The following is a 55,502-nucleotide window of genomic DNA, read 5'->3' as shown; positions in this document are numbered from 1 at the left end:
ACGACCCTCTCTCCCCCTCTCGACCAGTTGGTGGATTGGTTCTGTTCAGAAAAAAATTTGCGAGGTATACTACCGCTTGTGCGCGTTGTACGCTGCTGGATGATACTAATCGCAAGGACAGAGTTTACAGTGATCCTCTCGCGTCGGCGGCGCAACTGTTCCAGTAGCGACATCGCAGAGAGTATACTTCCGACAACCCTGCGCCGACAAACTGATCTTCTTGACCTCTTGACAAACCGCCGTGAGGTGTGGTATAATATCCTGCGCCTGAGCAATCGGGCGAATAGCTCAGCTGGGAGAGCGCTTCCCTTACAAGGAAGAGGTCGCAGGTTCGAGTCCTGCTTCGCCCACCAGCGAGCGAGGGACATAGGGGGCTGTAGCTCAGCCAGGTCAGAGCGCTAGCCTGTCACGCTAGAGGTCGCGGGTTCAAGTCCCGTCAGCCCCGCCATACGCCGAGGTAGCTCAGTGGTAGAGCACTGGACTGAAAATCCGGGTGTCGGCGGTTCGAATCCGCCCCTCGGCACCACCACAGGGCGAGTGGTGGAATCGGTAGACACGCCAGACTTAGGATCTGGTGGGCTTTGCCCGTGGGAGTTCGAGTCTCCCCTCGCCCACCAAATCGGGTATAATAAACGCGATGTGCGGGAGTAGCTCAGTGGAAGAGCATCTCGTTGCCAACGAGAGGGTCGCGGGTTCGAGTCCCGTCTCCCGCTCCATCCTAAATTTGAGGCGTCGCTATGCAAGCACCATCCACGCAACCGTTTCAAATCCTAAGCCGTGAGGAGCTGTCGCCTGTTACTATCCAACTGACTGTGGAGGTTGATGCGCTCACCACCCAGCGGATGTTTGAACGCACCCTTCGGATACTGGGCAAATATATCGATGTGCCTGGCTTTCGTCGCGGGCAAGCACCGCTGAACATACTGCGCCGCATAATCCCTGAGGAGAATCTGCGCCGTGCGGCAGGCGAGCTGATGATGGACGAATTTATCCCCAAAGTGCTACAACAGGAGCAGATAGAACCCTACCGCGCACCGCGCGTCGATATCGAGCGTCTTCAGGAGGGCGAGCCGTTCCGATTCAAACTCACCGTGCCGCTGCGCCCCATAGTAGAGAAACTCGGCGAGTACCGCGACTTGCGCTTCCCCATCCCGCCGCAAGAGACCACTGACGAGGAGGTCGAGCAAGCCCTCGAGTCGCTCCGCAAGCAGCGCATGCGCCTCGAATCGGCGCCCGACCGCCCAGCGCAAACGGACGACCGTCTCGTCGTCGGGATTCAGTCGCTGGAAGAGGAAAACGCCAAGCGCAACCGCTACATGATGACGCTGGGCGCGACTTTCGGCGCGCTGGACAACCTGCTGGCAGGGATGCGCGAGGGCGAAACCAAAGAGGCGACGCTGACCTTCCCTGAAAACTTCGACGACCCCGACTTGGCAGGCAAAACGCTCACCGTCGCAGTCACCCTCGAGCGCGTCTACGCGCCTGTCTACCCCGACCTCGATGACGCGTTCGCGCAACAGCACGGCTACGACGACCTGAACGCCATGCGCGAAGGCATTCGCCAACGCATCACGCAGCGGAAAGTGGAGTATCTCCAGGATCAGGCGCGCGAGCAAGCGTTAGCAATTCTGCGCGAGCGCAGCGTCGTCCACCTGCCCGACGCGCTCATCGACGAGCAGCTGCGCGAGGAAGCCGAAGAGTTCGCGCAGGAACTCAAACAGAATGGGCTTACCCTCGAGATGTTCGCGCAGGGGGCGGGGCTCACACGCGAACAGGTCGTGGAGCAACTGCGCCAGCGCGGAATCACGCGCCTGCAAAATACCTTCCTGCTGATGGCGCTCGCCGACCGAGAGGGCATCGAAGTTACCGAATCTGAGCTCGACGAAGTTGCTGAGAGCGTTAGCCCCGACACGGAGCCTGAGATACGGGCGCGCATGAAAAGCGACCCCGAAGTGCGCCAGCAGATCGCACACCAGCTTCGGATCGAGTACGCCCTGCAAAAACTGCTCGATATCGTCCAAAATAGAGAGCAAGGAGACTGAGACGATGATTTACCCGAAAAACCAGCTAATACCGATGGTGGTGGAGCAGACCGCGCGCGGCGAGCGCGCCTACGATATCTACTCGCGTCTGCTCAAAGACCGTATCGTGTTCGTCGGCACGCCCATCACCGACGAAATCGCTAACCTGGTGGTGGCGTCGCTGCTGTTTCTGGAGAAAGAGGATCCCGACAAGGATATCGATATGTATATCAACTCGCCTGGCGGCATCGTGAGCGCGGGGCTGGCAATCTACGACACCATGCAGATGATACGCCCCGATGTCGCCACGATTTGTATCGGGCAAGCCGCCAGCATGGGCGCGGTGCTGTTGGCAGGCGGCGCGCCCGGCAAACGCTACGCCCTGCCCCACGCACGCATCATGATTCACCAAGTGCATGCAGGCTTTCAGGGAACCGCCCTCGATATCGAAATTCAGGCGCGCGAAGTGCTGCGCTACAAAGACATCCTGAACAATATCCTGCACAAGCACACGGGGCAACCCATCGAGCGCGTAGAACAAGACACCGCACGCGACTACTTCATGTCCGCGCAGGAAGCCAAAGAGTATGGAATAATCGACCATGTGTTAGACCGCAGCGGTCGCTAACAGGAGGCGAGTGTGGCTCGAATCAACGATACACGCATGACCGACCGATGTATCCTGTGCGGGAAATCGCGAGAGCAGGTACGCAAACTGATTTTGGGCATGTATGGCGGTGTCTGCGCGGACTGCGTAAAACTTGCGAGCGATATCCTCCGCAGTGAATCGGGCGCAGCGCCGTCAGCACAGCCCATCGGCTCGGTAGACACCATCCCGAAGCCGAAAGATATCTATCGTGTGCTGAACCAATATGTGGTGGGGCAGGAGCGCGCCAAGCGGGTGCTGTCGGTCGCCGTCTACAACCACTACAAGCGCATCAAGGCGGGCGTCAGCAGCGAGGTGGAACTGCAAAAGAGCAACATCCTGCTGATTGGTCCCACAGGCAGTGGGAAGACGCTGTTGGCGCAGACGCTGGCGCGTATCTTGAATGTGCCGTTCGCAATCGCCGACGCGACCGCGCTCACCGAAGCGGGCTATGTCGGCGAGGATGTGGAGAACATCCTGCTGCGGCTCATCCAAGCCGCCGATATGGACATCAAAGCCGCCGAGCGCGGCATCATCTACATCGACGAAATCGACAAAATCGCCCGCAAATCGGACAACCCCTCCATTACGCGCGATGTGTCGGGCGAAGGCGTGCAGCAAGCGCTGCTCAAAATCTTGGAAGGCACGATTGCGAATGTACCGCCTCAAGGCGGACGCAAGCACCCGCACCAAGAGTTCATCCAGATTGACACCTCCAATATTCTATTCATCTGCGGCGGCGCATTCGATGGGCTGGAGAAAATCATCGAGCGACGGCTTACCGACCAATCGATGGGCTTCCGCTCCAACCCAGACACGCGCAAAAAGCGCAATGTGGGCGAGTTGCTCCAGCATGTGATGCCCGAAGACCTGCTCAAGTTCGGGCTGATTCCCGAATTTATCGGGCGACTGCCTGTGGTGGCGACGCTCGACGCACTCGACGAGGCGACGCTGGCGCGGATTCTGGTAGAACCGAAAAACGCGCTCGTGCGCCAGTATCAGAAGTTTTTCGAGCTGGACGGCGTCGAGCTGGTGGTGCAGGAGGGCGCACTGCGTGCGATTGCGCAGGAAGCGATTCGGCGCGGTACAGGCGCGCGCGCCCTGCGCGCTATCCTCGAAGAGATTATGTTGAATGTGATGTACGAAGTGCCGTCGAACCCCAACATCAAGCGCGTGGTGATTACCGAAGAGACCGTCACCCAGCGCAAAGACCCCGAAATCCTCACCGCGGACGACATCCAGCAGGCATCGTGAGGGGGACTGCCGATGGACGCGACGCGATCGCCGATGCCGCCCGCCGAAGCCATCCGACGCTGGCGCGAGGGGCTTCGCGAACTGGAGGCGCTCACCCGCGCCGAGCGTCTCCAGATGAGCTACGCGGAGCGACTGCACGCCATCGGGCAACTCTACGCCTTCTGGAAATCGCTCGGCTTGCTCCCCGACCCCGACACGCGCCCAATGTGCGAGCGCTGGATTGAAGCCAAACGGCGATGGATCGAGAGACACATGCCCTCGAAAGTGAATTTTTAGTTGCCCTCCGCGACCTGATTCAACTCCTTCAGGGTATCCGTCGATCAGGGGTGCTTATCGGGGGCGTCGCCGTCGGACTGCTTGGGTATTCGCGGGCGACAGCGGACATCGACATGATTATCGAGGGAACAGGCATCGACTTGACGAACTTTCTTGAGCAGGCGCGCACAGCGGGGTTTGAACCGTTTTCTGCTGATGAGCGGTAGCAGGAACTTGCCGACTCGCCTCGAAACAGGCGCGGGGCGCAACGCCCCTCATCCCACACCAAACGAACTTGGAGGCATCGAATGAGTAAAGTACGCTTAGGACTGATTGGTAGCGGCGGTATGGCACGCCATCACATCAACATTCTGCAAGGCGTCAGCGAAGCGGAACTGGTCGCGATTACCGAACCCAGCTCCGACCAGCGCAACGCCACTTTGCAACGCTTCCCGAACTTGCAGGGCGTGCCCTTCTTTGACGACCACCGCGAAATGCTGGACAAAGTAGAGATGGACGGCGTGATGATTGTCTCGCCCCACACGCTCCACTTCCAACAGGCGATGGACGCGCTGGACAAGGGGCTGCATGTGATGATTGAAAAGCCGATGGTCTGCACCGTGGAGCACGCGCGAACTTTGGTGCGCAGGTTCCGTGAGACGGGCAAGGTCGGACTCATCGCCTATCAGCGCCACTACATCCCTGTGTACCGCTATGTGTACGAGGGCATTCGGCGCGGGGAAATCGGCGAGGTGCATTTCGTGCAAGCCATCAACTTGCAGAACTGGATGCACCTCACAGCCAACACTTGGCGTCAAGACCCTGCGCTCTCAGGCGGCGGGCAAATCAACGACACCGGCTCGCACCTGGTGGACTTCCTGATGTGGATTGTCGACGCGCCCGCCACGAAAGTCAGCGCGTATATGCAATACTTCGACCGCAAGGTGGACATCAACTCCGCGCTGGCGTTCGAGTACGCCAACGGCGCGATTGGCAACCTGTCGATTATCGGCAGCACGACGGTCGGCTGGCACGAGGAGATTACCGTCGTCGGCAGCGAGGGCAGCTACCTCATTCGCCACGACCAGCTGGAAATCTGCGATGCGCACGGCAAGCGCTATAGGCAAGAGAACCTGCCGCAAGGCTCGCAACCCGTGATAAACTTCGTGAACGCCATCTTGGGGCGCGAGGAGGTGCAATCCAAGCCCGAAGACGGGCTGCGCGTGATTGCGTTCACGGAGGCGGCGTGGCAGTCGGCGGCGCAGGGCGGCGTCCCCGTGCCCATCGCGCCGCTGGAGGAGTAGCCGTCGGGTATACTTCGTGTTGCGGTCGCGCTAAGCGGGGAGCTGGCGGTTCCCTGTACCTGCAACCCGCCATAGCAGGGCTGAACTCTGGCTCGAGGCGGGACAGCCGCAAGGTGTACCGCGCACGCGCCCGTGAAGATCATCGGGACTTGCGCAACGGAGGGACGGTGAACCCCGCCAGGTCCGGAAGGAAGCAACGGTAAGTCGTTTCCCCGTGTGCCGTAAGCCCCCCGGTGGGAGCGGGTAGCGACGCGACGCCTTGCCAAGCGCCGTCGACAGCCAGTGCGCGACCGCTACTTCGCCAGCAAATCGCGCAACGCCGCCTCCAAAGTCGGGAAGCGAAACTCGTACCCCGCCTCCAACAGCCGATTCGGCAGCACGCGCGAGCCTTGCAGCACGAACTCCGCCATCTCGCCCAGCATCAGGCGCACGGCGAACGCAGGCGCGCGGAAAATCGCGGGACGCAGCAGCACGCGCCCCAGCGTCTTGGCGAACTCATGCATCGTGGCGGGATTCGGCGCGGTGAAGTTGAACGCGCCCGACAGGTCGTCCCGCGCCAGCAGGAACGCCGCCGCGCCCACCACATCGTCTAAGTGAATCCACGAAAGCCACTGCCTGCCCGACCCAATCGGTCCGCCGACGCCGAGCTTGAACGGGGTGAGCATCTGGGGTAGCGCGCCGCTCTCCAAACCCAGCACGACGCCAATCCGCATATAGCACAGGCGCACGCCCAGCGACGCGACAGTCTGTGCCGCCGCCTCCCACGCCTTGCCCAAATCCGCCAGAAAGCCGCTGGCAGGCGGGCTGGACTCGTCGGCGGTTGTGTCGGGGCTTTGGTCATAAATGCCAATCGCCGACGCCTGCAACCAGATGCGTGGGGGCGTCCGCGCCTGCTGCGCCGCTTGCACCAGCAGCGCGGTCGTTTTTACACGGCTGTCCCACAGGCGCTGCTTGACGGCAGGCGTCCACCGCTGCGCGATGCGCTCGCCCACAAGGTTGATTACGGCGTCCGCGCCGTCGAGCCGCTCTGCCCACGCGCCGAGTGTCGCACCGTCCCAGCCGACTGCACGCACGCCTTCGGGCAGGCGCGCTCGGTCAGGATGGCGCGTCAGCACCTCCAGCGCATGCTCCGCCCGATACGCCCCCACCATCGCCCTGCCGATAAACCCTGTACCGCCCGCGAGAACGATTCTCATGGCGATTCCGTTGTATCCGCGCCGTTCTGAAGCCTGTTGTCAGAACTGCTCTGCCTCGGTGGAACCGTGCATCGCGAGGGTGGACGCCTGCCCGCCCGTGATGGCTTCCTGCACGGCGTCGAAGTAGGCAGTGCCAACGAACGCCTGATGCTCCACCGCGCGGAAGCCCTGCTCGCGCGCCCGAAACTCCGCCTCCTGCAGGTCGGCGTAGGCGGTCATCCCCGTCTCGGCATAGCCGCGCGCCAACTGGAACGAGCTGTAGTTGAGCGCGTGGAAGCCCGCCAGCGTGATGAACTGGAACTTGTAGCCCATCGCGCCTAACTCCTGCTGGAAGCGGGCAATCGTGTCGGCGTCCAGCAGCCTCTTCCAGTTGAACGACGGCGAGCAGTTGTACGCCAGCAGCTTGCCTGGATACTGCTTGTGTATCGCCTCCGCGAACTGGCGCGCCTCGCTCAAATCGGGCGTGGAGGTCTCGAACCACAGCAGGTCGGCATACGGCGCATACGCCAGCCCGCGCGCAATCGCCGCCTCAATACCGTTGCGCACCGCATAGAACCCCTCGTAAGTGCGCTCGCCCGTCAGAAACGGCTGGTCGTAGGGGTCGATGTCGCTGGTCAGTAGCGTGGCGTTCAGCGCGTCGGTACGGGCAATCAGGATGGTGGGCACGCCCATCACATCGGCGGCGAAACGCGCGGCGACCAGTTTCTGAATAAACTCGCGCGTGGGCACCAGCACCTTACCGCCCAGATGTCCGCACTTTTTGGCGGAGGCGAGTTGGTCTTCGTAGTGGACGCCTGCCGCGCCCGCCTCGATGAGGGCTTTCGTGAGTTCGAAGGTGTGCAGCACGCCGCCGAAGCCCGCCTCACCGTCGGCGACAATCGGCGCGTACCAATAGATGTCGTTGCGTCCCAGCGCGTGCTGTTTCTCGTCCTCGCGGCGGAAGGCGTTGTTGATGCGCTTCACGACGGCGGGCACGCTGTTGACAGGGTACAGGCTCAGGTCGGGATAGGTCTGCATCGCAAGGTTCGCGTCGGCGGCGACCTGCCACCCGCTGAGGTAAATCGCCTTCAGCCCCGCCTGCACCATCTGCACGGCTTGCGTGCCCGTGAGTGCGCCCAGCGCGGCGACATACGGCTCGGTGTGCAGCAGCTCCCACAGCCGCTGCGCCCCCAACTTCGCCAGCGTATACTCGATTTGGACAGACCCGCGCAGACGCACAACATCCGCCGCCGAATACGGGCGCGTAATCCCCTGCCAGCGCGGATTCTCGCGCCAATCACGCTCTAACTGCTCAATCACCTCATGCATACAAGTGCCTCCTCATCTGCAGTTAGTCGATATACTCATACGCCACCAGCGTCACGAAGTCGATAAACGGCTCCGACAGCACGACTTGGCGCAGGATGGCGGCGGCGTCGTCCAGTCGGTGGGGCGCGTCGCCGTAGCTGGCGCGGATGGTTTCTAACTCCTCCGCCAGCATCTGTTCGAACAGTTCGGGGGTGATGAGGCGTCCGTCGCTGAGGTGCGCTCCGCGCCGTAGCCACTGCCACAGTTGCGACCGCGAGATTTCGACGGTGGCGGCGTCTTCCATCAGGTGGTTGATGGCAACCGCGCCGACCCCGCGCAGCCACGAATCCAGATAGCGCAGGCTCACATTGATATTCGTGCGCATCCCGCGCTCGGTAATCTCCCCGCGCGAGAAGTTCAGCAGTTCCTGCGCCGTGATCGCGCGGCTCGGCTTGACATGAATCTGGTTGGGCGTGGGCATGTGCGTGTTGAACACCTCCAGCACGATGGGCACAAGTCCAGGGTGGGCGACCCAAGTGCCGTCGTAGCCTTCGCTGACCTCGCGTGTCTTGTCGGCGACGACCTGCGCGATGGCGGCGGCGTTCGCGTCGGGGTCGTCGCGGCGCGGGATGTACGCCGACATCCCGCCAATCGCGTGAATCCCCCGCTTGTGGCAACTCTGCACCACCAGCTCGGAGTACGCCTTCATAAACGGCACGGTCATCGTCAGCGTGGCGCGGTCGGGCAGCACGATGTCCTCGCGTGCGCGGAACTTGCGGATAATGCTGAACAGGTAGTCCCACCGCCCGCTGTTCAGCCCCGCCGAATGCTCGCGCAGCTCGTAGAGAATCTCCTCGCATTCGAACGCGACGAGGATGTTCTCAATCAGCACGGTGGCGCGGATGGTACCGCGCGGGATGCCCAGCTGGTCCTGCGCAAAGAGGAACACCTCGTTCCACAGGCGCGCCTCCAGATGGCTCTCCAGTTTCGGGAGGTAGAAGTAGGGTCCCGTGCCGCGCTGGATTAGCTCGTGCGCGTTGTGGAAGAGGTAGAGTCCGAAGTCCATCAGTGCGCCTGGTACAGGCTCGCCGTCGACCCAGAGGTGCTTTTCGGGCAGATGCCACCCGCGCGGGCGCACGCACAGCACGGCGGTCTGATCGTTCAGGCGGTACTGTTTGCCGTCGGGGCTGGTGTATTCGATGGTGCGGCGCACGGCGTCGTAGAGGTTCAGCTGCCCCTGCACACAGTTTTCCCAAGTGGGCGCGTTGGCGTCCTCGAAGTCCGCCATGAACACCCGCGCCCCAGAGTTCAGCGCGTTGATAATCATCTTGCGGTCGACGGGACCCGTGATTTCCACGCGCCTGTCTTGCAGGTCGGGCGGGGGTGGGGCGACCTGCCAGTCGCCGTCGCGGATGGCTTTCGTTTCGGGCAGGAAGTCGGGGTTCTCGCCTGCGTCCAGTCGTGCTTGACGCGCCTCGCGCATCGCCAGCAGTTCCTTGCGCGTCGGGTTGAAACGGCGCGTGAGCGTCGCCACGAAGCGCACCGCGTCAGGGGTCAGAATCGTCGTCCACTCAGGGCGCACCGCGCCGCGAATCTCGATGCCTTCGCCTGCGAATTGGCGGTTCAACTCCTCTTGGTGGTTCATTGGATGCCTCCGTTCCCATCGTTGGGCTATAGACCGACCGTTCAGTCAAAAGTTGTTCGCGATCGGTGTGCGTAAAGGATACCCCAAAAATTGGAAAAGAGATGCTGCCCTCCCCTGTCGCGTCAGGTACACTTGCGCTGATGCAGGCAGTCTCGTGGGCAGAGGTTGGGCATGTGGCGGTTCAGCTGGTGATAGCGATTGGGCTAAGCGCGCTGATTGGCTGGGAACGCGAGATGCGCGGGCGACCTGCAGGCATTCGCACGCATGTGCTGCTCTGCTTGGGCGCGACGCTGATGATGATTCTCTCCCGCGCATTCAGCACGCAGGGCGACCCTGGACGCATCGCGGCGCAGATTGTCAGTGGCGTCGGCTTCATCGGCGCGGGCACGATTCTGCGTCAGGGCAGCGTCGTGCGCGGGCTGACCACGGCGGCGAGCCTGTGGGCGGTGGTCGCTATCGGCATGACGGTCGGCATGGGCACGCCACAGTATTACCTAATCGCGCTGCTGGGCACCCTGCTCATCTACGGCGTGCTGACTTTGCTGCGCATTCCCGAAGAGCGCATTCAACAACAGCATCGCCCCCCGCTGCTATGGGTCACGCTGGAGGCGCGCGCGAAGCTGGACAGCGTGTTCGCCGTGCTGTCCCATCACAACGCGGAGTTGCTCTCGTTTCGTCAGGAGTTTCCTGACATGCCCCACACGCGCGTCTATGTGCTGGAGGTTTCCTTGCGAGACCATGCGACGCGCGCCGCGATTTTGCACGACCTGCTGGCGCTGCATGAGGTGCGTGCGGCGCACTGGGAGGCGGGCTAATGCGCATCGGAGTGCTGGACATCGGCTCCAACTCGGTGCTGCTGCTGATTGGCGAGCGCACGCCGTCGGGCTGGCGCGTGCTGACCGACCAGACGCGCATCACACGCTTAGGCGAGGGGTTCGGCGTGGCGAAGCGGCTGCAGCTCGAAGCCGTTCAACGCACCCTACGGGCAATCGACGAATACCTTGCGGAATGCCGTGCGTGGCAGGCGGAGCGCATCGTCGCGGCGGCGACCGCCGTCGTGCGCGAGGCGAGCAACGCGAACGCGATTCTGCAGCCCCTACGCGAACGGTTGCCCCCTCACGCCGAGATTCGCGTACTTTCCGAGCAAGAGGAAGCCACGCTCAGCTACCTGTCCGTTGCGTTGGACGACACGCTGGGCATCGGCGCGGAGCGGCTGGCGGTGATAGACATCGGCGGTGGGAGCGTGGAAGTCGCGGTGGGGCAGGGCGCGCAGCGGGAGGTGTGGCGCAGCTTCCCCGTCGGGGCGGGGCGTGTGCGCGAGCAGTATATGCCCAGCGACCCGCCCCATCCGCGCGAGGTACTCGCTGCTACCCGTGCGTTGGACGAGGCGTTCGCACCCCTGCGTGAACTGCCGCAACCTGACCGCGTGGTGTCCATCGGCGGCACAGGCGTGAACCTTGCGGTGCTCGCGCTGGGGCTGACCGCGTTCGCCCCCGCGCGGGTGCATGGCGTCTGGTTCGGCGACGAGACGCCCGCCGCGCTGCTGGAACGGCTGTTGCGCCTGAGCGACGCCGAGCGACGCACCCTGCCAGGAATCGAACCCGACCGTGCGCCGCTGCTGCATGTCGGCGCGCTGATTCTGGAGCGCGCGCTGTTCGCTTTGCGCCGCGAGGAGGTGCAGATTAGCACGCGCGGGCTGCGCTACGGTATCCTGTGGACGCTTTAGACCCGCACATCAAGCCGCTGCCCCACCCCCTCTAACTGCTTGAGCAGGGTCGCTGCCTGCTGCTTCTGCACATCCATCACTTTGCGTGCGAGGCTCACTTGCGCTTGGTTGGCAACCTGCTGCTGCGCATTCGCAGGGCTGAGCGCGACTGGGTTCAGGCTTGTGATTTGCATACTCCGATTGTCGGCAGCGCAATTGGGTCGCCTTACCGAACCGTTGCGGGTTTATCCCTTCCACGCGCGTACCATGATGAATTCGCGGATTTCGGGGCGGCGGCGGGCGTTAGCCTCTGCTTGTCGCGCCAACACTCGCTCCTCGCGGGGCAAGGGGGGCGACTGGTGGGGCGACGCGCCGATAGCAAGCGCACGGCTCATCCCATACACACGCTCACACAACGGGCAGTACGGCAGCCGCTCGATCCGCGCGAAGCCAACTTCCTCCAGTAAGCGTAGCAGGGAGCGGTCTGTGAACACCACCAGATGGCGCGGGGTGTCCAGTCCTATCCAATTCTCGCCGTAGCGGGCGTGCCCCTGCGCGTCTAAGTTCGGCGTCTCTATCCACAGCCAGCCGCCGCGCTTGAGCAGGCGGTAGCAGTGCTCCAGCGTCGCACGGGGATGATGCACATGCTCAATGACATGGTTCATCGTGATGCCCTGAAACGACTCTGGCGCTTCGTGCAAGGTCTCCAGCGTGCCGAGATGGACGGTCAGCCCCCGCGCGCGGGCGACCTCGACGGCTTTCGGGTCAGGCTCCACGCCAATCGCTTCCCAGCCTGCCCGCTGCGCGAACAGCAAAAAGTCGCCGTTGCCGCAGCCGACATCGAGCAGGCGTCCTTTGGGTTGCTTGGGCAGGTGGCGTCCACCAGTGTCCAGCAGCGCGCGCTGGTCGGGCATCAGCCACACTGCCAATATGCCCAGAATACTGGCGGGTCGCTCGTGCATCCCGAAGCGGTAGTTGCGGTAGCCGTTGCCCAAAATGCGGCGCAGTTTGCCCAGCAGGCTCAATTGCGCGTACTCAAGTGGCGCTGTGTGTGCATGCGTGTAATACGCTTCGTACAGCCTGCCAACCGATTCGGGTGTCGGGCGCGGATTGTAGTAGCCCGACCCACACGCGCCACAACGGTAAAAATCCCATGCGCCAGGCGTGTTTACCTGGAACTTGTCGCGCAACCCGTGATACAACAGCTCCTGCCCCGTGCGCGCGCCGCACACAGGGCAGGCGTCCAGATATTCCAGCGACTCTGGCGACCAGCCCTCTATGTGCCCTCCTGCCACGATTCGAGGTACTTTGCCTGCTCGTCAGTAAGGGTATCGATTTGCACGCCGAGCGCCTGCAGTTTGAGCTGCGCCACCTGCGCGTCGATTGCGGCGGGCACAGGGAACACCTCGCGCGGCAGCTTGCCCCGATTCTGCACGATATACTCCACGCTCAGCGCCTGATTCGCGAAGCTCATGTCCATCACGGCGGCGGGATGCCCTTCGGCGGCAGCGAGGTTAATCAGCCGCCCCTCGCCCAGCAGGTAGAGCCGTCGCCCGTCGGCGAGCTGATACTCGTCCACGAACGCGCGCACCGTGCGCGTGCCCGTCGCCATGCGCTCCAGCGCGGGGATGTCGATCTCCACATTGAAGTGCCCCGTGTTGCACACAATCGCGCTCGACTTCATTACGCGGAAATGCTCCTCGCGAATCACATGGTAGTTGCCCGTGACGGTGATGAAGATGTCGCCGACCCGTGCGGCGTCCATCAGCGGCATCACTTCGTAGCCGTCCATGATGGCTTCGAGCGCCTTGAGCGGGTTGACCTCGCACACAATCACATGCGCGCCCAGCCCGCGCGCGCGCATCGCGACCCCACGCCCGCACCAGCCATAGCCTATCACGACCACCTTGCGCCCCGCTATCAGCAGGTTTGTCGCCCGCATAATCGCGTCCAGCGTGCTTTGCCCCGTGCCGTAGCGGTTATCAAACAGGTGCTTGGTGTAGGCGTCGTTGATGGCGATTACGGGATACTGCAGCACGCCCTCTTTCGCCATCGCACGCAGGCGAATCACGCCCGTGGTGGTCTCCTCCGTGCCGCCGAACACCTCGGATAGCCCCTCGCGACGGTCAGTGTGCAACACGCTCACCAAGTCGCACCCGTCGTCCATCGTGATGTGCGGCTGGATGTCCAGCGCTTGGTGGATGTGCTTGTAGTAGGTGTCTTTATCTTCGCCTTTGATAGCGTAGACCGCTATACCTTCGTATTTCACTAATGCGGCGGCAAGGTCGTCCTGGGTAGAGAGTGGGTTCGAGGCGCACAGGGCAATCTCCGCGCCGCCCGCCTTGAGCGTGCGCATCAGATTGCCCGTCTCGGTCGTCACATGCAAACATGCGGCGATGCGCACGCCTTGCAAGGGCTTCTGCTGCTCGAACCGCTGGCGGATGAGGCGCAGCACGGGCATCTCGTTGTCCGCCCACTCCATCCGCAGCGCGCCCTGCTCGGCAAGCGTCAAGTCCTTCACATCGTAGCTCATTCGATATAGACCTCCAGTAGGGGAATTGTACCATAGGAGAGACCTTTCGGCATCAACGCAGTCGTGAATCCCGCTCTGGAGTTCTTGCGCTTGGAGAGGAAAGCCCGATTTCCCACCAAAATCCCCCCCAAATTCCCCTGTCCCCCCTTGACAATCGCGAAATCCTATAATATAAGCGCGCCCCGCAAAGTTGTGGGGATATGCTGAACCGATGAAGGTCAGAACGATGCTGGGTCTGCGGAAGGGCTGGAGTCTGAAGCGAGTGCGCCGCACATTGGCGCAGGGCACTGTCGGAAAAGGAATCGCTATCATGCTGGGTATCTGGTAGCGGAAGGCAGTCGGCAGCGCAGTAGCGACCCGTTCCAGTGGGTATACTACGGCTACGGTGGCGCGATGTACCAGCAGATAGCCAGCACGGGTATGGAATACAAGCACTGGAGTCTGCGGGGCGACTTGGCGGCGACGAGCAGCCCGACAGGTGCGTACTCGCCTGCCCCGCTCACGGATGCGTTTGGCGACACGATAGCAGGCGCGCGTCCGACCTACGACTGGAACGGCGCGTGGGGCTATCGCAACGAGGCGCTCACAGGCGGGCTGCAGAAGGTGGGTGTGCGCTGGTACGACCCGACGGTGGGCAGGTTCTTGCAGCAGGATCCGTGGTTGGGGTCTATTTACGCGCCGCTGACGCTGAATGCGTATGGGTATTGCGTGAATGATCCTGTGAGTGTCGTAGACTCGACAGGCAAAGCTCCCGCTATCCTTGTTATCCCGTTATTAATCGTTGGGATATTCCTCATTCCAACGCCAGTCGGTAACAACTCTACCATAGTTACGGGACCCGACCCCAAGACCGTAGAGTGTATAGTGCTTGAGGTAGAAGTATCTCCGCCATTCGCGTTGCCTCCTGGATTTCCTACAGGTCCTATCATCGGCACGCCCCCGCCGAGACCTCCAGACGACATACTGGTGATTCCTCCAGGAACACCAATCAACCTGCCAGGTTTACCTCTGGCTTCCCTTCCGCCAGGGGTCAGCGGGCGTTTGATAATATGGTATAAATGAAATAGCATTATGATTGTTATTTGGAGGAAGCGATGTCTAACAGGTGTCGATTCGTATTGGTCGGAGTAATCTGCACTGTGATCGCAATAGCGACTCTGACCTGTGCATACTTGTTGGCATACTTGATAGCGAATTATCAGTCATCGGAAACAATTATCAGATATACATATGCTGATGGGTCGGTACAGGTCGTAGGAGGACGTGTACCGTGGCGACGACCAGATGCGGTCTTTGGTGGAAAGATTTCAGAAGAGGAACAGCCTACTATGGCGCTGTATACGAGAAATGAGCAGGGGGAATACGACAAACGGGAATTAGTCAAAGTGGAATTTTGGTTTCGTGAGAAAGATGCTGCGACACGCCTGAGGAGGGCATTTGAGTTGCTCCACTCCCGTTGAGAAGGTGGAGAAGGTGATAGGTAGGCAGCGAGGATGGTATGCAGTTCAGACTTATCCAGACACAACAGGCGTTGCGATATATCCGTTATGGCTTGGATAGAGGATGCAGCCTCTCCCAAGCCTTGCTCCAACGACTTGAGCAAGCGAAGATTCGGATTGGCACATGGCTACCCCGCGGCGTTTCCAAGGGTAGTATCTACCAGTTCGAACAGGGTGGCAAACTGCCTGCCCAACAGAACGAGGCGGTTCAGCTTCCAAGTGGAGGCGTGTTGATTCCGATACCCAACACCGTGCCTGCGGTAGCACGGTATCTCCACAAACAGCTTGCTGATTGCAAAAAGCGAGGAACAAAAGCGTTTCTCCTCGCTCCTGATGAGCTTGCTTCACCTTCTGACTCGTGGGTGGTTCGGTATGAACCGATTGAGGGGGTGAAGATGCTTTTCCTGAATGAGGAGGTCTACTTTTATGTGAAGGAGGATGGGTCTTTCGCTGCAGTCGAGAAGATTCTTCGTCGTGCCCGTTCGCTTGCGGGGATGTTTTCCGTTGTGGTGTTCGCTCACGGCGATATTGAGCAAGGTCTTTCCGCAGAGCTTACGGTCTCTTTGGCCAAGCTTTTTGTGGTGCGTGCGTATGATGGAGAGAGTTTTTTTACTCGTGAAGTTTACAGACTCTTAGGAGAAGGGGGTGCTGGCTGGGCGGCACTGATTGTCCCATCCTATTGCTGCAAGTTTCACAGGGTTCGGCAGTCCATATCCTGCAACGCCACGCACATCTGCGACCCGTTCCAGTGGGTATACTACGGCTACGGTGGTGCGATGTATCAGCAGGTGAGCAACGCGGGCACAGAATACAAGCACTGGAACCTGCGTGGGGACTTGGTAGCGACCAGTAGCCCGACAGGCGCGTACTCGCCTGAGCCCATTACCGATGTCTTTGGCGACACGATAGCAGGTGCGCGTCAGACCTATGACTGGAACGGCGCGTGGGGCTATCGGAACGAGGCGCTGACGGGCGGGTTGCAGAAGGTTGGGGTGCGCTGGTATGACCCGACGGTCGGCAGGTTCTTGCAGCAGGATCCGTGGTTGGGGTCTCTCTACGCGCCGCTGACGCTGAATGCGTATGGGTATTGTGTGAATGACCCCGTGAATGCGGTGGATCCGAGTGGAGAGTTTGCCATAGGGGCGATAGTGGTTGGACTACTAAAAATTATTGCGGTGGCTGGTGCAATCGTAATCATATTCAGATTTATCAACAGGTACTGCGGTTCGGGTGCATCCAATCGAGGCGGGGGCGGCTCTTCCAGTTCAGGTGGCACAGGTGGTACAAGTTCAGGTTCAGGTGGCACAGGTGGTACAAGTTCAGGTGGAGGTTCTCCAAAAGGAGGGGGAGGTCGGATAGGTGGAGGGCTCATAAGAGGGGTCGGAGGTGGAATTGGCATAGGACTTGGCGTAGTAATAATAGAAAGAGGGCTTGACCGATACTTTCCAGGTTGGGAGGATGTGGTTTTCTGGCCAATCGACAATCTCATAAGATCCATCGAAGAAAGCAAGAAAACCCCCTACCCTGCGCCCCCGTGGGACGGTTTCCGAGACCCGCTCAAGTGGTGACAAATATGGGTATTGTCGCAGTTGTTTTGGGCATCTTGAGTGCCACCATCCTATTCGCACTGTGGACGTCGGATAGAGAGAGACGCCTTCACGATTGGCGTTGGCTCCGCACGGTGTTAGTCTTCTGCATAGCTGTCTTTTTGAGCCTGCTTTGTTCACGGCTTATCAAAAGGCTTGCTGAAAGGTATTCTTGGGATTTCGCCTTGGATTACCGTGTTGACATTTTCCTGTTCGTGGTTTCCTTGCTGATTTCTGTCGTTATCGAGGCTGTGCGCTACAAGGCTTCTCAAACTGATACCCCGTCTGGGAGTTAGGAGGCGACGGTGAGCAAAGCGCAATACATAACAGCGATGACCTTGTCGATTCTGTTGATGCTCGGCGCGGTTGTACTAGCACTTAGTTCACTGGACACTCTTCGCAAAGCCGACGAGAAAGGTAATGTCGTTGTTCGTGGCAGGGGGGGCAAGGCAGAACTTCCCGCGCACTTTGCAGTGTTTTTCCCGCCGACCGTTTTGTTCCTCATAGGCTTGGGGTTTGCGTATATGTCTTACCGTTTCTACCATGACGAATGATGAGGCGTTATGCCATCGTCTTGACGGCGCGTGGGTGGTCAGCGTGCAGCAGTGCGGCATGCGCGTCTCAGAAACGCTCGCCCAGTGAAACGAGGTACAATACCCCCACTATGAATCGGCAGGTTGCGCTCGGTTTTGGGATGGGCGTGTTGGCAACGAGTGTTCTGATTGGCTGTTTGACGGCGCAGCGTCCCGCGAATCCGCGTCCCCCGCAGGCGGCTGCCACTGCGCCTGCGCCGACGGCGGGCGTGCGCGGGCAAGGCGTGCCCGAATTCTGGGTGCGTCCTGGCTATCGCGTGGACTTGGTCGCCGAGAATTTGGGCAACGCGCGTTTTATGGAGTTCGACAACAGAGGCACGCTGTACCTCAGTCGCCCGCAGCGCGGCGACATCCTCGCCCTGCGCCTGCGCGGCAACCGCTACGAGGTGGTCAACACCTTCGTAGAAGGCTACCCGACCGTGCATGGGATGCACTTCGCCGACGGGTGGCTCTGGTTCGCGCAGACGGGCGCGATTCACAAAGCGCGCGATACGAACGGCGACGGCAAGGCGGACGAGGTGCAGACCGTCATCCCCGACGGCAAACTCCCCAAAGGCGGTGGGCACTGGTGGCGACCTATCTTAGTAACCGACCGCTACATCTACACGGCGATTGGCGATTCGGGCAACATCAACGACGAGACCGACACCGAACGGCAGAAAATCTGGCGGTTCAACAAGGACGGCACGGGCAAAACGCTCTTTGCCAGCGGCGTCCGCAACACCGAGAAGCTTCGCCTGCGCCCTGGCACGAATGAAATCTGGGGCGTCGATCACGGCAGCGACTGGTTCGGACGCACGCTCGGCGAACGCCCCCTGCAGTTCCAGCCCATCACCGACTACAATCCGCCCGATGAGCTGAACCACTACCAACAGGGCAAATTCTACGGGCATCCCTTTATCACGGGCAACAAGTTGCCCCGCATCGAATACCAGAACCGCAAGGACATCGTGGAGCTTGCGGATAAGACCGTGCCGCCTGCGTGGAGCTTCGGCGCGCACTGGGCAGCGAATAGCTTCACCTTCCTGACGAAAGACCACTTCCCTGGACACAAGGGCGATATGTTCGTGGCATGTCGTGGGTCGTGGAATCGCGTGGTTCCTGACGGCTACCGCGTCGAGCGCGTACTGTTCGACCCCGTCACGGGCAGACCTTACGGCAGTCTAACGATTGTGAAGACGCTGACGGCGAACAATCGGGTGCTGGCGCGCCCAGTGGACTGCGCCGAAGCGCCCGACGGCAGCGTGCTGTTCAGCTGCGACACCACCAACCGCATCTACCGAATCTCGTGGGTCGGAGGGCAACATGCGAAGGGCAATTAGTCTGGCGGGTTTGGGCATCGCGCTGGCGAGCGTCGCGATAGGCACGGGCGGCGTGCGCCCTGCGCCGATTAAAGTGGTAGATACCTACGAGCGCAAGTGCAGTTCGTGCCACGGCAAGGAAGGCGCGATGCTCGACAAAGGCTTCGAGAAGAAGTACGCCTCGCCCCGCGAGTTGCGCGAGGTCGTGGAGAGCATGCCAGGCGCAATCGGCATGCGTTCCGACGAGCTGGACGCGATGCTGGCGTACATGCGCGCGGTGAGCCGCCGCGAGCCGTTTCTGGTGTGGACGGAGCGGCGAAGCGACGCGCTTGTCGGCGAAGTCTCGCCTGCCGCCGCGCGGGTGGAAGCCCGCGCCAAGCGCGAGAAGCTGCGCGTAGAGCGCCCCCAGCCCAGTCAGTGGCGTATTGCGCTGCCGAAAGGGGTCAGACCCGACGACATCGAAATCATAGCGCAGCGTGGTACCGTGCGTACTACGCTGCGCCTCAAGGACTCCCCCTACAGCCACACGAAATAGGTTACGCCGCCAGCTCGTTGAGCGCGCTGCGGGCGACAGGGTTCTCAGGGTCGATATCGAGCGCGATTCTGAAGTGTTCGCGCGCCTCTTCAACGCGCCCCATATCGCGCAGCGTGATGGCTAAGTTCAGCCGCGCCTCCAGATAGCGCGGGTTAATCTCCAGCGCGTACTGGAACTGCTCGATGGCTTCCTGCTCGTTGCCCAGCGCGGCGAGCGCCATGCCCAAGTGGTTGCGGATGTCGGCGAAGTTGGGGCGGATAGCAAGCGCCTTGCGATACTCAGCGACCGCCGCCGCAAAATCGCCTCGTCGATACAAGTCATCGCCCATCTGCGCGTGATACAGCGCGTCGTCCGTGCTGTTGGAGCTGAGCGTCTCGAAGAGGGCAATCGCTTGATCGATGCGTCCCGCGCGGTCGTGTTCCAGCGCCTGCTCGAAGCGGGCGCGGTCGAAGCCCGTGTCCAGCGTCAGCGACTCCTCGATGCGCCGAATGCCGTCCTCGCGGCGTCCCATCTCGTACCAGACGATGCCCTGAAACAGCACCGCTTTAGCGAAGCGCGGGTTGATCTGCAGCGCCTCTTTGAGGTGCAACGCCGCGCGTTCGTAGTCGCGCAACTTACGCAGCGCGAACGCCAGCGAGAAGTGCAAATCGGCGTAGTGCGGGTGAATCTCCAAGGCGCGTTCGAAGTGGCTCGCGGCGATGGCGTACTGTCCCCGACGCAGCGCGGCTTGCCCCAACTGCGCGTGCGACTCGGCGATATAGAACCGTGCGAGCTTCTGCACCATCACATCGCGCGTCTCAGTCAGCGCGTGTTCGAACAGCTTCAGCGCCTCTTCAAAGCGCCCATCATCGTAGCACTTGATGCCCTCGTCGTAAGAATTGCTTCGCCCGACGCCCAGAATCTTCTGCAAAAAAGACATAAATCGCCTCCGTGTAGAAGTTATTATCGGCACGAGTGGGGACAGTTTTTTAGGGGGAGCGCGGTTTGGGCGGAAAGCGCAGTAGGAGTTGCTCGGCGCAGGGCGAATCAAACGCCTATGAGACCCAGAACGCAACCCGTAGTCTTTCTGATAGGTGTGTTCGCGCTGCTGGTCGGCGTCGCCGTCGCGCTACAGCAGGCGAATCAACTGAGTGAACAGGAGATAAAGGACGGCTGGCGGCTGCTTTTCGACGGCGAGAGCCTCAAAGGCTGGACGGTCGCGGGTGTGGACGGCTCGTGGGTGGTGGAGGATGGTACGCTCCACTGCACGGGCAAGGGCGGCGGCGGGATGATTTACGCCGACGGCGTCTACAAAAACTTCGAGTTGAAACTGGAGTTCAAGGTCTCCCCAAGGGGCAACAGCGGCGTCTTTTTCCGCGTGTGGGACAAGAACGACCCCGTGCATACAGGCATCGAGGTGCAGGTGCTGGACAGCTACGGCAAGGAGAAGCCCAGCAAGCACGACTGCGGCGCGATTTACGACATCCAAGCGCCCAGCAAGAACGCCGTCAAGCCCGCAGGCGAGTGGAACAGCTACCACATCATCTGCAAGGACAACCTCATCGTGGTCTACCTGAACGGCGAGAAGGTGAACGAGGTAGACCTCAGCCGCTGGACGGAGGCGGGACGCAACCCCGATGGCACGCCCAACAAGTTCAAATACGCCTACAACACGATGACGCGCCCTGGCTACATCGGGCTGCAGAATCACGGGAGTCCGATATGGTATCGCAGCATCAAGCTCAAGCCGCTGAATTAAGCCATGCGGCGCGTCGGGCGAAACTGCGCGAGGCGGTGTTTGGGGACAAAAGCCCGCCTGATGCGCTGCTCATCGTGGGCGCGGGCAACCTGTTTTATTTGACGGGCTTCACGGGTTCGTTCGGCGCGCTGCTGCTGACCCCCGACGCGGAACGGTTCCTGACGGGGGGCATCTACGCCACGCAAGCGCAGGGCGAGGTTGCCGACATCCCGATTATCGTGAACCCCGTGCTGAAGGAGTTCGGCGAGACAGTCGCCGAGACTGCGCAGGAGCTGGGCGTGCGCACGCTGGGCGTGGAAAACAGCGTGTCGCTCGCGTGGCTGCAGGGGATGCGCAAGCCGATGCGCAAGGCGAAGATTCGCCTCAAGCCCGTCGGCGCGCCTGTGGAGAAGCTGCGCCGCATCAAGGACGCCGACGAGATTGCCCGCCTGCGCGCCGCCGCCCGACTCGCCGACGCGACCTTCGAGCATATCCAACGCCTGTTCCAGCCCGAAATCGCGGAGTGGGATCTCGCGATGGAGATCGACTTCTATATTCGTCGGCAGGGGGCGTACCCCGCGTTTGAGACGATTGTCGTGTCGGGCGAGCGCACTGCCCTGCCGCATGGCAAGCCGACCGAGCGACGCCTGCAGCGAGGCGACTTCGTGACAGTGGATTTCGGGGCGCGCCTAAACGGCTACTGCTCCGACCTCACGCGCACGGTGGTGATTGGGGCAGCGTCGCCCGAACAGCGCAGGCTCTACACCGCCGTACTGGACGCCCTGAACCGCGCCGTCGACGCCATCCGCCCTGGCGTGAAGGGCAAGCAGGTGGACGCCCTCGCCCGCCAGACGCTGGAAGCGTATGGGCTGGCGGACTACTTCGGGCACGGGCTGGGGCATTCAATCGGGATTGCCGTGCATGACGGCGCGGGTCTCTCATTCCGCGACAAGAAGCCGCTGGAAGCGGGCATGGTGCTGACGGTGGAGCCAGGCGTCTATGTGCCTGGCTTTGGCGGCGTGCGCATCGAACAAGATGTTCTGGTCACCGCCGACGGTTGCGAATTGCTGACGCATGCGCCCGTGGAGTTGAGGGAGTTTGGGGGGTAATAAACGAATTCTCACCAGTGTACGATCACTCCCATGCGAGACAACTCTACGAAGCGTGCTCTCGATAGTCCATCCAGAATCTCTGGCTCATGACTCGCAAATAACTCTATCAGCTCGTTGTTGGTGATGTTTCCGACACTAACCAATATTAGTTTATATAAGTTCTGATGAAGTAATAAATTGTCGACGAAATCGCCGTCTTTGGTCACAATTACATATGCCTGTGTCAAAGATAGGTGCTTGAGTTCCTCGTCTGTGGTTCGGTTGCCGAGAGGTAGCTCGCTCGTGTGAAGGACTTCCATCCCTTGCCGACGCAAGTGATTGGCAAGGCGTGCTGGCAGTTGGGCGTCGACGAGCATTTTCATCTTGCAATCATATGTTTGACTTCGGACAGGCGCGCCGCGTAAAGCAACGCTGCCCGTAGGTCGTCCATTTCAAGGTCAGGGTAGTCCTGTAGGATCTCTTCGGGTGTCATGCCGCTTGCGAGCAGTTCCAGTAAGGCGGACACGGGATAGCGCAAGCCGCGAATCACGGGCTTGCCGTGGCAGATGTTGGGATCGCGGGTGATGCGGTTCAATAGTTCACGCTCGCTCATGTTTGCAAGTATACCCCATCCCGCCTGCCGCATGGTACTTTGCTCAGGTACAATACCGCTCGATGCGACACGGATGGACGCTCGTGGCAGGGATAGCGATGACGATAGCACTGGCGCAGGCACAAGCGGAGTTTCGCGGATTCTGGGTGGACGGCTTCAACGAGGGGTTCCACACGCCCGAACAGGTGGAGACGCTCTTGCAGCGCGTGCGCGCGGCGCAGATGAACGCGGTGATTGTGCAGATGCGCAAGCGGGGCGACGCGCACTACCTCTCGCCGTTGGAGCCGTTCGCGACGCAGCAGCAGGCGGGCTTCGACGCGCTGGCATATCTCATCGAGAAAGCGCACGGCGAGACCCCGCGCCTCGAGGTGCATGTGTGGGTCAATAGCCACCCGATTTGGCCGGGCAGCGGCTGGCCCAACGACCCGAAGCACATCCTGAACCGCGCGCCCGAAATCCAGACCGAGGACTACGACGGCAACCGCATTACCGAAGTCGGCTACGGCGGCGACTGGGGGCATCCCCTGTACCACGAATGGTTCACGAAGGTCGTGCTGGACATCGTGCGCCGCTACGAGATTGACGGCATCCACTTCGATTACATCCGCTACACGGGCGAGCGGTGGGGCTACAATCCTACAAGTGTGGCGCGGTTCAACCGCCGCTACGGGCGCACGGGCAAGCCCGACCCGACCGACCCGCTCTGGAAGCAGTGGCGGCGCGACCAGGTGTCGGCGGTGGTGCGCAAAATCTACGCGCAGGCGACCACGCTCAAACCCCCTCTCAAGGTCAGCGCTGCGCTCATCACTTGGGGCGACGGACCCCAGACCAGCGACGACTGGGTGAACCGCTCCGCCTACCGCGCCGTGTTCCAAGACTGGCAAGGCTGGCTCAAAGAGGGCATCCTCGATATGGCGATTCCGATGGTCTACTACGACGAGTCGAACCCGTCGCGGGCGGCGTTTTTCCGCAACTGGGCGACTTTTTTGAAAGACCACCAGCACGGGCGTATCGGCGTCGTCGGGATTGGCAACTACCTGAACAGTCTCGAGAACACGCTCAAGCAGGTGGAGTTCGCGCGTGCGCCGTCGCCTGCGGGCAACCGCGCGTATGGGGTGAACTTTTTCTCGTATGCGGCGACTTCGGGCGTCGGCACGGAGGAGGGTTCGCGCCGCTACGAGGAGGCGTTCTACCGTGCGCTGGGCGACTACTTCGGCGAGTGGGTTCCGACGCCGCCGATGGCGTGGAAAATTGCGCCGACGGCGGGGCATCTGATGGGCACGGTGCTGGACGCGCGCACGCTCACGCCTGTGGACGGCGCGACGGTGGAGGTCTACCGCGAGGGGTCGCTCGTGCGCACGCTCACAACGGACGGCAACGGCTTCTTCGCGGCGGTGCATCTGCCTGCGGGGGTCTATACGCTGATTGCCCGCGCGGAGGGGCTGCCTGCGCACTCACTCGGCGCGGTGTGGGTTGCTGCGGGGATGGGCGTGAACCTGCCCGTATTGTTGGGCGAGGCAGAGGCGCAGACCATCCGACGCCTTGAAAGCCTTGCGCAACTACCCGACGGGACGCCCGTGCTGCTGCTGAACAAAGTCGTCGCGGCGGACTGGCTGCAGGCGGACGCGCCACTCCAGATTCGCGACGCGCTCGGCGAGGCGACAGCGGCGATTCGGGTGGACGCGCCTGCGCTGCCGCTGCTGCAAGGCGACCGCGTGGCGGTGCTGGGCACGCTGCGCAAGGACGCAGGCGGTACGGTAGTCATTGAGCAGGCGCGCGTTCACTGGCTCGGCGTGCTTTGACAGGGGGCAAGAAACTTGCTCGCCGACACCGAGCCGCCACCTGACCCTAACAGCCCCCAGCGATAGTCCACCTTGATGGAAAGTTCGCGGCGGGCGGTTTTGTCGAACAGCAGGACGATTTCAGGGGTCGCCTTGCGCGGGAATCGGCGGATGGTGATGGGCGAGGCGGGCGCTTTGGGCGGCTTGCCGTCCAGCGCGACTTCTATCCGCATCTCGCGCAACGCGGTCAGCCCCGTGTTGTAGAGTTTGAGGCGCACCTCCTGCTCGCCTGAGGGCAACGGCGCGAGGCAGCCCTCAATAATGAGGTCGCTTGAGTCCAAAACGACTCGCTCTGGTGGGATGGCGGGCGCATTCGCGCGGCTAAGCACGCCCGCCCCCGCCTGATGCGCCGCGACCAGCGAGGCAACAAACAGCACAATAATCACGAGGAACGCTACCCACAGCGCCGCCGTCGCACGCACCGCTTCACCCCTGTATCTCCGCCCGCAGCACTTCGGGCTTGATAATCCCGATGTACGGCAGGCTCCGATACTGCTGCCGCCAGTCCAGCCCGTAGCCGACCAGGAACTCATCGGGCGCGTCGAAGCCCTTGTAGGCGATGGGGATGTCAATCAGCCGTCGGTAGGGGCGGTCTAAAAACACGCACACCTTTAGGCTGGCGGGCTTGCGCCGCTCCAGATTCTTGTAGATGTACGCCAGCGTCAGCCCTGTGTCTAAGATGTCTTCCACGATGATCACATGGCGTCCCGCAATGGGTTCGTCGAGGTCTTTGGTGATGCGCACCTCGCCCGACTGGGATTGCGGTCCGTAGCTGGTGATGGCAAGGAAGTCCAGCGTGTGGGGGATCGTCATCGCGCGGGCGAGATCGGTCAGGAAAAACAGCCCGCCCTTCATGACCGTGACCAGGTGGGGGTTCAGCCCCGCGTAGTCGCGGTCGATCTGTCGCGCAATCTGCCGTACCTTGCGTTTGATTTTGCGCTCATCGAGCCACACGCGTTGGATAATCGGCGGCAGCGTCGGCTCTGGCAGCGTAACCGTCTGCACGGCTTATAGTGTACCTAACTGGCTCACTCTTCGAAGAGGTCACCGACGCGCACGGCGAAATCGGGCACGAGCGGCGCGCCGTGCAGAATGTCGTTCTCGTGCAGCACCTCGACCGAAAGGTCGGCGCGGTAGCGATGCGCCTGCTTGCGCTCAGGAAACAGCAGCCACACCTCCTGCGCACCCGATTCGAAGTATTCCGCCATCTTCGTCAGCAGGTCGCTCATCCGCTCATCGGGGGAGACGACCTCGATAGCCAGGTCGGGCGCGCCGTCCACGAAGCCGACGGGCGCTTTGCCTTCAGGCAGCCGCTCCGTGCGCATCACCGACACATCGGGCGAACGGATGTTGCCCTGCGCCATGCGGAACCCCGTGCTGGAGTCGAAAAGCGACGCTCCAGGCGGGTGCAGAGCGTAAAAGCGTCCTACCATTCCCGCTGCAATTCTCCCATGTCGTCCGCCTGTAGGCACTTCGACAAGCCTCCCGTTTACCAGTTCGTACTTGCGCCCGTCGTCGGGCAGGCGAAGCAGGTCTGCCTCCGTCCAGCGGCGTTTGCGTTTCGGTCGCGTGCGTGTCTTCAGGGCTGGCATCGTGTATCACCCATGGTAAGGATACCCTGCGTAAAAAAAAAAAAGAGGCTCGGCAAGCGAGCCTCTGGCAGAGATGCTCTCTGGTTTGTCTGTTTCGATCCTCACCCGCCTTTAATAGCGGGTGCACCAGATGCTTGGGACGACCCTTGCAGAGTCTATAGACGGCGCCCCTCTGCCAGTGTTCCGAGAATTTTCAGTAATCTTCGGGCATTTCGCCGCGGCGTCCGCCCATGCCCCCGCCTGCAGGCGCGGCGGGTCCGCCCATCGGCGCGCCTGGGGGCGGTGGGGCTCCAAAGCCGCCTGGTGCGCCCATCATCGGCGCGCCGCCCATGCCAGTCGCCGTGCCAGCCGCCGCCGACAGCGGGTCTTCAATCTTACGCGCCAAACCGTTCAAATCGGGTATCTGCGGCGCGGGCAGCGGCTGCGGCATCATGTTGTTGCTAATTACCACCAGCACGATGAGCATCACCACGCCCAGCGCTATCACGCCTATCCCAATCGGATCCACGCCCTTCTGCATTTATTCGCCTCCAAGATGTATTGTACCCAGAGGCGCAGTTCGCGCCCCGTCGCTGAACTCCTGCAGGAGTCGGCGTAAAAACGGCGAATTCGTCGGCGATGCATGCGCAACGAGAGACCGTCTACACACTGCCGATTGGCGACCCGCGCCGTCAGTACCTGCTGAGCGTGCGCCCCGACGAGATTGTGGACACCCACCGCCGCCGCGTGGTGAACCCACACGAGATGACGCGCCTGCTGGAGCCTGCGACCTTTATTCTCATCGGCGAGTTGCACGATAACGCCCAGCACCACCAGTTTCAAGCGCAAGTGATTGACGCGCTCGTGCAGGCGGGGCGCAGCGTGATCGTTGGGATGGAGATGTTCGACCGCACGAAGCAACACGCGCTCAACCTCTGGACGCTGAATCGGCTCAGCGAGGCGGAGTTTGTTGAGCAAAGCGAGTGGCGCACACAGTGGGGGTTCGATTTCGCGCTCTACCGCCCTATCTTCGAGGTGATCTATCGCCATCGGTTGCGGTTAGTGGGGCTGAATGTGCCGCGCGCGTTGGTGCGCCAGACGGCGCGTGGCGGCTGGCAAAGCATCCCCGAAGCGGAACGGATGGGCATTCCTGACCCCGACCTCAGCGTGGAGGCGCACCGCAAACTGTTTTACGCGCTGCTCGGCGGCGGACACCCCACAGGGCAGCAACAGAACGACAACTTCTACGCCGCGCAGGTGGTGTGGGACACAGGCATGGCGGACACCGCGCTGCGCTATCTGGAGCGCACCGTGCCCTCGCCGCGACTGGCGTTCGTAATCCTGGCGGGGAACGGGCATGTGATGTACGATGTGGGGATTTCGTTGCGGCTGCGGATGCGCACACCGCTTACAACGCGCGTGATTGTGCCGCTGCCGCCCAGCGACCAGCCCGTGCAGGTGCGCGGCGCGCTGGGCGATTTCGTGTGGTTACCCCGCGCGTAGCCGATTTAGCGCCGCGCGCGCCGCTGCCGCTGCAGGCGGCATGATTGGCTCGCGAAACGCCGCATGCGGGAACAACACCTCGAACGCTCTCTGAAACGCCGAGCGGAAGATACGGCTTTTGAACATTCCGCCCGTCGTGGCAACATCAAATTCGTCATCGCGCGAGAACAGGCACGCAGCGCAGGCGAGCGCGTCGCGTGCCAAGTCCTCGCCTGCCTGACGCAGGATGATTTTTGCCCGTGTGTCGCCCGCGCGCGCGGTATCCACCACATGCTGCGCGAAAGCGGCGACTGTATGGCGCGGCACGCCCTGCTCGTAAAAGAGGGGGATGAGTTCGTGTAGGTCTTGCACGCCGAAGTAGCGTTGCACCGCCTCGATAAGCGCGGTTTGGCGGTCGCGTCCGTCCCACGCGCGCACAGCGGCGCGGATGGCGCGCATCGCGACATCGTAAGCGCTGCCCTCGTCGCCCAACAGCGCGCCCCAGCCGCTCATCTGCACCTTCAGTTCGTCGTTCACGAAACCGCCAATCAGCGCGCCCGTGCCCGCAATCACCGCCACTCCGTGCGCAACTGCTACGCCCGTGCTAAGCATCGCCATCCGCGCCTCTTCTATCGGAAAGGCAAGCGGGTTGCCCAGCCGTTGGAGAACCCAGTCCCAGTTGGCGCGTGTGCCTGCAACGCGGTAGCCCAGCGCACGCACAGGCGCGTCGATGCCCCCCAGCGCGCCGTTGAGCGCGGTCTCGAACGATTGGCGCTGCGTCGCCTCATCGACGAAGTTCAGGTTCGCAGGACCGCCCTCGGCGTATGCCAGCAACTCCCCTTGCTCGCTCAGCACGGCGCAGCCCGTCTTCGTGCCGCCGCCTTCCAATCCGACAATCACGCCCATTCGCACTATTATACTGCGGATGCCCGCATTAATCGGTCTAATTCCCCTGTTGGGAAGGCGGCTCTGGGGCGGCAGCGGGCTGACCCCCTTCCAATAGCCGATAAACCACTGCGCCCACCGTCGTCGCCAACCAATATAACCCCAGCGCCCACCCGAAAACGGGAATCCACACCACGCTGGGGATAAGCAGACTCGCGGTCAGGATGCACCAGCCAGGGTGTGGTTCCGCCACGCCGAACGCCTGCAGCACGCGCTCGCCGACGCTCCACGCCGTCGCGCCGTAGCCTATCAGGAACGCCAGCCCCAGCAGCAACACGAACAGCGCAATCAGCAGTAGCAGTCCGTTGCGCGCGGGGGCATCTTCGGGGTAGTTCTGGGCAGCCGCGCCCAGCACGAATGCCAGCACGCCTGCAACGATAAGCACTATCGCGCCGCGTGCGCCCGCGCTGCGCGGACTCCGACGAGACAGCGTCAGGTAATCCGCCGTCAGTCCGCGAAACAGCGCGACATCCACCAGCCCGACCGCCGTCAACGCCAAGCCCAGAAAGAGTAGCCCTATGAGATTGTCCAACTGGAAATCACCTCCTGCAAGCGGTTCCACAGCGTTTCGGCGGGCGCGGTAAACGGGCGCGTAAGCGTCTGCGTGGCGGTGCGCGGCAGCCACGACTCCAGCGGCGGCGGGCTGAATGAGGCGCGGAACGCGACGGTTAGCAGCGCGGTCGGCAAACAGAGCGCGAGCGCGAGGCGCAGCACACCGCGCGGCTCCCGCGCAGGTTCAGGCAAACGCGCTGCAGGCGCGGGCAGGTAGGGCAACTCGCGCAGTGCGCGCCCCACCGCACGCCACGCCCCCAGTTTTGCGTGGCAGGCGGGGCACGCTCGCAGGTGCGCCTCCACCTCTGCGCGTGCCGATTCATCAAGCCACCCTTCCAGCCACTCGTGCAGCGCGGGTTCCAATCGCTCGCAGTCGTGTCTCATCCGAGTTCCTCCTCCAGCCAGCGGCGCAGGCTCTCACGCCCGCGATAGAGCCAAGTCTTGACCGTGCCTTCGGGCGTGTTCAGCGCACGCGCGACCTCCGCGAGGGGCAACTCCTCGTAGTAATACAGCAGCATCGCGGCGCGTTGGGGCGCGGGCAGGCGCATCAGGAGCCGTTGCACCGTGCGCCGCTGCTCGCGCGCATACAGACGCTCCTCCAGCGTGGGTGCGGGCGGGGCGGCTTTGGCGGCTCGCTCCATGTACCGCTGCTCGGTCGCGCGGTCGCGCCGCGCGTTCAGGCACACCCGCGCTGTCAGGCACAGCAGCCAAGTCGCAAACGGTTGCGCAGGGTCGTACAACGGCAACCGTGTGTAGGCGCGCAGGAACGCCTCCTGCATCGCGTCCTCCGCCGCGCTCGCCTCCCCCAAAATCCGAAACGCCAACGAGAATACGCGGTCTCGATAGCGCGCGACCAGCGCGTCGAATGCCCCTGTATCGCCCCGCAGGCACTGCTCCACCAAAGTCGCGTCGTCGGGCATCGCTACTTCACCATGCGCACCGATTGTACCAGCCAGCGGTTGCTGGTGGGTCCGCCCTCCGTCAGTGCGCCCCAATCCGCCAGCGAAAGCATCTTGATTTTCGCAGGGTCTAACTTGCCGTCGCCCTTGCCTTTGGTGTCTTCGGTAATCGTGAACTGGTTCCAGAGCAGTCGCTTCGGTTCGGGCTTGCTCTCGCCGCCTGCCTCGAAAGTCGCCGACCAGCGCTCGCCGTCCTGTTCCTCTACGAACGCTGCCAGCGTGGTCGGCGTTTTGACCTGAATGACCACCTCGATGCCTTTCGTGTCGCGCAGAGCATTTGGCTCCACCATGCGCAGCGCGCCGAAAATGTAAGGGAACGGCAGGTCGTACTCTACGCGCATGCCGCCCGCTTCGCGCCGAATCGTCGTGTAGGCGGTTGCCATCCACACAAGGTAGTCGCGCTGGAAGTCGTCGATTGCGTTGGGCGTCGCGCGCCTTGCAGGGGCTTTCGACAGGAACTCGAACTCGTCCAGCCACATCACGCGCGTGCCTGTCTGGTCGCCGAACAGAATCGCCGCTTCGGGCGTCGCCAGAAAGAGCGCGCTCACATCGATCAATCCCAGCCCCTCGACCTCGTCCATGTCGAGTTTGTTATTGACGGGCTTCGTGTCTTCGGCAAGCGTGAAATCGGCGAGCGCGATGCTGACCTGTTGCCACTCGTTGCCACTGACCCAGAAGGGTGCGTGCCACCGTTCGCCGCTTTGCTCCTGCATGCTCAGCGCGAAGAGCGCGGGGCGATCCGCCTTAATCCAGAACCGAAACCCCTGCGCCCACAGTTCGGGTTCCAGATAGATAATTGCGTTCAGTTTGCCTGCTGCCGCCGTGTAGGTGTAGCGCAGCGCGCGTTTGCCCGCCTTGACATCATTCGGATTCTCGGTCAACTCCAGTTTGCCCCCTGCGCCTGGCAGCACGAGCCAGCCGTGCTGGGGCGTTTCGAAGCCGATGACCGACTTCGGCTCCTGCGCCCAGAGTGCGCCCGCCAGCGTCCATAATCCCAAAACCGTCCAGTACCGCATGGTCGTCTCCACACGGTATACACGCCGACGATACGGCTGGTTTCAGAAGGCTTTGGCGATAGGGAGGTGAACATTCTTCGTCGCCGTGCGTCTATAGGCGACGGAGGATGAAATCCATGCGAGCGAAAACGATAGCTGTCGGCGTGCTTGCCGCGGCTCTGGTGTGCAGTGTATTTGCGCAAGGCGTGTTCGGCGGACAGCCCCGCCAAGGGCAAGGCGGCGGACAAGGGCTGCGGGGACAAGGCTTCGGCAGAATGATGGGCGCGGGCATGGCAGGCATGCTGCTGCAACGCCCCGATGTGCAACGCGAGCTGAACCTGACCGAGCAGCAGAAGACCCAGATTCGCCAGATGCAAGAGGCGATGCGCACCGCCTGGCAAGAAACGCGCAACCTGCCCCCGCAAGAGCGACGCCAGAAAATGGAAGAGTTGCGCCAGAAGAATGACCCGACTAAAGTGCTGAACGAGACCCAGAAGAAGCGACTGCGTGAACTCGAGCTGCAGGCGATGGGTCCGATGGCGTTCCTGCAGCCAGAGGTCGCCGACGAGCTGAAGCTGACCCAAGAGCAGCGCTCGCGCTTGCAGGGCATCGTGATGCAGCAGATGCAGCAGCTGCGCGAGCTGTGGCAAGGCGGTGGCTTTGGGCAGGGGCAGGGCGCTCAGAACTTCCAGCAGATACGCGAGCAGATGGAGAAGCAGATGCTGGAGGTGTTGACCCCCGCGCAGCGGCAGCAGTGGCAGCAGATGCAGGGCAAGCCGTTCCAGTTTGAAGGTGGTCGCCCGATGTTCTGGGGCGGCATGGGCGGCTTCGGGCAAGGACAGCAGGGTCGCCCGCGCGGCGGCTCGGGCTTTGGCGGCGGCAGCGGCTTCGGCAACTAAACCTTACCTCCTCAAGCGAACACCGGCAGAGCGCGCCCTCCCGTTCGGGAGGGCGGCTCTGTTTAAAGGCTCTGCGGTTCAGACGGCTCCGTTGCGTGCAGGGGCAACCGCACGCGGAACACGCTCCCCACGCGATACTCGCTCTCTACCTCCACCCGCCCACCGTGCGCTTCGACGATGTGCTTCACAATCGCCAGCCCCAGCCCAGTGCCGCCCGTCTCGCGCGAGCGCGTCTTGTCTACACGGTAGAATCGTTCAAAGATACGCGGCAACGCCTCACTGGGGATGCCGATACCCGTGTCCGCCACTTCCAGCACGGCGTGATTTCCCTCGCGATATACGCGCACTGAGACGCTGCCTTGTGGCTTGTTGTAGCGAATCGCGTTGCTGAGCAGGTTCAACGCGACTTGCAGAATCTGGTCGCGATTGGCGAACAGGCGCAGGTTCGGCTCCAACTCGGCTGAGATCGACACTTGGGCGCGACGCGCTTCCGACTCCATCTCCTGAACTGCCTGCTGAATCACGGGCGCGAGTTCGAACACTTCGCGCACGGGTTGCATCGACTCGGCGCGTGTGAGCGTCAGCAGGTCGTCCGCAATCCGCGCGAGCCGATCCGCTTCTTGAACAATCAGGTTCAGGAATCGCTGGCGCGTTTCGGCAGGCATTTGCGGGTCGTCGTGGAGGGTCTCCGCCAGCGAGCGGATGGACGCCAGCGGGGTGCGAAACTCGTGCGACACATTCGCCACGAAGTCGCGTCGCACCTGCTCGAGGCGCAGCAGCTCGCTCTTGTCAATGAGCGCAATCGCGAACAGTTTGTGCGAATCAGCCTCGCCGAGATACCAGATGTACGCCTCCGTGTGTCGCTCTTTGGGGAAACTGAAGGTGATTTCGCCCGAAACTGCCGATTCGCGCCGCGCCGCCTTGAGCATCAGCAGAAACAGGTCGTAGCAGAAAGTTAGTGCGAGCAACGACTTCCCCGTCATGTGGCGAAAGCCGAACCACTCCAGCGCGAGCCGATTTGCATGGCGCAGCATCGCGTGCTCATCGCAGATGAGCAGCGGGATGGGGATGCCGTCGATTAGTGCGAGTCGCCGCCGCTGCTGGCGGGTCAGCTCCAGCGTGAGCGTTTCTACCTGCTCCGAGAGTTCGTTCGCGCGCTCTTGTAGGTCGCTGAATCGGGTGCAAAATCGCCGCACGAAGTAGAGCGCAAGCAGGATGAAGCCAACTACCGCCGCGATGAGTGCCTCGCGCCACGCGGGTGGAAGGTCTACCAGCGCGGTGATGAGCAGCAGCCCCGCGCTCAGCCAGAGCAACGCGGGTAGCCAGCGGAAACTCATCCCTCGAAACGATACCCGCTGCCGCGCACTGTCTGGATATAGCGTGGATTCTTGGGATCCGGCTCAATCTTGGCGCGCAGCCAGCGGATATGCACATCCACCGTGCGCGGGTTCACATAGACGCCTAATCCCCACACGCGGTCTAACAACTGGTCGCGCGTGAACACTTTGCCTGGATGAGTCGCCAACAAGGTGAGCAGTGCATACTCTTTCGGGGTCATCGACAGCTCTTGCCCGTCGCGGTAGACGCGCTTCGCCTCTAAGTCTATCTCGACATCGCCGAATCTTAGACGGGGCGGAACGCTCGGCTGCGCACGGCGCAGGATGGAGCGCACGCGGGCAATCAGTTCCGCCACGCTGAACGGCTTGACGATGTAGTCGTCTGCGCCAAGTTCGAAGCCGCGTATCTTGTCCTCCTCCCCTGCCCGCGCCGTCAAGAACAGCACGGGCGTTTGGCTGTGCTGGCGGATAATCCTGCACAGGTCGAACCCGCTGCGCCCTGGCAGCATCACATCCAGTATCAGCAGGTGCGGCTGGTGCTGGTGGAACAGTTTCAGGGCGTTCTCTGCATCGTTGGCGACGAGAACCTGCAGCCGTTCGCGTTGTAGGTTGTATTGAAGCGTCTCGCAGAGTACGGGGTCATCCTCTACGAGCAGCACGCGCACGGGCTTCTGCTCCTCCACTGCGCCGGGGCGTCGTTCCGCTTCGGCAGATGTGCCCATCGTCACTCCTCCACAATGATTTCTACATTCGCGCGTGGTACGACGGCAATCGTCCCGTCGTCCAGCTCGGCTTTCAAGACGCGGGCGTGCGTGCCCGATTCAATCTCCATCAGTTCGGGAGGCAGTTCGACAACAGTGCCCAGTCGTCCAAAGTAAGGTTCGCGGATGATGCGCACTGTACTGCCGATGTTGAGCGTTTGCGCCTCGCGCGCAGGCGGCGATTCGGGTAGGTGCGAGGGGTCTTCTAACGGCACGATAATTTCGGGGCGGATGACCCCTGCGCGGATTTGGGTCGCGCCATTGATGGAAGCAGTTTTGCCTTCCAAGCTTTTGAGCAGGCGGAAGGTGCGGGTCGCCATCTGAATCGCGCCAAAGCCCTCAGTGAGGATAATCGAGAGCGGGATCTCTTCCGAGCCGGTGATGGCGACACCGATGTCGCGCCCCAGATAGCGAATCAGGTCGGTGTCGCGGATGCCCCCAGCGACGATGCCGACCGCGCCGCGTTCGGCAGCGCGGGTAATTGCGTCCGCTTCTACCGCCGCGCCCCCGACCAGTATCTGTCCTGCTACATCGTCGGGGATATGTTGTGCAGTAAGCGTCTCGTCGGGGCGGCTGACCAGCATGCGCAGCGTGCCGCGTCGCTCGCCACCCACGCCAAAGATGCCCTGAATCAGCGCGCCTTGCGTCTCGACGACCGCGCCCTCCTGCGGCAGAATCTTCACCACGCGCCCCTGCACATAGGCGTTCACATCAATAACGGTCGGCGGCTGGCGCACGCCCACATGCCCCGTGACATCCGAGATTAATTCCACCGTACCCGGAACAGGCGACTTGGCGATGCCGCGAAACAGCCCCAGAAACCCCTTCGTCTCGGCGATAATCTGGTCTTTCTCGACCGTGTCGCCCTCCTTGACCTTCAGCACGCTGTGGATTTGCTTGGGTTCGATGCCCAGCGTTTGCGCCACGCGCACTGTTTGCAAAATGCCAGGCAGCAGCGCGCGGGCGACCACTGTGTCGGGCTGTACCACTTCGCCTTCCTGCACCAGCACCTCGCCCTTGATAGGCAAGCGGCGCGTCTTCAGAATCACCGTGTTCGCGCTGACCGTCAGTCCTGGGGTGTATGCTGTGCCCATTTCACCGCTCCTATTAGCCTTGTTTTGTCTCCACTCGAAGCGCCTGTTGGCGACGCTTCTTTTTGGCGATGCGCCCAACCAATAGAATGCTCAGGAAGTAGAGAAACACCATCGGCAGTCCGATAGCAAGCATCGAGAAGGCGTCGCCTGAAGGCGTCAGCAGCGCCGCCAGAAACCCTATGATGACAATGGCGTGCCGCCAATACTTCCACATAGACTCGGGCGTCGCTAATCCCACCTGCGCCAGAAACATCAGCACTACGGGCATCTGAAAGCCCAGCCCGAAAGCGAACATCATCTTCACCACGAACATAATGTATTGGGCGGGGTTCTGGAGCAGCTGGGCATCGGGATAGTCGTCCAGGTAGCTCAGGAAGAACTTGAACGCGGCGGGCAGGATGTAGTAGCCCAGCGCGACGCCCGAAAAGAACAGAAACGCGCTGAAGGGGGCAATCAGCTTGACCGCGCGCTTTTCCTGTTTGGTCAAGCCAGGAGCGATGAACCCCCATACTTCGCGCATAATGAGCGGCATCACCAGAATCAGCCCCAAGACAAGCGCGAGCTTGAATTTCAGGAAGAACGGCTCCGTTGCGTGCGTGAAGACAAACTTTGCACCCGCGGGCATAGTGCGCAGCAGCGGACCTGCCAGAAAATCATATACATAGGGGGTAATGGCGAACGCGACGACCCAGCCGAGTATGATGTAAACAAGCGCGCGGAAGATGCGCTTGCGCAGTTCCTCCAAGTGTTCCATGAAGGTCGCCTTCGGCTCTTCTTCCGCGCGCGCTCGGGGCGGTTCCAAATCGGCTGGATGAGTCATCGCTCACAAGATTCGATGGAGTCGCAGATCGATTTCCGTGACGAAGCGGTTGATGATGTTGCGTGCGCCTGTTTGTGCGCCGCCGCCTCCGAAGCCGCCGCGTGCGCCGCTGGGCTGCCCGCCAGGTGCGCCCAGTCCTCCCACGCCAGGCGCGCCGAATCCGCCGCGCGGACCGCCGCGCATACCGCCTTCGTCATCTGCGCCGAAACCGCCCTGTCCGCGCCCAAAGCCTGGCGGCGCGCCGAAGCCCCCCGGACTGCCGAAGCCGCCGCCAAACTGCTCCTGACGCACTCGCCCCTCTAACTGGAGCGTGGTCTTGACGCGAATCACTTGCCCTAAGTCGTAGGCGAAGTAGACCTCGCGGCGAATAGAACTCTTGGGCTTGTCCAGTTCCACCCCGCCTACATCGATCGTGGTGGGGAGGTTGCCAGAGAACTCGTAGACAATCTTGGCGCATTTATAGCCCTGTTCCCACTCGAACCGTTCCAAGCGTGCCGCGACGGGGATTTGCCTACCGATTTCTCGGATTTCGCCTGAGCGTAGCGGATGGCTTAGGTCGATCGTTGCGCCCCAGCGGTCGCCCGGCTTGTAGCGGCGCGGCGGCAGCAAGGGAAGGTCGGTAACCCAGTAGTAATAGACCCCTGCCTGCTGCGAGTCGGCAACCAACGAAACCTGGTAGCGCACGCGCCCCGTCGTCTCCACCTCCTGGTATACAGGCGCCATTCGATCGGAGGTAATCACCTCTACCTGCCCACCCTGAATTCGGATAGCAGGCGGTACGGGAGTCCACGAGATGAGACCCAGATTCGACTGGAAGTCCAGCACCGAAAGGTCGCCCTTGAAGGAGATGTTCGCCAGAATTGTCTCCTCGGGGGCAAGCCCCGAATATTGAACCTCGTTGACCTCCTTAAACACGGCTTTCAGTTCGTAACGGTAGGTTTTCCCAGGCGTCCATCGGTAGCGTAGGAGGATGCCTTCGGCGGGCACTTTGATTTCGTTTTCGACTTGCACGCGCACGGAACTGCGTCCCAAGATGCGCGCCTGTTCGCCGCCTTCAGGGCTGTTGTAGAGGGTGAGTTCGATGGTATGCTCGCCGTCGGGCACATTCAGTTTTTTGGTGTCCCAGCGGTAGATATAATGCCCGCGCTCGCGGTCGGTGTCCAGCGCGGCGGGCGCAACGGCTTCCACAAATTTGCCGTTGATACTCACGCCGACGAATCCGCCTTGGGGCACGCTACGGATAGGAAATCGGACTTGCACCACCTCGCGCACGCGCGCGCCGTCTTGCGGGCGCACAATCGTGAACGGCGCTTGCGCGACCGCCGCCGCGCTCCAGAGCATCAGCAACCCAATCGCTGCACGCTTCATCATCAATGTCGCCTCCACCCCCTGATTGTACCCCATCGTCAGCAAGATTCCTGTCGCTGCGTCGTTCAGCCGACGGTTGCCTGCGCGCGTTCTGCCAGCATGCGCCGAATGTCAGCGACGAACTCCTCGATAAGCGTGCCGGGCGGGTAGACGCCTTTGACGCCCATTCGCTTAAGGGCTTCGGCGTCGTCGTCGGGGATGGTGCCCCCTGCAATCACCAGAATATCTTCTGCGTTGCGCTGTTTGAGGATTTCCAGCACCTTGGGGATAAGCGTCATGTGCGCGCCTGAGAGGATGCTAATCGCGATAATGTCGGCGTCCTCTTGGATGGCGATTTGCACGACATCTTCTGGGGTGCGGCGCAGTCCTGTGTAGATAACCTCGAAGCCTGCGTCGCGCAGGGCGCGAGCGACCACCTTGGCGCCCCGATCGTGTCCATCCAAGCCCACTTTGGCGACCACGATGCGCGGGATTTTCTCCATCGGGGGCAATTTTACCTGTTTGTGCGTTCGCGCTGGCGTTGCCATGCCGCTGTGAAGTAGCGGCGCGTGGTCGGATTCGAAAGGATGCGTTGCACATCATACACGGCTTGCAGCGCCGCCAAGCCATCGCACCCGTCGATGAGTTCAAGCATCCGCTCCGCACGCGCTCGCCATTCAGGGTTGGCTTCCAATACTTTCTGCGCCTGTTCGCGTTTTTCTGGGGAGCGGACGCCGAAAACAGGCGTCCTACCCAGTCGGTTTACATCCAGCAGTGAGGCGTCTACTAAACGCTTGATGAGTCTGCTCGGCGTCGTGCGCCGACGCCCCCGCTCGCTTTGGGAACGCGCGCTGCCATTCTCCAGCAGGAAGATTTCCGCTAAGAGCGCCACCTCCTCGCGCGTAGGTGCAGGGCTCATCTCGCTGTAGACCGCGATAAGGTTCACGAGGCACGCCTCTTCGGGCGACATTTGAGCGGGCGCGGGTTCGTAAACTAACACTTCCACATTCGGCAGCAACGCGAACGCCTGCTCAATCAGCAGTTTAACTTGCTCCCAGCGCAACCCGCCATTCCCGCAGCCCAGCGGCGGCAGCGCAATCGAGCGTATCCCATGCTGTTGCACCACGCGCACAAGGTCTTGCAACCCGCGCTCGATGTATTCCAGCTTAGACCTGCCGCGCCAGTGCCGCTTAGTGGGGAAGTTAATAATATATTGCGGCTGTAGGCTCTGTGTGGGGAACACCAACATCTTGCCGATTTGCACCTGCCCCTGCGCGCACGCTTGGCGATAGAACTCGTAGTTGGCGGGGAACCGCCTCTTGAACTCCAGCGCAATCCCTTTGCCCATCACGCCCTGCGTGTTCACTGTGTTCACCAGCGCTTCTGCATCCGAATTAAACAGACTACCTTGCAGAAACCGAATCACGCGCGTCGCCTCCACAGCTCATGATACCTCGATGCTCAGTAGTACCAGTCGCGTCGCACTTGGACAGGAGGCTGGTGCGCTGCGCTCGCTAAAACCTTACTTACTTGTGCAAGGCGCTCACGATTGAACACACCAATCTGCTCAATCAGCGTCCACTCCACCATCTGGTACACTAAGAACTCTGCTTGGCGTCGGCTTTTTCGGTCAGGACATTCGGGAGTGTCATTCCAGTAGAGCGACTGCATTACCTGCCAGTCCACATGGTGATTCAGCTGGTTCAGGTTGTTGCAGAAGCGTGGCGAAGAACTCAGAGGGTGGCGGTCGGTAAAGACAAACGACTTCCCCGCTTGTACAATTGTGTCAACAGTGGTCACCAGGTAGACGATTTCCGACTGTACGAGTCCCGTACCCACGTAGCCTGTGTGAACAGCGTAAAGCATCGGGGAGCGCGGGGCAAAATAAAACGGTACATAGTCGGCGATAACCCCATTCGGCGGCACGGGAACGAGCTTAGCTGCACGCTTCGCTTTAAGGTTTGTGTAAGCGATACTGCGCGCTTGGTGCGCCTGCGCCTGCTTGTCGCAGTAGAGACAACCCGTCCTGATGATGCTCGGTAAGTTCTGTACATGCGTCATGTGGTATAAAAGTATACTCATACGGCACTATGCTATCTATCTCTCCTATCAAGAGTTCCTGAGCGTTCCCACTCCCCGCTGCGCGCGATATGGGGCGTCGCGCTGCCTCGGTACGCCTCGAATCGGCTCAGCCACTGCCCCTGACAGAGCGCCGTGCCCCGCGCGCCCTCCATGAGGGTTTCGAACACCTCGCGCCCCGTTTCGTACTCGTTCTCTTTGCCGCTGGGTTCGCGCAGGCGCACATAGTAGACCAGTGGGTCAGGGTAGTCGCGCCAGTAGTAGATGGTCTCGCCTGTTTGCTTGTCGACGGCGGTGCAAGCGACCACATAGGCGTTTTCGAGGGTGCGCGGCTCGCCCCGAAAGCGGTTGCGGTGCTTCCATAAGCCGTATGCCGACACGCCGCCAACAATCACCATCCCGCCGAATAGGATGGCGTAGCCCGTGATGGCAATCAGCAGCAGCGACGAGTCGCCCCACTTGGCGAAGTTCACCACACCGCCCAGCGTGCACAGCCCCGCGACCAGCCCGCCGATGACCATCATCGCCAGCCCCAGCAAGATTAGCCCTGTCATCCCCTCGTAGCGCGGCATAGCACTTCACCAGCCTTTGCGATGCTGGCAGTAAGTGTACCCTCGCCGCCCTCTACGGCAGGAAGGGGGGGCGAATCTACCAGAGCAGATTCATGAGTTCCTCATAGTGAGGCGGTAGCAGGCCCGTGCCGCGCCAGCCGAGTAGACTGTCCGCCGCAGGCGCGCTGAAACCAGCTGAACCCCATGTCCGCGCGCCGAAGGTTGTCCACAGCGGCAGGATGTAGGTGGCGTTTGCGAACCCTCTCCCACGCAGTGGGAGAGGAGCTGGGGGTGAGGGCAAAAAAAGCATATTTACTCGGCGCGCAGTGAACCCCAGTAATGTACCCTTATCGAGAATGATGAGCATGGCAACCTCAAGTTCGTCTCCCCCTTCTCAGGAGTCGGGGCGCGCTTTCGAAAATAAGGGTAGATAACGATTCGAGGCGGCAGGAATCGTGGAAAGTATCCCGAAATTTCACCCACACAGGAGGTGCGACCATGTCCAACGGAAGTGGTGGTTCTAATGCGACCTTGATTCTGGTGCTGGGAATCTTGAGCATCGTGTGTCTCCCGATCTTGGGTCCTGTGGCGTGGATTATGGGCAATAAGGCGCTGCAGGAGCTGGATCAGGGCTTTGGCGACCCGAATTCACGCGGGTTGGTCGTCGCTGGACGCATTTTGGGTATCATCGGAACAGTGCTTCTTGTTCTGGGCTGTATTTACGTGATTTTTATGTTCGCGTTCTTCGGCACGATCTTTGCGACTCAGCAATGACCCTCTGCGTCGACGGGAGGCGTCTCCACAATCAGCGTTACGGGTCCGTCGTTTTGTAGGCGGACTTGCATAGATGCACCGTAGACGCCTGTTTGCACGGGGACGCCTTCCGCGCGGAGGTACTCGCAGAACTGGCGGTAGAGCGTTTCGCCCTGCTCGTAGGGGGCAGATTCGGCGAAGCTGGGGCGTCGCCCTTTGCGGCAGTCGCCGTACAGGGTGAAGTTGGAGACCACCAGCATCGCGCCGCCGATTTCCAGTACGGAGCGGTTCAGCTTGCCCGCTTCGTCCTCAAAGATGCGCAGGTGCGCGAATTTTTGGGCGAGCCAGCGTGCCTGCGACTCTGTATCAGACTGGTGAACCCCCAACAGCACGAGCGCGCCCTGCTCGATGCGCCCGACGATGCGTCCGTCCACCTCCACCTCCGCCCACCTAACTCGTTGCACGACGGCTCGCATCCTTGCTTTTCTCCTCCATCGGGCGGGAGACCGCCAGCACATCCTCGAGCGAAGCGAGCTTCTGCGTTATGGCGCGCAGCTCCTGGGCGCTGCGAATCTGCACCTGCATGTCTATCTGTGCCGTGAGGTTCGGCGTGCGCCGCACGCGCACATCGGCGATGTTGACGCCCGCCGTGCCCAGAATGGTGGTGATGTCCGCCAATACGCCTGGGCGATCCAGCGTCTCGAATCGCAGCGCGACAGGGTAGGTTTGGTCTTTTTGGGGCGACCATGTGATATGCATCACCCGTTCGGGTTCCTTCTCTTCGAGGGCGCGCAGGTTCGGGCAGGCGGCGCGATGGACGATAATCCCGCGCCCACGCGAGATGTAGCCGCGCAACTCGTCGCCTGGTAGCGGGTAGCAGCAGGTCGCGCGTCGGGTCATGTAGCCGTCCGCGTCTTCGATCTGCATCGCGCGCACTTCGCGTCCTGTCGCGCTGGGCGCAGGCGCTTCGGGGGTAGGGGCAGGGTGCGGCAGGCTTCTGAGGCGCTGCACAACCGCCTGCACGCTGGTCAAACCCTCGCCGATGCTTGCGTACAAATCGTCTTCCGCGCGGAAGTTCAACGCCTTCAGGATTTCGGGCAGCGCGTCGCGATAGGTTGTGAGGGGAATGCGCAGGCGCGCCAGCTCGCGTTCGAGGATGTCGCGCCCATGGGCGATAAACTCCGCGCGACGCGCCTCACGGAAGTAAGCGCGAATCTTGCTCCGCGCGCTGGAGGTGCGCACAATCCGCAGCCAGTCGTAGCTCGGTTGCGGCGTCTGGCGTGTGAGTATCTCCACCACATCGCCCGTGCGCAGCTTGTAATCCAGCGGCACGATACGCCCGTTCACCCGCGCGCCCGTGCAGCGATGCCCAATCTCCGTGTGAATGCGGTAGGCGAAGTCGATAGGCGTCGAGCCTTCAGGCAGGTCAATCAAGTCGCCTTTTGGAGTGAACACGAACACCTCGTCGGTCGCCATGTCACGGAAGACGCTGGTGAGAAACTCGAAATTGCTCTTGAAGTCGGTCAAATCGCGCAGTTGCTGCTGCAGGGAGGGGAGCTGGATGGGCTTCTGGTCGGTGCCCTCCTTGTAGCGCCAGTGCGCCGCCACGCCGTATTCGGCGACTTGGTGCATCTGCCAAGTGCGGATCTGGATTTCCAGCGTGCGCTCGTTGGGACCGATGACTTTGGTATGCAGCGACTGGTAGCCGTTCGGCTTGGGCGCGGCGATGTAGTCGTAGAACATCGAGGGGATGGGCTTCCAGAGTTCATGTACGATGCCCAGCGCCATGTAGCACTCTTCCACCGTGTCGGTCAGCACGCGCAGCGCAATCAGGTCATAGATTTGGCTGAAATCCAGCTGCTGTTGTTGCATCTTTCGGAAGATGCTCCACAGGTGTTTCGGGCGTCCCATCACATCGGCGCGTATGCCGCGCTCCCACAGCCGCTCCTTGAGCAGATGCACCAGTTGCAGTACCTCTTGCTGGCGTTCGGTGCGCGTTTGAGCCACCTTCTGACTGATGTCGCGGTACTGCTGCGGGTACAGGTACTTGAAGGCGAGGTCGTCCAGTTGCGACTTGATTTGGTAGATGCCCAAGCGGTGCGCGAGGGGGGCATAGACCTGCATGGTCTCCGTTGCGATTTGCACCTGCTTTTCGCGGGGCAGCGCGTCCAGCGTCTGCATGTTATGCAGGCGGTCGGCAAGCTTGATGACCATCACGCGCAGGTCCTCGGCGACGGCGACCAGCAGCTTGCGCAAGTTGTCGGCGGTCTTGGCGATGCTCATGCGCCGTCGGCTCGCCTCGTTGAAGATTTCCAGCTTGCGCTCGGAGTGGTGCAGCTTGCTGACCCCCTCCACCAGTTGGCGCACCGTCGCTCCGAAGCGTCGCTCCAACTCTTCGGGAGCGGTTGCTGTGTCTTCCAGCACATCGTGCAGCAGTCCTGCAATAACGGTGTTGACCCCCATCTGCAGGTCTGCCAAGATGTGTGCGACGGCGAGCGGGTGCGTGATGTATGGCTCCCCGCTTTTGCGTTTTTGCCCGTGATGGCGCTCCTCGGCGAACAGGTATGCCTCCACGAGGCGCGAGGTATCGGCGTCGGGCGCGTAGTCCCGAACCTTCTCAATCAGCGATTCGACCTGCTCAGGAAGTTCGTAATCCAGCGTCTGCATGCTACATCACGCGCATCACATCGATGTCGCGCTCATCGTCGCTGATGGGCGGGAGGGTCTGCAGCAGGCGTAGCTGCGCCTGTATCGATTCCTCGTCGCGGGCGAAGATGGGGTCGCCATTCTCGGTCGCCATCTGCCAGAGCATTGCGTCGCGCGGGGTAATCAGCATCAGGTCCAGGTAGTAGTCGGGGCTGACAATCGGGAGCAGGCGCGCCGCGAGTTGGCGCATGGTCTCCAGTTTGTCCTCGTGGGCGAGCGATTCGTCGAGCCACACGCCGAAGGTCGCGTCGCTTTGCATCACGCCTTCCGCGCGCACGGTGAACGCCAGCACCACCTCCACCGCCGCCATCTGCTCGAACACACTGACCAGCATCGGCACTCGCTCCGCAGGAATCGGCTCACGCCCCTCAGGACGCGGATCGTCCAAAAAACTGCGTTCGTCAGTCATGGTGAAAGGTCTCCGCAGGTAGTATACCTAAATTACGCGATTCGCGGCAGCGCGTTTGCAATTGCCCGTTCAGGTGTTGCTACCACATCGCCGATTCCTGCCTCAGCCTCGCGCGCGCAGCACGCGCCAGGCGAATCGAGGCAGGTTGCGCACCTTTTTGATTTTGCGTGGGTCTTGCATCAGTCGCCAGAGCCACTCGCCGCCGACGCGCTGGAGCCATTTGGGAGCGCGTTTGACCACCCCGCCGTACACATCGAAGCTGCCGCCGACGCCAATCATCACGGGCGCGCCGAGCCGATGCCGATGTCGCCACGCCCACTTCTCTTGGCGCGGCATGCCCATCCCGACCAGCAGCACATCGGGTCGCGCGGCGGCAATCTGGGCGACGATTGCAGGCTCATCGGCAGGGGTGAAGTAGCCGTGCTGCACGCCGACAATCTGCGCGTTGGGGTAGCAGGCGAGCAGGTTCTGCGCAGCGCGTTCCGCAACGCCAGGCGCCGCGCCCAGCAGGTAGAGCCGATAGCCCTTCTCGTGGCTCAGGCGCGTCAGATGCTCCACCAAGTCCACGCCCGACACGCGCTCTGGGAACGGCTGCCTCAGCCGCCTGCCCGCCCACAGCAGTCCGAAACCGTCAGGCGTTACCAGCGCGGCGCACTCCAAGAGAGCGCGAAACTCGGCGTCTTCCTGCGCAATCAGCACCGCGTTCGCATCGGCGGTAATCACCAGGCTCGGCTCCGCGCGGCGTATCAGCCCCTCGATGCACTCGAGCGTTTCGTCCATGCCGACGCGATGCACGCGCACGCCCAAAATCCGCGCCTCTTGCAACGGGGTCGCCCGCTCCTCCTGCAACACACGCTCCATCCGTCATGAAGATACCCGCTCGGCGTGCAAATGTGCTATAATAGAGCAGGGCGCGCCCCGAAAGGAGTTTGCCTATGCGAACGATTAGCGGAGTGATAGCGGGTTTTGTTTTGACGATGACAGTCTATGGGCAGGCGTTTGTCCATCAGAAGTTAGGTGAGGGCTTTACGCAGATTGGCAAGGGCATCCTCACGGAGAGCGGGTTGCCGTTCTGGTCGGCGGTCGCGTCAGGCAACAACTTGGACATCTTCAAGACTACAGGTAATAACAACTTTACTGCCTCTATCTTGGGGAGCAACCGCCTTGCTTCTCCAGTCGCGTACCATCCGACGGCGGGGCTGCTCTGGGAAGGGCAAGGGAGCGTGTTAGGGAGCGGCAACGCCGATGTGTTTGTAGAGACGACCAATGTCAGCGCGTCGGTGCTGGGGTCAGGGCGCACGGCGTTCGGCTTCGGGTTCACCAGCGCGGGGCAGCCTGTGTGGTACGGCGCGGGCAGCGCGAACAGCAATAACTTGGACATCTTTCTCGACAGCACGAACCTGACCGCTACGGTGCTGGGGAGCGGCTCGCGCGACGGCGTGCCGATGGCGTTAGTCAACGATCGGTTGCTCTGGGACGGTGCAGGACCTAATCTGGGTGTCAACCGCGATGTGTTCCGAACCGACTTGAACACGCTTGCTACAACGAACATTTCTCAGTCGCCGCTGGGCAGCAACCGTTTCGCGGTGGCTGCCGCGCTCAATAGCAACGGCGACGCGGTCTGGCACGGCAGCGGTTCCGCCACAGGCGACTACAACGATGTGTTCTTCAACAGCACGAATGTTAGCTTCCCCGTAATCGGCGGGGGCAACCTCAACAACCCACGCGATGCGGTCGCCTACGATGTGAGCGGGAACAACCTCATCTGGCAGGGGCGCAGTGCCGCCACGGGGCAGTTCTTCGACTCGTTCGTGACCACTATCAGCGGCGGCACGGTGAACATGAGCCAGTCCGTTCTGGGCGCAGGGCGCGAGAGCCAGCCCGTTGATGTGGAGGGTGCGTCCGTGCTTTGGAACGGCTTCGGCGACAATGTGGGCAACTACGATGTGTTCGTCACCCGTCCGGGCGTGACGCGCAACCTGAGCCAGCTGCAATTCGGCGGCGGCAACACGGCTGGCGTGCGGGAAGGGTATGGAATCGGCGTGTTCTCCAACGGCAACGCCTTCTGGCTCGGCAAGCACAGCTCCACGAACGCGAAGGTACACCTGTTCCACTACCGATGGAGCAGCAACAGTAGCACGAACCTCGTGCAGGAGGCGGTAAACCGCGACGCGGACGCTGTCTACCTCGCTCACAACAGCGCGGAACAGGTGCTATGGGCAGTCCCCACCAGCAGTGGTGCTTACGAGGTCTACCTCTCCACGCCGAACATCCCAACCACCTTGCAGGGCACGGTGACTATCCCAGGTTTCGCGGGCAACACGAACCAGATTGTGCTTACTATCCGCCAAAGAGACCCCTACACGGGGAATGTGGCAGCAACCCACACGGGCAACATGAACAGCGGCTTCACCTACTCGATTGCGGTAACGCCCGGCTTATACGATGAACTTCGGATTACTGCGCCGCGCTGCCTGGCGCGAAATATCCCCGGACTGCGCCGCTTGCTCGGCACGACGACAGTGGACTTCAGCCTGACGCTCGGCGATGTGAACGGCGATAACATCATCGACGATGCCGACTTGCTGGTGGTGCTGTTCGAGTTCGGAAACAGCACGAATGCGCCCGCCGATGTGAACGGCGATGGCATCGTGGACGATGCGGATCTGCTGACTGTGTTGTTCAACTTCGGCGCGCAGGGAGACTAACGATGCGCCTCAGCTGCGCCGCCTACTCCTTCCGAGAGGCTCTGACCAAGCGGGAGATGAGCCTCTCGGACTTTATCCGCCTCTGTGCCGAGCTGGGGCTGGACGGCGTCGAGCTGACAGGCTACTATTTTCCCGACACGAATCGCGCCACACTGAATGCTCTCAAGCGCGAATGCTTCCGCTACGGGCTGGCGATTTCGGGCACGGCGACACGCAACCACTTCACCCATCCCGACGCAGACTTTCGCAAGGCGGAGGTCGAGAAGGTCAAGCAGTGGGTGGACATCGCCGTCGCGCTCGGCGCGCCAATGCTGCGCATCTTTGCCGATCAGGGAATCCCGCGAGGCTATTCGGAGTCACAGGCGTATGAATGGTCGCGCGCCTGCATCGAGCAGGCGTTGCCCTATGCGGAGGCGCAAGGCGTTGTGCTGGCGCTGGAGACGCACTGGGGGCTGACCGCCGACGCCGAACGCACCCTGCGCTTCATCCGCGACCTCAAAAGCGACTACTTCGGCATCCTGCTGGACGGCGCGAACACCCGCGAGAACCACTACGAGATGATCGAGAAACTCGCCCCCCACGCCGTGAGCGTCCACGCCAAGACCCACGCGCGCAACGCCCGCGACGAGTTTTTCGAGCTGGACTACGAGCGCATTTTTCGCATCCTCAAAGCGGCGGGCTACAAGGGCTATGTCGCCATCGAGTACGAATACACGGAGCCTGCCGCGCCCGCCGTGAGCCGATTCGCCAAAAAGCTCCTCGCCCTGCGCGACCGAATGCGCTAAAATCGGCAGGAGTTTCTTCGTTCAGAGCGAACCCTTTCCACAGGAGGGCAATTATGCGAGCGTTGACAATACTGGCGACGATAGCGCTGTTATGCGTAGGGATACTGGCGCAGCAGAAACCCGCGCCAACCCCTATCAAGACGACCGTCGCCGCGTTGATTGAGAACCCAGACAAGTTCCATCGCAAGATGGTGCAGGTGGAGGGCGAGGTGGACGACCTGAAAAAGAAGACCTCGCGCATCGGCAACCCCTACACTACTTTCAAGCTCGATAGCGGCGGCAAGCAGGTGGTGGTCTTCTCTTACGGACACCTCAACATTCGGGAGGACGACGCCGTGGTCGTCGTGGGCAAATTCTACAAGGAGCGGCGCGTTGGGCGCAGCACCTTCAAAAACGAAATCGACGCGAGCCAGAAAGAGGGGGGAAGCGTACGAAAAAAAGAGTGATACCAACGAGCGATGACTACCGCCAGCAGGAAGCGTTCCACCGCTTGACCGACATCCTACGGTGCAAGTGGACAGTGGCGGTGCTGGACGCGCTGGGACGGGGAATCAACCGCCCTGGGCAGCTTTTGCGCACCTTGCCAGGACTGACGACGAAGGTATTGTACGAGCGCGTCCATAAACTGGAGCGATACGGCTTAGTGGAACGCCGAGCGTATCCCGAAATCCCCCCGCGCGTCGAGTACGAGCTAACAGAGCGCGGGCAGCGGCTCATCCAACTGATTCGGCAGATGCGGGCGTTCGCCCAAGAGTGGGTCGATGAAGCCGACGAAGAGGCAACCCTTACCGAAAGGTGAATACTTTCTTTTCGGTAAGCCTCTTGCGTCGCGATACGCCCATCAGGTAGAAATCCTTGCAGGAGGTAATGACCATGCGAGGATTTCTCATCGGAACCGCGTTATGCATCGTGTTAGGCGTGGCGGCGTTCGCAGGGCAGTCCAAAGCGCCAACGCCTGATAAACTGCCCGCAGGGTGGCGGAACTGGACTCACATCACGACGGGCGTTATTTACAGCGAGAAGCATCCGCTTTTCGGCGCGTTTGGCGGCGTACACCACATCTACGCCAACGCGGCGGCAGCGGAAGTCTATCGCAAGAACGGCAATAAGTATCCCGACGGCAGCCAGATTGTATTCGTACTGTACGAAGCGAAGGATGCCGACGGGATGTATGTCGCGGGCAAGAAGAAGGTCACTGCGCTAATGGTCAAGGATAGCCGCAAGTACCGTCAATCGGGCGGCTGGGGCTGGCAAGCGTGGGACGCCAACGGCAAGGCAATCGTTTCAGACCCCGTCGGGCAGTGCATGGGCTGCCACCAGTCGTCGCCGAACCGCGACTTGGTGATTAGCAAGTGGACGCCGTAGTGCGTGAATCGGGGCGGCGGCGCACCGTCGCCCCCTACAACGGCTCAAAGTGGCAACTGAAGTGGCGTAGAAACGGCGTCTGCCAAGTGATGCGGTAGCCGCGAAGCTGCTCGCGACGCCGATAGACCTCCAGAATCACCTCCACCACATAGTCCACATGGCTTTGGGTGTAGACGCGGCGGGGGATGGCGAGGCGCACCAGCTCGCGCGGGGCAGGCTGTTCCGCGCCCGTTTCGGCGTCACGCTGCGCGAACATCACGGAGCCAATCTCGCAACTGCGCACCCCACCCAGCCGATAGAGTTCCACCACCACCGACTGCCCTGGATACTGCAGCGGCGGGATGTGGGGCAGCATGCGTCCCGCGTCGATGTAGATGGCGTGTCCGCCCGGCGGCTGCACAATCGGCACGCCCTCCCGCGCGATATGCTCGCCCAAGTAGCTGGTGGAACGGATGCGGTACTGCAGGTAATGCTCGTCCAGCACTTCGCGCAGCCCGATTGCCATCGCTTCCAAATCGCGCCCCGCCAGCCCGCCGTAGGTGGGGAAGCCTTCGGTGAGAATCAGCAACTCGCGTTCCTGCTGGGCGAGCGCGTCGTCGTTCGTGCAGAGGAAGCCGCCGATGTTCGCCAAGCCGTCCTTTTTTGCGGACATCGTGCAACCGTCGGCGTAGGAGAACATCTCGCGGGCAATCTCCAGCGGCGTCTTGTCGGCGTAGCCTGGCTCGCGATGCTTGATGAAGTAGGCATTCTCGGCAAAGCGGCAGGCGTCGATATAAAACGGGATGCCGTGCTTGCGGCAGATTTGGCTCACGGCGCGGATGTTCGCCATCGAAGCGGGCTGCCCGCCCCCTGAGTTGTTGGTGAGCGTCATCATCACCAGCGGGATGTTCTCCGCGCCCACTTCGGCAATCAGCCGCTCCAGCGCGTCGGTGTCCATGTTGCCCTTGAAGGGGTGAGGCGTCGCGGTGTCGCTCAGTTCAGGGCAGGGGAGGTCTACCGCGCGCCCGCCAAGATATTCGATATTCGCCCGCGTGGTGTCAAAATGGGTGTTGTTCGGAATCACGCAGCCTGGCTTGCACACCAGCGAGAACAGAATCCGCTCCGCCGCGCGCCCCTGATGCACAGGAATCACATGCCGAAAGCCGAAAATCTCGCGTACCGTCTCCTCGAAAAAGTAGTAACTGCGGCTGCCTGCATACGATTCGTCGCCGCGCATCACGCCCGCCCACTGCTCGGAACTCATCGCCGAAGTGCCCGAATCGGTGAGCAGGTCAATTATCACATCGTCGGCGCGCACGAGAAAAAGGTTATAATGGGCGTCGCACAAGATGGCTTCCCGCTCCGCCTGCGTCGTAAGGCGTATCGGTTCGACGACCTTGATGCGAAATGGCTCGATAATGGTTCGAAAGGTCATCTGTCAGAGGGATGATACCCGCTTGCGACGCGCACTGCAAGTGCATCCCCCCGACAGATGTGTTCAAACCGCCTTCACCACTCCAGCACGCTTACGGACATCGGCGCGAATCGGTAGGTGATTCTGTCGCCGCGGCTGCTGATGGTGCGCACGCCCAGCGACTCACTGCGCGTGCTGTCCTGGGCTGCCGAGTAGAAGCGCACCGTGACTTGGCTGCCTGCGCGTAGCCCCTGCAATCGAATCTCGGCGTCTACGGACGTGCTGCGCATCTTGTTGACGACCATGATTCTGCCCTTGCCGTTGGGCGTGCGCACGGCATACACGGCGAGCATCGGATTGCTACTGACGCCGCGCACAAGGATGTCGCCTGGCTTAGCGAAGCGCATTATCAGCTGCGCCGCGAAGAAGGTCGGGTACGGCGTGTTCAGCGGGTCGCCCACGCCCGACGGATAGCCCGACGCCACTATCCCGTAGTCGCCCCAGTTGCGCCAGCCATACAGGATGGGCGAGTTGTTGTTATTCACTTCGGTGGAGTTATGCAAATCCCACCAAGCGTAGGCATCTGCGCCTGCCAAAATCGCTCGCGCCCACGAATCCGCCATATAGAGCGCGTTCACCATGCTGGTGGTCTGCTTGCCTGGGTTGTAGGCGACTGAGTTGTTCTCGGTGACGAAAATCGGCACAGTGTCGCCCGTCGCGCCCAGATAGTCGCGTAGAATCTGGCGCGTGCGGGAGATGATTTCGTCCCAAGTGCGTGGGTCATCCAGCAGGAAGGCGTCGTCCTCGCGTCCGGGCAGTTGCGGGTAGATGTGGATATCGAAAAAGTCGGGCATGACGCCGAGGCTGTTCAGCCGATTCAGCAGCACGGGCGTCCAGCCGTTGTGCGATTGCCCCGTGCGCGGGTTCGTGACGCTAAAGCGCTGGGGGAACTCGTGTTCGTTCGGCACGCCGACCACGCCGACCTTGATCGTGGGGTCTACGCCCTTCATGCGCGTGATAGCATCCTGCGTGAAATAGGCGTAGGTGTGCGCGTCGTGTCGGTGGGGGTGCGTGTCGTATTCCCATGAGCCGTAGTTCTCGTTGCCGATGGTCCAGTAGCGCACCCTGCCGTTGCGCTGGATGTTGGCGTACTGCACCCAGTCGGCGGCTTCTTGGGGCGTGCCTGAGCCGTAGTTGATGGTGATATTCTTCTCCGCGCCGACTTCGTTCGCCACGCTCAGAAAACCGTCCGTGTTCGTGCCGTAGGTTCCTCCATAACGGCGATTGCTATTATTGCGCCAGTCGTACTCGTTGGAAATCGAGCCGCCGGGATAGCGCATCATCCCAAAGCCTACCTGCCGCAACAACTGGCGGCGTTCGGGCGTGGTCAGATACCAGTCCCAGCAAGCGACATTGATGCCGCGCATCGGCTGGGTAATCGTGCGCCCTGTCGCATTGAAGTTGACCGTCACCGTCGCGCGGTTGCTGACATTCGCTCGCAGGAACCGAATATCGTCGATGTAGAAGGTGGGCACGCTCTGCCCCGAAAACTCGCGGAAGTGGATGCCCGTGATGCGGTCGCCTGGATTGACACCCAGTGCGCTCAGTGGAACCTGCACGCGCGTCCACTGGTTCGCAGGCAGGCTGCTGGCAAAATTAGAGACGGGCACCAGCGGACGGTCTACGCCGTCCACCTCCGCACGGATATGGAAACGCGGGTTGCCCGCGCTGCCCCCATGCACCCAGAACTCCAAATGCGTAAAGCCGTCCACCACAAAACCGCCTGGGTTTTTGAAAAAGATGGACGACCACGGGTAGAAGTCCACGCGAATCGAGCGTTGCCCCGTGCGCACAGGGTTCGTGTTCTGCATATCTCGGTTCGCCCACGACCAGTCTTCCCAGCGTCCTGCTGGGTAATCGCGATAAACGGCAGGATGTGCAAAATCGTCGGCATTCGCGCCTGCCATCAAGCCCGCTAACAACACGATGTACCAGCGCATCGTCTATCTCCTTCCTTGAAACGGTTCAAGGCACACTCTATTATAGCACAGGTGAGACGCGGGCGCGCGCAGCGTAAGGGCGTCGTGGAGGGTAAAATCTGTAAAGATTGCTGGAGGGGAACCGTTGAGCATAGTAAGGGAGGAGAGGGTACGGGAGTGGGGGGATTCAGCCTGCTCGCCGTTTTTATAAAGTCTGGTACGGCGATTGGTATGAGAAGCCTACCCGCTAACCACAAGGTCTGCTGGATCCATCTCCGCGCGGATGCCCCTCTGTGAGTCGTATGCCCCCTCATAGAGCGCGACGCCCAGCGTCGGGTCGTCTTGAATCAGCCCTTGCTGGCGCAGCGCATCTGCCTCGCGCCGATAGAGGTTCACTGTGTAGGCGTGCAGCCGTTGTCGCCAGATTCGGGGCAGCATGCCCCCCGCCTGCACTATCGCGCGCCCCTGCTGCAACAGCGCGTTCACGGCGTCGGGATTGTGCCCCATCACAACTACAGGGCAAGTATCGTCCCGTATGAGGCGGTACTTCTGCGCGACGGTTTCGAACTGGAAGCGCTGACGCGCCTGCTGAATATCCTCGCGGTCGAGCCGCACCCCCTGATAGAGCCGCTCGAAGTAGTCGCGGTAGGTGTCGGGCTGATGCAGGTCGGCGTTCGGCTGTTGGAGGCTGATACGCGCCTCATCCGTGCCAGTGCGGTACGCGCCGCGCGGGCTGCTGCCCTGCGCCAGGTCGAACACAATCACCTCGCCGCGCGGAAGCCGTCCCTCACGGTTGCACCGCCCCGCCGCCTGAACAATCCGATCCAGCGGTCCGACGGCGCGCATCACGACGGGAAAGTCCAAGTCCACCCCCGCTTCCACCACCTGCGTGGCGACCAGTCGGCACGGCTCGCCATGCTCCAGCCGACGCTTGACCTCCGCCAGCACTTCTCGCCGATGCGCAGGGCACAGCAGCGTGGAGAGGTGGAAGACGCTTGGCATCACATGCGGGTGTCGCTGGCGCAGCGCGTCTATCGTCGCCAGCGCGTCTTTGCGCGTGTTCAGCACGACCATCACCTGCTCCTGCGCAGCGATTTCGTCCGCCAGCCAGCCGTAATTGCGCGGCGTGAGGTCTACATGGTAGTTCACGCGCTTGAGCGTCTGGAAGTGCTGCGCGGGGTTGGCGACCACCTGCACGGGCGAGTTGACGAATTGGATTTGTCCGAGCGCGGGCTGTGTCGCTGTGCTAAGCAGCACCGTCGCGCCGTAGTCGTCGATGAGTTGCTGCAAGGCATGCACCGTCGGCTCCAGCAGCTCAATCGGTATTGTTTGCGCCTCGTCCAGCACAATCACGCTGCGCGCCAGCCGATGCACTTTGCGACAGCGCGACGGCAGGTTCGAAAACAGGCTCTCGAACAGCTGCACGAAGGTGGTCACAATCAGCGGGGCGTCCCAGTTCTCGCTGAGCAGGCGGTGTCGCTCCAGCGCGGTTTCGCTCAGGTCATCCACCTCCAGCGCGCTGTGATGCTCCAGCACAAAATTGTTGCCCAGAATCTGGCGGTACACTTCGGCGGTCTGGTCGATGATGCTGGTGTAGGGCAGCGCGACGATGACCCGTTCCAGTTCGTTGGCGAGCGCGTGCTTCAAGGCGAAGGCGAGCAGGGCGCGCGTTTTGCCTGCGCCTGTCGGCGCGGTGAGCGCGTACAGCCCAGGCTTGCCCGACGCTGCCTGTAGCGCGTCTTTGTAGACCGCTCGGCGCACAGCGTTCACGGGTGTCGGCGGCGCACTGGCGAGCAGGGCGTTCTGGTTCTGCACGAACTGTTGCCACAGGGCGTGTAGGTTGTACCCCTGCGGGCGTTGCGCGGCGCGTTGCGGGTCGAAGTGCGCCTCCGTGTCCAGAAAGTCGGCGTCCACCAAGCACGAGAAGAGCATCCGAACCAGCATCTCCGCCTGTAACGGGTCGTTGTGCCGCAGCCACGGGGGGAACTGCACCTGCGCAGGCGCGAGCGCGGGCATCGCCTGCAACGCGGGTTGCTCGGCTTGGGGCAGATCGGCGACTTGCTGCAGGCGCGCCTTCAAATCCGACAAGTCGGGCATCCCCGCGTGGTGTCCCATGATAGGGAAGGCGAGCAGCGGGCAGTGGCGCGCGGCATAGGCTGCCCCGTAGCGGGCGTGCGGGTGCGGCTGAGCGCGTGTGCCCTGCGCGCACGCCTGCAGGTACGCCTGAAACTGCGGGTGGAACTTGCCCATATCGTGCCACAGCCCCGCATAGTACGCCAACTCGCCCGCGCCGAACCGCTCGGCAAACGCGCGCGCCAGCTCTGCCGTCGCCTGCAGGTGCGCCTGCAACTCGTGCCACTGACCTGCACTGTTGGGAGTATGGGCGTAGGGCACGCGGCGATTATACCCCGATGCGCCGACCCGCCCCTGGGGGCGGGTGCAACATCCGCCGACAGGCGGATGCGCTGGAAGCTCGCGTCCGTTTCAATCCTCACCCGCCCCTGGGGGCGGGTGCAACCCGCTGGAAAGGGATCTTGGGCGACATCAGCCTGGATGTTTCAATCCTCACCCGCCCCTGGGGGCGGGTGCAACTTGGAGCAGTTTCTGCAGGACCCGGAGAACACGCTCAGCCGTTTCAATCCTCACCCGCCCCTGGGGGCGGGTGCAACATACGCGCTACACGATAGAAATAACGGAATACGCAGGTTTCAATCCTCACCCGCCCCTGGGGGCGGGTGCAACGCAACAGATCCTCAGCAACCTGGGCATCAATGACCTGGTTTCAATCCTCACCCGCCCCTGGGGGCGGGTGCAACGCGATGGTATCCGCCGCTCAAGGCGTGGGTGTTCGCCCCTGTTTCAATCCTCACCCGCCCCTGGGGGCGGGTGCAACCTATTAGATGTTGGAGACTTTTATGGCGGTTTGCCAGTTTCAATCCTCACCCGCCCGTGGGGGCGGGTGCAACTCCAGCACGCACGCATCTGGACACAACTGCTGATTGTTTCAATCCTCACCCGCCCCTGGGGGCGGGTGCAACGCCGAGGCTATCCTATTAGGAAAAGTACCCGACGCGTTTCAATCCTCACCCGCCCCTGGGGGCGGGTGCAACGGCTGGAAGAGAAGCGAGCTTGTGAAATCGAGCTGTTTCAATCCTCACCCGCCCCCAGGGGCGGGTGCAACCGTTATGTACCATGTTAACAACCGTTATGTACCATGTTAATTAACAACCGTTATGTACCATGTTAACAAGCCCTTTGGATGTGTTTCAATCCTCACCCGCCCCTGGGGGCGGGTGCAACATGAGCAGTATCGCCCCAAGCGCAATCAAGTGTGCGTTTCAATCCTCACCCGCCCCTGGGGGCGGGTGCAACCAGCTCACAGTCCTGAGC

Annotated in this window: 58 protein-coding genes, 5 tRNA genes, 1 other RNA gene and 1 CRISPR repeat array; of the genes, 30 read left to right on the top strand and 34 right to left on the bottom strand. The window is 61.7% G+C overall.

Translation table 11 applies throughout. The annotated features are described in order from the left end of the window. Positions 1-277 precede the first annotated feature (277 nt). From NW848_RS09465 to ffs, 12 genes are all read left to right on the top strand, one after another. Positions 278-353, top strand: a tRNA-Val gene (locus NW848_RS09465). 17 nt (positions 354-370) lie between these two features. Further along, positions 371-448 (top strand) — tRNA-Asp (locus NW848_RS09460). 3 nt (positions 449-451) lie between these two features. Next, positions 452-526: transfer RNA gene (locus NW848_RS09455), tRNA-Phe, on the top strand. 5 nt (positions 527-531) lie between these two features. Further along, positions 532-617: transfer RNA gene (locus tag NW848_RS09450), tRNA-Leu, on the top strand. Between the two features lie 24 nt (positions 618-641). Continuing rightward, positions 642-716: transfer RNA gene (locus NW848_RS09445), tRNA-Gly, on the top strand. A 21-nt stretch (positions 717-737) separates the two neighbouring features. Next, positions 738-2,042: a trigger factor gene (tig, locus tag NW848_RS09440; RefSeq protein WP_414511015.1), complete on the top strand. Its 1,305-nt coding sequence runs from the start codon at positions 738-740 to the stop codon at positions 2,040-2,042. Positions 2,043-2,046: 4 nt separating this feature from the next. Further along, complete coding sequence (gene clpP, locus NW848_RS09435; protein ID WP_414511014.1) at positions 2,047-2,649, top strand: ATP-dependent Clp endopeptidase proteolytic subunit ClpP; 603 nt, start codon at positions 2,047-2,049, stop codon at positions 2,647-2,649. A 36-nt stretch (positions 2,650-2,685) separates the two neighbouring features. Next, positions 2,686-3,921: an ATP-dependent Clp protease ATP-binding subunit ClpX gene (gene clpX / locus NW848_RS09430; protein ID WP_414511083.1), complete on the top strand. Its 1,236-nt coding sequence runs from the start codon at positions 2,686-2,688 to the stop codon at positions 3,919-3,921. Between the two features lie 12 nt (positions 3,922-3,933). Next, positions 3,934-4,197, top strand: coding sequence for a hypothetical protein (locus NW848_RS09425; RefSeq protein WP_414511013.1), 264 nt, complete (start codon positions 3,934-3,936; stop codon positions 4,195-4,197). Between the two features lie 50 nt (positions 4,198-4,247). Continuing rightward, complete coding sequence (locus NW848_RS09420; protein ID WP_414511012.1) at positions 4,248-4,403, top strand: hypothetical protein; 156 nt, start codon at positions 4,248-4,250, stop codon at positions 4,401-4,403. An 81-nt stretch (positions 4,404-4,484) separates the two neighbouring features. Then, complete coding sequence (locus NW848_RS09415) at positions 4,485-5,480, top strand: Gfo/Idh/MocA family protein (protein ID WP_414511011.1); 996 nt, start codon at positions 4,485-4,487, stop codon at positions 5,478-5,480. A gap of 25 nt (positions 5,481-5,505) precedes the next feature. Beyond that, an RNA gene (gene ffs, locus NW848_RS09410) (signal recognition particle sRNA large type) lies at positions 5,506-5,770 on the top strand. Positions 5,771-5,773: 3 nt separating this feature from the next. Here ffs and NW848_RS09405 read toward each other — a convergent pair. From NW848_RS09405 to aceB, 3 genes are read right to left on the bottom strand one after another with little or no spacing between them, the layout of a single operon-like run. Continuing rightward, complete coding sequence (locus NW848_RS09405) at positions 5,774-6,676, bottom strand: TIGR01777 family oxidoreductase (protein WP_414511010.1); 903 nt, start codon at positions 6,674-6,676, stop codon at positions 5,774-5,776. Positions 6,677-6,715: 39 nt separating this feature from the next. Next, the gene (aceA, locus tag NW848_RS09400; protein WP_414511009.1) at positions 6,716-7,984 is read right to left on the bottom strand and encodes an isocitrate lyase; all 1,269 of its coding nucleotides are present in this window, start codon (positions 7,982-7,984) and stop codon (positions 6,716-6,718) included. A 22-nt stretch (positions 7,985-8,006) separates the two neighbouring features. Further along, positions 8,007-9,608: a malate synthase A gene (aceB, locus tag NW848_RS09395; RefSeq protein ID WP_414511008.1), complete on the bottom strand. Its 1,602-nt coding sequence runs from the start codon at positions 9,606-9,608 to the stop codon at positions 8,007-8,009. Positions 9,609-9,709: 101 nt separating this feature from the next. On the opposite strand from aceB, the gene NW848_RS09390 reads away from it, so the two are divergent. Both NW848_RS09390 and NW848_RS09385 read left to right on the top strand, forming a co-directional pair. Next, the gene (locus tag NW848_RS09390) at positions 9,710-10,423 is read left to right on the top strand and encodes an MgtC/SapB family protein (RefSeq protein ID WP_414511007.1); all 714 of its coding nucleotides are present in this window, start codon (positions 9,710-9,712) and stop codon (positions 10,421-10,423) included. After that, a complete protein-coding gene (locus NW848_RS09385; protein ID WP_414511006.1) occupies positions 10,423-11,334 on the top strand; it encodes a hypothetical protein in 912 nt (303 codons plus the stop codon). Before NW848_RS09390 ends, NW848_RS09385 begins: the two co-directional genes overlap by 1 nt. Here NW848_RS09385 and NW848_RS09380 read toward each other — a convergent pair. Genes NW848_RS09380 through ahcY form a run of 3 tightly spaced genes read right to left on the bottom strand, consistent with a single transcriptional unit; the run spans position 11,331 to position 13,846 of the window. Next, a complete protein-coding gene (locus NW848_RS09380) occupies positions 11,331-11,507 on the bottom strand; it encodes a putative motility protein (protein ID WP_414511005.1) in 177 nt (58 codons plus the stop codon). The two genes, NW848_RS09385 and NW848_RS09380, sit on opposite strands and share 4 nt — an antisense overlap. 51 nt (positions 11,508-11,558) lie before the next feature. Continuing rightward, the gene (locus tag NW848_RS09375; protein WP_414511004.1) at positions 11,559-12,608 is read right to left on the bottom strand and encodes a class I SAM-dependent methyltransferase; all 1,050 of its coding nucleotides are present in this window, start codon (positions 12,606-12,608) and stop codon (positions 11,559-11,561) included. Then, positions 12,590-13,846 (bottom strand): adenosylhomocysteinase, encoded by a 1,257-nt coding sequence (gene ahcY, locus NW848_RS09370; protein ID WP_414511003.1) that lies wholly within the window; start codon positions 13,844-13,846, stop codon positions 12,590-12,592. Before ahcY ends, NW848_RS09375 begins: the two co-directional genes overlap by 19 nt. Before the next feature lie 393 nt (positions 13,847-14,239). Here ahcY and NW848_RS09365 point away from each other — a divergent pair, with 393 nt between their 5' ends. From NW848_RS09365 to NW848_RS09345, 5 genes are all read left to right on the top strand, one after another. Then, a complete protein-coding gene (locus NW848_RS09365) occupies positions 14,240-14,908 on the top strand; it encodes an RHS repeat-associated core domain-containing protein (protein ID WP_414511002.1) in 669 nt (222 codons plus the stop codon). Between the two features lie 436 nt (positions 14,909-15,344). After that, positions 15,345-16,913, top strand: a complete 1,569-nt coding sequence (locus NW848_RS09360) for an RHS repeat-associated core domain-containing protein (RefSeq protein ID WP_414511001.1) — start codon at positions 15,345-15,347, stop codon at positions 16,911-16,913. Positions 16,914-17,236: 323 nt separating this feature from the next. Further along, complete coding sequence (locus NW848_RS09355; protein WP_414511000.1) at positions 17,237-17,485, top strand: hypothetical protein; 249 nt, start codon at positions 17,237-17,239, stop codon at positions 17,483-17,485. A gap of 149 nt (positions 17,486-17,634) precedes the next feature. Next, positions 17,635-18,846: a PQQ-dependent sugar dehydrogenase gene (locus NW848_RS09350; protein ID WP_414510999.1), complete on the top strand. Its 1,212-nt coding sequence runs from the start codon at positions 17,635-17,637 to the stop codon at positions 18,844-18,846. Beyond that, complete coding sequence (locus NW848_RS09345; RefSeq protein WP_414510998.1) at positions 18,830-19,360, top strand: c-type cytochrome; 531 nt, start codon at positions 18,830-18,832, stop codon at positions 19,358-19,360. Before NW848_RS09350 ends, NW848_RS09345 begins: the two co-directional genes overlap by 17 nt. Position 19,361: 1 nt before the next feature. Here the strand turns inward: NW848_RS09345 and NW848_RS09340 are convergent, their stop codons facing one another. Next, positions 19,362-20,279, bottom strand: coding sequence for a tetratricopeptide repeat protein (locus NW848_RS09340; RefSeq protein WP_414510997.1), 918 nt, complete (start codon positions 20,277-20,279; stop codon positions 19,362-19,364). A gap of 117 nt (positions 20,280-20,396) precedes the next feature. Here NW848_RS09340 and NW848_RS09335 point away from each other — a divergent pair, with 117 nt between their 5' ends. Further along, entirely contained in the window at positions 20,397-21,098 is a 702-nt protein-coding gene (locus NW848_RS09335) for a DUF1080 domain-containing protein (protein ID WP_414510996.1), read from the top strand. Further along, positions 21,062-22,186 carry a M24 family metallopeptidase gene (locus tag NW848_RS09330; RefSeq protein WP_414510995.1) on the top strand — a complete coding sequence of 375 codons (1,125 nt, stop codon included), beginning with the start codon at positions 21,062-21,064 and terminating at the stop codon, positions 22,184-22,186. The genes NW848_RS09335 and NW848_RS09330 overlap by 37 nt, the downstream gene beginning before the upstream one ends. A gap of 11 nt (positions 22,187-22,197) precedes the next feature. Here the strand turns inward: NW848_RS09330 and NW848_RS09325 are convergent, their stop codons facing one another. Beyond that, positions 22,198-22,545 carry a DUF5615 family PIN-like protein gene (locus NW848_RS09325; RefSeq protein WP_414511082.1) on the bottom strand — a complete coding sequence of 116 codons (348 nt, stop codon included), beginning with the start codon at positions 22,543-22,545 and terminating at the stop codon, positions 22,198-22,200. Positions 22,546-22,547: 2 nt separating this feature from the next. Further along, on the bottom strand, positions 22,548-22,781 hold the full coding sequence (locus NW848_RS09320) for a DUF433 domain-containing protein (RefSeq protein WP_414510994.1): 234 nt from the start codon (positions 22,779-22,781) through the stop codon (positions 22,548-22,550). Positions 22,782-22,843: 62 nt separating this feature from the next. Between NW848_RS09320 and NW848_RS09315 the strand changes: the two genes are divergently transcribed. Continuing rightward, positions 22,844-24,583 carry a family 10 glycosylhydrolase gene (locus NW848_RS09315; RefSeq protein ID WP_414510993.1) on the top strand — a complete coding sequence of 580 codons (1,740 nt, stop codon included), beginning with the start codon at positions 22,844-22,846 and terminating at the stop codon, positions 24,581-24,583. Here the strand turns inward: NW848_RS09315 and NW848_RS09310 are convergent. From NW848_RS09310 to NW848_RS09295, 4 genes are all read right to left on the bottom strand, one after another. Then, positions 24,562-25,044, bottom strand: a complete 483-nt coding sequence (locus tag NW848_RS09310; RefSeq protein WP_414510992.1) for a hypothetical protein — start codon at positions 25,042-25,044, stop codon at positions 24,562-24,564. The genes NW848_RS09315 and NW848_RS09310 overlap by 22 nt on opposite strands. A gap of 4 nt (positions 25,045-25,048) precedes the next feature. Further along, on the bottom strand, positions 25,049-25,627 hold the full coding sequence (hpt, locus tag NW848_RS09305) for a hypoxanthine phosphoribosyltransferase (RefSeq protein ID WP_414510991.1): 579 nt from the start codon (positions 25,625-25,627) through the stop codon (positions 25,049-25,051). A gap of 23 nt (positions 25,628-25,650) precedes the next feature. Continuing rightward, on the bottom strand, positions 25,651-26,214 hold the full coding sequence (locus tag NW848_RS09300; protein ID WP_414510990.1) for a Uma2 family endonuclease: 564 nt from the start codon (positions 26,212-26,214) through the stop codon (positions 25,651-25,653). A 193-nt stretch (positions 26,215-26,407) separates the two neighbouring features. Then, positions 26,408-26,734: a hypothetical protein gene (locus tag NW848_RS09295; RefSeq protein WP_414510989.1), complete on the bottom strand. Its 327-nt coding sequence runs from the start codon at positions 26,732-26,734 to the stop codon at positions 26,408-26,410. Between the two features lie 98 nt (positions 26,735-26,832). On the opposite strand from NW848_RS09295, the gene NW848_RS09290 reads away from it, so the two are divergent. Further along, a complete protein-coding gene (locus NW848_RS09290; protein WP_414510988.1) occupies positions 26,833-27,696 on the top strand; it encodes a ChaN family lipoprotein in 864 nt (287 codons plus the stop codon). Here the strand turns inward: NW848_RS09290 and NW848_RS09285 are convergent. From NW848_RS09285 to NW848_RS09265, 5 genes are read right to left on the bottom strand one after another with little or no spacing between them, the layout of a single operon-like run. Then, entirely contained in the window at positions 27,682-28,581 is a 900-nt protein-coding gene (locus NW848_RS09285; RefSeq protein WP_414510987.1) for a BadF/BadG/BcrA/BcrD ATPase family protein, read from the bottom strand. The genes NW848_RS09290 and NW848_RS09285 overlap by 15 nt on opposite strands. A 37-nt stretch (positions 28,582-28,618) precedes the next feature. Beyond that, complete coding sequence (locus tag NW848_RS09280; RefSeq protein WP_414510986.1) at positions 28,619-29,152, bottom strand: hypothetical protein; 534 nt, start codon at positions 29,150-29,152, stop codon at positions 28,619-28,621. Beyond that, the gene (locus NW848_RS09275) at positions 29,137-29,556 is read right to left on the bottom strand and encodes an anti-sigma factor family protein (RefSeq protein WP_414510985.1); all 420 of its coding nucleotides are present in this window, start codon (positions 29,554-29,556) and stop codon (positions 29,137-29,139) included. The genes NW848_RS09280 and NW848_RS09275 overlap by 16 nt, the downstream gene beginning before the upstream one ends. After that, positions 29,553-30,092 carry an RNA polymerase sigma factor gene (locus NW848_RS09270; RefSeq protein WP_414510984.1) on the bottom strand — a complete coding sequence of 180 codons (540 nt, stop codon included), beginning with the start codon at positions 30,090-30,092 and terminating at the stop codon, positions 29,553-29,555. The genes NW848_RS09275 and NW848_RS09270 overlap by 4 nt, the downstream gene beginning before the upstream one ends. Positions 30,093-30,094: 2 nt before the next feature. After that, on the bottom strand, positions 30,095-31,147 hold the full coding sequence (locus NW848_RS09265) for a carbohydrate binding domain-containing protein (protein WP_414510983.1): 1,053 nt from the start codon (positions 31,145-31,147) through the stop codon (positions 30,095-30,097). A gap of 116 nt (positions 31,148-31,263) precedes the next feature. Between NW848_RS09265 and NW848_RS09260 the strand changes: the two genes are divergently transcribed. Next, on the top strand, positions 31,264-32,025 hold the full coding sequence (locus tag NW848_RS09260; protein ID WP_414510982.1) for a hypothetical protein: 762 nt from the start codon (positions 31,264-31,266) through the stop codon (positions 32,023-32,025). 62 nt (positions 32,026-32,087) lie between these two features. Here NW848_RS09260 and NW848_RS09255 read toward each other — a convergent pair whose 3' ends face one another. From NW848_RS09255 to NW848_RS09215, 9 genes are all read right to left on the bottom strand, one after another. Next, on the bottom strand, positions 32,088-33,362 hold the full coding sequence (locus NW848_RS09255) for a sensor histidine kinase (RefSeq protein WP_414510981.1): 1,275 nt from the start codon (positions 33,360-33,362) through the stop codon (positions 32,088-32,090). Next, positions 33,359-34,084, bottom strand: coding sequence for a winged helix-turn-helix domain-containing protein (locus NW848_RS09250; RefSeq protein WP_414510980.1), 726 nt, complete (start codon positions 34,082-34,084; stop codon positions 33,359-33,361). Before NW848_RS09250 ends, NW848_RS09255 begins: the two co-directional genes overlap by 4 nt. A 2-nt stretch (positions 34,085-34,086) precedes the next feature. Then, on the bottom strand, positions 34,087-35,217 hold the full coding sequence (locus NW848_RS09245; RefSeq protein WP_414510979.1) for a hypothetical protein: 1,131 nt from the start codon (positions 35,215-35,217) through the stop codon (positions 34,087-34,089). A gap of 13 nt (positions 35,218-35,230) precedes the next feature. Next, on the bottom strand, positions 35,231-35,971 hold the full coding sequence (gene tatC, locus NW848_RS09240) for a twin-arginine translocase subunit TatC (protein ID WP_414510978.1): 741 nt from the start codon (positions 35,969-35,971) through the stop codon (positions 35,231-35,233). Between the two features lie 69 nt (positions 35,972-36,040). Further along, positions 36,041-37,408 (bottom strand): hypothetical protein, encoded by a 1,368-nt coding sequence (locus NW848_RS09235; RefSeq protein WP_414510977.1) that lies wholly within the window; start codon positions 37,406-37,408, stop codon positions 36,041-36,043. Positions 37,409-37,470: 62 nt separating this feature from the next. Then, complete coding sequence (locus NW848_RS09230; RefSeq protein WP_414510976.1) at positions 37,471-37,887, bottom strand: cobalamin B12-binding domain-containing protein; 417 nt, start codon at positions 37,885-37,887, stop codon at positions 37,471-37,473. An 11-nt stretch (positions 37,888-37,898) separates the two neighbouring features. After that, complete coding sequence (locus tag NW848_RS09225) at positions 37,899-38,825, bottom strand: macro domain-containing protein (RefSeq protein WP_414510975.1); 927 nt, start codon at positions 38,823-38,825, stop codon at positions 37,899-37,901. Between the two features lie 20 nt (positions 38,826-38,845). Then, positions 38,846-39,445, bottom strand: coding sequence for a DUF4433 domain-containing protein (locus tag NW848_RS09220; RefSeq protein WP_414510974.1), 600 nt, complete (start codon positions 39,443-39,445; stop codon positions 38,846-38,848). A 32-nt stretch (positions 39,446-39,477) separates the two neighbouring features. Then, positions 39,478-40,035, bottom strand: a complete 558-nt coding sequence (locus NW848_RS09215; RefSeq protein WP_414510973.1) for a hypothetical protein — start codon at positions 40,033-40,035, stop codon at positions 39,478-39,480. 477 nt (positions 40,036-40,512) lie between these two features. Here NW848_RS09215 and NW848_RS09210 point away from each other — a divergent pair, with 477 nt between their 5' ends. Then, positions 40,513-40,788 carry a hypothetical protein gene (locus tag NW848_RS09210; protein ID WP_414510972.1) on the top strand — a complete coding sequence of 92 codons (276 nt, stop codon included), beginning with the start codon at positions 40,513-40,515 and terminating at the stop codon, positions 40,786-40,788. On the opposite strand, the gene dtd is transcribed toward NW848_RS09210, so the two are convergent. The 4 genes from dtd to NW848_RS09190 all read right to left on the bottom strand — a co-directional run bounded on the left by dtd (position 40,779) and on the right by NW848_RS09190 (position 44,743). Continuing rightward, positions 40,779-41,243 (bottom strand): D-aminoacyl-tRNA deacylase, encoded by a 465-nt coding sequence (gene dtd / locus NW848_RS09205; protein ID WP_414510971.1) that lies wholly within the window; start codon positions 41,241-41,243, stop codon positions 40,779-40,781. The two genes, NW848_RS09210 and dtd, sit on opposite strands and share 10 nt — an antisense overlap. Then, on the bottom strand, positions 41,218-43,434 hold the full coding sequence (locus NW848_RS09200; protein WP_414510970.1) for a RelA/SpoT family protein: 2,217 nt from the start codon (positions 43,432-43,434) through the stop codon (positions 41,218-41,220). The genes dtd and NW848_RS09200 overlap by 26 nt, the downstream gene beginning before the upstream one ends. A gap of 1 nt (position 43,435) precedes the next feature. Further along, a complete protein-coding gene (locus NW848_RS09195) occupies positions 43,436-43,882 on the bottom strand; it encodes a hypothetical protein (protein WP_414510969.1) in 447 nt (148 codons plus the stop codon). 102 nt (positions 43,883-43,984) lie between these two features. Next, complete coding sequence (locus tag NW848_RS09190; RefSeq protein ID WP_414510968.1) at positions 43,985-44,743, bottom strand: WecB/TagA/CpsF family glycosyltransferase; 759 nt, start codon at positions 44,741-44,743, stop codon at positions 43,985-43,987. Between the two features lie 74 nt (positions 44,744-44,817). Here NW848_RS09190 and NW848_RS09185 point away from each other — a divergent pair, with 74 nt between their 5' ends. The 5 genes from NW848_RS09185 to NW848_RS09165 all read left to right on the top strand — a co-directional run bounded on the left by NW848_RS09185 (position 44,818) and on the right by NW848_RS09165 (position 48,740). Next, entirely contained in the window at positions 44,818-46,590 is a 1,773-nt protein-coding gene (locus NW848_RS09185) for a hypothetical protein (protein ID WP_414510967.1), read from the top strand. A gap of 2 nt (positions 46,591-46,592) precedes the next feature. Beyond that, a complete protein-coding gene (locus NW848_RS09180; protein ID WP_414510966.1) occupies positions 46,593-47,375 on the top strand; it encodes a sugar phosphate isomerase/epimerase family protein in 783 nt (260 codons plus the stop codon). 53 nt (positions 47,376-47,428) lie between these two features. Next, positions 47,429-47,821 (top strand): hypothetical protein, encoded by a 393-nt coding sequence (locus NW848_RS09175; RefSeq protein WP_414510965.1) that lies wholly within the window; start codon positions 47,429-47,431, stop codon positions 47,819-47,821. Then, entirely contained in the window at positions 47,818-48,174 is a 357-nt protein-coding gene (locus NW848_RS09170; protein ID WP_414510964.1) for a winged helix-turn-helix transcriptional regulator, read from the top strand. The genes NW848_RS09175 and NW848_RS09170 overlap by 4 nt, the downstream gene beginning before the upstream one ends. Positions 48,175-48,242: 68 nt before the next feature. Further along, positions 48,243-48,740: a cytochrome P460 family protein gene (locus tag NW848_RS09165; protein WP_414510963.1), complete on the top strand. Its 498-nt coding sequence runs from the start codon at positions 48,243-48,245 to the stop codon at positions 48,738-48,740. Positions 48,741-48,774: 34 nt separating this feature from the next. Here NW848_RS09165 and NW848_RS09160 read toward each other — a convergent pair whose 3' ends face one another. The 3 genes from NW848_RS09160 to cas3 all read right to left on the bottom strand — a co-directional run bounded on the left by NW848_RS09160 (position 48,775) and on the right by cas3 (position 54,506). Next, entirely contained in the window at positions 48,775-50,154 is a 1,380-nt protein-coding gene (locus NW848_RS09160; RefSeq protein ID WP_414510962.1) for a tryptophanase, read from the bottom strand. A 74-nt stretch (positions 50,155-50,228) separates the two neighbouring features. After that, complete coding sequence (locus tag NW848_RS09155) at positions 50,229-52,133, bottom strand: hypothetical protein (RefSeq protein ID WP_414510961.1); 1,905 nt, start codon at positions 52,131-52,133, stop codon at positions 50,229-50,231. A gap of 219 nt (positions 52,134-52,352) precedes the next feature. Then, the gene (gene cas3, locus NW848_RS09150) at positions 52,353-54,506 is read right to left on the bottom strand and encodes a CRISPR-associated helicase Cas3' (RefSeq protein WP_414510960.1); all 2,154 of its coding nucleotides are present in this window, start codon (positions 54,504-54,506) and stop codon (positions 52,353-52,355) included. Between the two features lie 87 nt (positions 54,507-54,593). Then, positions 54,594-55,484: direct repeats of the CRISPR family, unit length 37 nt; unit sequence GTTTCAATCCTCACCCGCCCCTGGGGGCGGGTGCAAC. Between the last annotated feature and the right edge of the window lie 18 nt (positions 55,485-55,502).

The organism is Synechococcus sp. RC10A2 (assembly GCF_047502605.1).
Note: the sequence above shows the minus strand (reverse complement) of the source record. Positions and strands in the feature narration are given on the sequence as shown.

Coding starts and splice junctions, on each gene's coding strand:
- tig (WP_414511015.1), top strand. CDS start 738: ATGCAAGCACCATCCACGCAACCGTTTCAAATCCTAAGCCGTGAGGAG.
- clpP (WP_414511014.1), top strand. CDS start 2,047: ATGATTTACCCGAAAAACCAGCTAATACCGATGGTGGTGGAGCAGACC.
- clpX (WP_414511083.1), top strand. CDS start 2,686: ATGACCGACCGATGTATCCTGTGCGGGAAATCGCGAGAGCAGGTACGC.
- NW848_RS09425 (WP_414511013.1), top strand. CDS start 3,934: ATGGACGCGACGCGATCGCCGATGCCGCCCGCCGAAGCCATCCGACGC.
- NW848_RS09415 (WP_414511011.1), top strand. CDS start 4,485: ATGAGTAAAGTACGCTTAGGACTGATTGGTAGCGGCGGTATGGCACGC.
- NW848_RS09405 (WP_414511010.1), bottom strand. CDS start 6,676: ATGAGAATCGTTCTCGCGGGCGGTACAGGGTTTATCGGCAGGGCGATG.
- aceA (WP_414511009.1), bottom strand. CDS start 7,984: ATGCATGAGGTGATTGAGCAGTTAGAGCGTGATTGGCGCGAGAATCCG.
- aceB (WP_414511008.1), bottom strand. CDS start 9,608: ATGAACCACCAAGAGGAGTTGAACCGCCAATTCGCAGGCGAAGGCATC.
- NW848_RS09390 (WP_414511007.1), top strand. CDS start 9,710: ATGCTGCCCTCCCCTGTCGCGTCAGGTACACTTGCGCTGATGCAGGCA.
- NW848_RS09385 (WP_414511006.1), top strand. CDS start 10,423: ATGCGCATCGGAGTGCTGGACATCGGCTCCAACTCGGTGCTGCTGCTG.
- NW848_RS09380 (WP_414511005.1), bottom strand. CDS start 11,507: ATGCAAATCACAAGCCTGAACCCAGTCGCGCTCAGCCCTGCGAATGCG.
- ahcY (WP_414511003.1), bottom strand. CDS start 13,846: ATGAGCTACGATGTGAAGGACTTGACGCTTGCCGAGCAGGGCGCGCTG.
- NW848_RS09365 (WP_414511002.1), top strand. CDS start 14,240: ATGTACCAGCAGATAGCCAGCACGGGTATGGAATACAAGCACTGGAGT.
- NW848_RS09360 (WP_414511001.1), top strand. CDS start 15,345: ATGCAGTTCAGACTTATCCAGACACAACAGGCGTTGCGATATATCCGT.
- NW848_RS09345 (WP_414510998.1), top strand. CDS start 18,830: ATGCGAAGGGCAATTAGTCTGGCGGGTTTGGGCATCGCGCTGGCGAGC.
- NW848_RS09340 (WP_414510997.1), bottom strand. CDS start 20,279: ATGTCTTTTTTGCAGAAGATTCTGGGCGTCGGGCGAAGCAATTCTTAC.
- NW848_RS09335 (WP_414510996.1), top strand. CDS start 20,397: ATGAGACCCAGAACGCAACCCGTAGTCTTTCTGATAGGTGTGTTCGCG.
- NW848_RS09330 (WP_414510995.1), top strand. CDS start 21,062: ATGGTATCGCAGCATCAAGCTCAAGCCGCTGAATTAAGCCATGCGGCG.
- NW848_RS09325 (WP_414511082.1), bottom strand. CDS start 22,545: ATGCTCGTCGACGCCCAACTGCCAGCACGCCTTGCCAATCACTTGCGT.
- NW848_RS09320 (WP_414510994.1), bottom strand. CDS start 22,781: ATGAGCGAGCGTGAACTATTGAACCGCATCACCCGCGATCCCAACATC.
- NW848_RS09315 (WP_414510993.1), top strand. CDS start 22,844: ATGCGACACGGATGGACGCTCGTGGCAGGGATAGCGATGACGATAGCA.
- NW848_RS09300 (WP_414510990.1), bottom strand. CDS start 26,214: ATGCCAGCCCTGAAGACACGCACGCGACCGAAACGCAAACGCCGCTGG.
- NW848_RS09295 (WP_414510989.1), bottom strand. CDS start 26,734: ATGCAGAAGGGCGTGGATCCGATTGGGATAGGCGTGATAGCGCTGGGC.
- NW848_RS09290 (WP_414510988.1), top strand. CDS start 26,833: ATGCATGCGCAACGAGAGACCGTCTACACACTGCCGATTGGCGACCCG.
- NW848_RS09285 (WP_414510987.1), bottom strand. CDS start 28,581: ATGGGCGTGATTGTCGGATTGGAAGGCGGCGGCACGAAGACGGGCTGC.
- NW848_RS09275 (WP_414510985.1), bottom strand. CDS start 29,556: ATGAGACACGACTGCGAGCGATTGGAACCCGCGCTGCACGAGTGGCTG.
- NW848_RS09270 (WP_414510984.1), bottom strand. CDS start 30,092: ATGCCCGACGACGCGACTTTGGTGGAGCAGTGCCTGCGGGGCGATACA.
- NW848_RS09265 (WP_414510983.1), bottom strand. CDS start 31,147: ATGCGGTACTGGACGGTTTTGGGATTATGGACGCTGGCGGGCGCACTC.
- NW848_RS09260 (WP_414510982.1), top strand. CDS start 31,264: ATGCGAGCGAAAACGATAGCTGTCGGCGTGCTTGCCGCGGCTCTGGTG.
- NW848_RS09255 (WP_414510981.1), bottom strand. CDS start 33,362: ATGAGTTTCCGCTGGCTACCCGCGTTGCTCTGGCTGAGCGCGGGGCTG.
- NW848_RS09250 (WP_414510980.1), bottom strand. CDS start 34,084: ATGGGCACATCTGCCGAAGCGGAACGACGCCCCGGCGCAGTGGAGGAG.
- NW848_RS09245 (WP_414510979.1), bottom strand. CDS start 35,217: ATGGGCACAGCATACACCCCAGGACTGACGGTCAGCGCGAACACGGTG.
- tatC (WP_414510978.1), bottom strand. CDS start 35,971: ATGGAACACTTGGAGGAACTGCGCAAGCGCATCTTCCGCGCGCTTGTT.
- NW848_RS09235 (WP_414510977.1), bottom strand. CDS start 37,408: ATGATGAAGCGTGCAGCGATTGGGTTGCTGATGCTCTGGAGCGCGGCG.
- NW848_RS09230 (WP_414510976.1), bottom strand. CDS start 37,887: ATGGAGAAAATCCCGCGCATCGTGGTCGCCAAAGTGGGCTTGGATGGA.
- NW848_RS09220 (WP_414510974.1), bottom strand. CDS start 39,445: ATGACGCATGTACAGAACTTACCGAGCATCATCAGGACGGGTTGTCTC.
- NW848_RS09215 (WP_414510973.1), bottom strand. CDS start 40,035: ATGCCGCGCTACGAGGGGATGACAGGGCTAATCTTGCTGGGGCTGGCG.
- NW848_RS09210 (WP_414510972.1), top strand. CDS start 40,513: ATGTCCAACGGAAGTGGTGGTTCTAATGCGACCTTGATTCTGGTGCTG.
- dtd (WP_414510971.1), bottom strand. CDS start 41,243: ATGCGAGCCGTCGTGCAACGAGTTAGGTGGGCGGAGGTGGAGGTGGAC.
- NW848_RS09200 (WP_414510970.1), bottom strand. CDS start 43,434: ATGCAGACGCTGGATTACGAACTTCCTGAGCAGGTCGAATCGCTGATT.
- NW848_RS09195 (WP_414510969.1), bottom strand. CDS start 43,882: ATGACTGACGAACGCAGTTTTTTGGACGATCCGCGTCCTGAGGGGCGT.
- NW848_RS09190 (WP_414510968.1), bottom strand. CDS start 44,743: ATGGAGCGTGTGTTGCAGGAGGAGCGGGCGACCCCGTTGCAAGAGGCG.
- NW848_RS09185 (WP_414510967.1), top strand. CDS start 44,818: ATGCGAACGATTAGCGGAGTGATAGCGGGTTTTGTTTTGACGATGACA.
- NW848_RS09180 (WP_414510966.1), top strand. CDS start 46,593: ATGCGCCTCAGCTGCGCCGCCTACTCCTTCCGAGAGGCTCTGACCAAG.
- NW848_RS09175 (WP_414510965.1), top strand. CDS start 47,429: ATGCGAGCGTTGACAATACTGGCGACGATAGCGCTGTTATGCGTAGGG.
- NW848_RS09165 (WP_414510963.1), top strand. CDS start 48,243: ATGACCATGCGAGGATTTCTCATCGGAACCGCGTTATGCATCGTGTTA.
- NW848_RS09160 (WP_414510962.1), bottom strand. CDS start 50,154: ATGACCTTTCGAACCATTATCGAGCCATTTCGCATCAAGGTCGTCGAA.
- NW848_RS09155 (WP_414510961.1), bottom strand. CDS start 52,133: ATGCGCTGGTACATCGTGTTGTTAGCGGGCTTGATGGCAGGCGCGAAT.